Annotated in this window: 49 protein-coding genes and 1 tRNA gene (1 of these 50 running past the window's edge); 26 read left to right on the top strand and 24 right to left on the bottom strand. The window is 55.5% G+C overall.

The window, feature by feature from the left end; genetic code table 11:
* The 9 genes from PLU01S_RS02670 to PLU01S_RS02630 form a co-directional block, all read right to left on the bottom strand.
* Positions 1-190, bottom strand: the beginning of a protein-coding gene (locus tag PLU01S_RS02670) for a feruloyl-CoA synthase (protein ID WP_233432109.1). 1,709 nt of this gene lie to the left of the window's left edge; only the first 190 of its 1,899 coding nucleotides appear in the window; its start codon is at positions 188-190; its stop codon lies off the left edge, out of view.
* Positions 191-313: 123 nt separating this feature from the next.
* Positions 314-1,765 (bottom strand): aldehyde dehydrogenase, encoded by a 1,452-nt coding sequence (locus PLU01S_RS02665; RefSeq protein ID WP_074822587.1) that lies wholly within the window; start codon positions 1,763-1,765, stop codon positions 314-316.
* A gap of 108 nt (positions 1,766-1,873) precedes the next feature.
* Positions 1,874-2,704 (bottom strand): p-hydroxycinnamoyl CoA hydratase/lyase, encoded by an 831-nt coding sequence (locus tag PLU01S_RS02660; protein ID WP_074821839.1) that lies wholly within the window; start codon positions 2,702-2,704, stop codon positions 1,874-1,876.
* A 172-nt stretch (positions 2,705-2,876) separates the two neighbouring features.
* Complete coding sequence (locus tag PLU01S_RS02655) at positions 2,877-3,440, bottom strand: DUF3237 domain-containing protein (RefSeq protein WP_010795914.1); 564 nt, start codon at positions 3,438-3,440, stop codon at positions 2,877-2,879.
* Between the two features lie 9 nt (positions 3,441-3,449).
* Positions 3,450-4,697, bottom strand: coding sequence for a 3-(3-hydroxy-phenyl)propionate transporter MhpT (gene mhpT, locus PLU01S_RS02650; RefSeq protein WP_074821836.1), 1,248 nt, complete (start codon positions 4,695-4,697; stop codon positions 3,450-3,452).
* 28 nt (positions 4,698-4,725) lie between these two features.
* A complete protein-coding gene (locus tag PLU01S_RS02645) occupies positions 4,726-6,183 on the bottom strand; it encodes an alginate export family protein (RefSeq protein WP_074821834.1) in 1,458 nt (485 codons plus the stop codon).
* Positions 6,184-6,635: 452 nt separating this feature from the next.
* Positions 6,636-7,778 (bottom strand): pectate lyase family protein, encoded by a 1,143-nt coding sequence (locus PLU01S_RS02640; protein ID WP_010795917.1) that lies wholly within the window; start codon positions 7,776-7,778, stop codon positions 6,636-6,638.
* A gap of 260 nt (positions 7,779-8,038) precedes the next feature.
* The gene (locus PLU01S_RS02635) at positions 8,039-9,178 is read right to left on the bottom strand and encodes a pectate lyase family protein (protein WP_074821832.1); all 1,140 of its coding nucleotides are present in this window, start codon (positions 9,176-9,178) and stop codon (positions 8,039-8,041) included.
* Between the two features lie 177 nt (positions 9,179-9,355).
* On the bottom strand, positions 9,356-10,501 hold the full coding sequence (locus PLU01S_RS02630) for a pectate lyase family protein (protein WP_074821827.1): 1,146 nt from the start codon (positions 10,499-10,501) through the stop codon (positions 9,356-9,358).
* A 471-nt stretch (positions 10,502-10,972) separates the two neighbouring features.
* Between PLU01S_RS02630 and PLU01S_RS02625 the strand changes: the two genes are divergently transcribed.
* Positions 10,973-12,193 (top strand): RtcB family protein, encoded by a 1,221-nt coding sequence (locus PLU01S_RS02625; RefSeq protein ID WP_074821825.1) that lies wholly within the window; start codon positions 10,973-10,975, stop codon positions 12,191-12,193.
* A 58-nt stretch (positions 12,194-12,251) separates the two neighbouring features.
* Entirely contained in the window at positions 12,252-13,268 is a 1,017-nt protein-coding gene (gene rtcA, locus PLU01S_RS02620; RefSeq protein ID WP_074821822.1) for an RNA 3'-terminal phosphate cyclase, read from the top strand.
* A 51-nt stretch (positions 13,269-13,319) separates the two neighbouring features.
* Here the strand turns inward: rtcA and PLU01S_RS02615 are convergent, their stop codons facing one another.
* Both PLU01S_RS02615 and PLU01S_RS02610 read right to left on the bottom strand, forming a co-directional pair.
* Entirely contained in the window at positions 13,320-13,853 is a 534-nt protein-coding gene (locus PLU01S_RS02615; protein WP_074821821.1) for an ankyrin repeat domain-containing protein, read from the bottom strand.
* A gap of 198 nt (positions 13,854-14,051) precedes the next feature.
* The gene (locus PLU01S_RS02610; protein ID WP_010795923.1) at positions 14,052-14,939 is read right to left on the bottom strand and encodes a manganese catalase family protein; all 888 of its coding nucleotides are present in this window, start codon (positions 14,937-14,939) and stop codon (positions 14,052-14,054) included.
* A 718-nt stretch (positions 14,940-15,657) separates the two neighbouring features.
* Here PLU01S_RS02610 and PLU01S_RS02605 point away from each other — a divergent pair.
* The 4 genes from PLU01S_RS02605 to PLU01S_RS02590 all read left to right on the top strand — a co-directional run bounded on the left by PLU01S_RS02605 (position 15,658) and on the right by PLU01S_RS02590 (position 18,045).
* Positions 15,658-16,329, top strand: coding sequence for a CsgG/HfaB family protein (locus PLU01S_RS02605; RefSeq protein WP_074821819.1), 672 nt, complete (start codon positions 15,658-15,660; stop codon positions 16,327-16,329).
* A gap of 23 nt (positions 16,330-16,352) precedes the next feature.
* Positions 16,353-16,712, top strand: coding sequence for a DUF4810 domain-containing protein (locus PLU01S_RS02600; RefSeq protein WP_074821817.1), 360 nt, complete (start codon positions 16,353-16,355; stop codon positions 16,710-16,712).
* Positions 16,713-16,722: 10 nt separating this feature from the next.
* Positions 16,723-17,400, top strand: a complete 678-nt coding sequence (locus PLU01S_RS02595) for a DUF799 domain-containing protein (protein ID WP_074821814.1) — start codon at positions 16,723-16,725, stop codon at positions 17,398-17,400.
* A gap of 96 nt (positions 17,401-17,496) precedes the next feature.
* Positions 17,497-18,045, top strand: a complete 549-nt coding sequence (locus tag PLU01S_RS02590) for an RNA 2'-phosphotransferase (protein ID WP_074821811.1) — start codon at positions 17,497-17,499, stop codon at positions 18,043-18,045.
* 55 nt (positions 18,046-18,100) lie between these two features.
* Here the strand turns inward: PLU01S_RS02590 and rtcR are convergent, their stop codons facing one another.
* Positions 18,101-19,708, bottom strand: coding sequence for an RNA repair transcriptional activator RtcR (rtcR, locus tag PLU01S_RS02585; RefSeq protein ID WP_074821809.1), 1,608 nt, complete (start codon positions 19,706-19,708; stop codon positions 18,101-18,103).
* 388 nt (positions 19,709-20,096) lie between these two features.
* Between rtcR and PLU01S_RS02580 the strand changes: the two genes are divergently transcribed.
* The 5 genes from PLU01S_RS02580 (at position 20,097) to PLU01S_RS02560 (ending at position 25,392) form a co-directional block, all read left to right on the top strand.
* Positions 20,097-20,855: an outer membrane beta-barrel protein gene (locus PLU01S_RS02580; RefSeq protein WP_074821807.1), complete on the top strand. Its 759-nt coding sequence runs from the start codon at positions 20,097-20,099 to the stop codon at positions 20,853-20,855.
* Positions 20,856-21,345: 490 nt separating this feature from the next.
* Positions 21,346-22,104 (top strand): outer membrane beta-barrel protein, encoded by a 759-nt coding sequence (locus PLU01S_RS02575; RefSeq protein WP_074821804.1) that lies wholly within the window; start codon positions 21,346-21,348, stop codon positions 22,102-22,104.
* 651 nt (positions 22,105-22,755) lie between these two features.
* Entirely contained in the window at positions 22,756-23,121 is a 366-nt protein-coding gene (locus tag PLU01S_RS02570) for an HdeA/HdeB family chaperone (protein ID WP_019366404.1), read from the top strand.
* Between the two features lie 106 nt (positions 23,122-23,227).
* Positions 23,228-24,703, top strand: coding sequence for an aminoacyl-histidine dipeptidase (locus tag PLU01S_RS02565; RefSeq protein ID WP_074821800.1), 1,476 nt, complete (start codon positions 23,228-23,230; stop codon positions 24,701-24,703).
* 245 nt (positions 24,704-24,948) lie between these two features.
* Positions 24,949-25,392, top strand: a complete 444-nt coding sequence (locus tag PLU01S_RS02560) for a globin domain-containing protein (protein ID WP_010795926.1) — start codon at positions 24,949-24,951, stop codon at positions 25,390-25,392.
* Positions 25,393-25,436: 44 nt separating this feature from the next.
* Here PLU01S_RS02560 and hhe read toward each other — a convergent pair whose 3' ends face one another.
* Positions 25,437-30,755, bottom strand: a complete 5,319-nt coding sequence (gene hhe / locus PLU01S_RS02555) for a DUF4011 domain-containing anti-phage protein Hhe (RefSeq protein WP_074821797.1) — start codon at positions 30,753-30,755, stop codon at positions 25,437-25,439.
* Positions 30,756-31,127: 372 nt separating this feature from the next.
* Here hhe and pqqF point away from each other — a divergent pair, with 372 nt between their 5' ends.
* The 9 genes from pqqF to PLU01S_RS02510 all read left to right on the top strand — a co-directional run bounded on the left by pqqF (position 31,128) and on the right by PLU01S_RS02510 (position 39,824).
* Positions 31,128-33,590, top strand: a complete 2,463-nt coding sequence (gene pqqF / locus PLU01S_RS02550; protein ID WP_074821795.1) for a pyrroloquinoline quinone biosynthesis protein PqqF — start codon at positions 31,128-31,130, stop codon at positions 33,588-33,590.
* A 130-nt stretch (positions 33,591-33,720) separates the two neighbouring features.
* Positions 33,721-33,792 (top strand): pyrroloquinoline quinone precursor peptide PqqA, encoded by a 72-nt coding sequence (gene pqqA, locus PLU01S_RS02545; protein WP_003243383.1) that lies wholly within the window; start codon positions 33,721-33,723, stop codon positions 33,790-33,792.
* Between the two features lie 175 nt (positions 33,793-33,967).
* Entirely contained in the window at positions 33,968-34,879 is a 912-nt protein-coding gene (pqqB, locus tag PLU01S_RS02540; protein ID WP_074821793.1) for a pyrroloquinoline quinone biosynthesis protein PqqB, read from the top strand.
* Positions 34,880-34,921: 42 nt separating this feature from the next.
* Positions 34,922-35,671 (top strand): pyrroloquinoline-quinone synthase PqqC, encoded by a 750-nt coding sequence (gene pqqC / locus PLU01S_RS02535; protein WP_019366409.1) that lies wholly within the window; start codon positions 34,922-34,924, stop codon positions 35,669-35,671.
* The gene (gene pqqD, locus PLU01S_RS02530) at positions 35,668-35,943 is read left to right on the top strand and encodes a pyrroloquinoline quinone biosynthesis peptide chaperone PqqD (protein ID WP_074821790.1); all 276 of its coding nucleotides are present in this window, start codon (positions 35,668-35,670) and stop codon (positions 35,941-35,943) included. Before pqqC ends, pqqD begins: the two co-directional genes overlap by 4 nt.
* Positions 35,915-37,075 (top strand): pyrroloquinoline quinone biosynthesis protein PqqE, encoded by a 1,161-nt coding sequence (gene pqqE / locus PLU01S_RS02525; RefSeq protein ID WP_074821787.1) that lies wholly within the window; start codon positions 35,915-35,917, stop codon positions 37,073-37,075. The genes pqqD and pqqE overlap by 29 nt, the downstream gene beginning before the upstream one ends.
* A gap of 26 nt (positions 37,076-37,101) precedes the next feature.
* On the top strand, positions 37,102-38,946 hold the full coding sequence (locus PLU01S_RS02520; RefSeq protein ID WP_074821784.1) for a S9 family peptidase: 1,845 nt from the start codon (positions 37,102-37,104) through the stop codon (positions 38,944-38,946).
* A 186-nt stretch (positions 38,947-39,132) separates the two neighbouring features.
* Positions 39,133-39,435, top strand: coding sequence for a hypothetical protein (locus PLU01S_RS02515; RefSeq protein WP_010795934.1), 303 nt, complete (start codon positions 39,133-39,135; stop codon positions 39,433-39,435).
* Positions 39,436-39,581: 146 nt separating this feature from the next.
* A complete protein-coding gene (locus PLU01S_RS02510; RefSeq protein WP_010795935.1) occupies positions 39,582-39,824 on the top strand; it encodes a hypothetical protein in 243 nt (80 codons plus the stop codon).
* Positions 39,825-39,874: 50 nt separating this feature from the next.
* Here the strand turns inward: PLU01S_RS02510 and PLU01S_RS02505 are convergent, their stop codons facing one another.
* Entirely contained in the window at positions 39,875-41,200 is a 1,326-nt protein-coding gene (locus tag PLU01S_RS02505; RefSeq protein ID WP_019366415.1) for an APC family permease, read from the bottom strand.
* Positions 41,201-41,492: 292 nt separating this feature from the next.
* On the opposite strand from PLU01S_RS02505, the gene PLU01S_RS02500 reads away from it, so the two are divergent.
* On the top strand, positions 41,493-42,539 hold the full coding sequence (locus PLU01S_RS02500) for an SDR family oxidoreductase (RefSeq protein ID WP_019366416.1): 1,047 nt from the start codon (positions 41,493-41,495) through the stop codon (positions 42,537-42,539).
* A gap of 44 nt (positions 42,540-42,583) precedes the next feature.
* On the opposite strand, the gene PLU01S_RS02495 is transcribed toward PLU01S_RS02500, so the two are convergent.
* The 3 genes from PLU01S_RS02495 to PLU01S_RS02485 form a co-directional block, all read right to left on the bottom strand.
* Positions 42,584-43,363: an SGNH/GDSL hydrolase family protein gene (locus tag PLU01S_RS02495; RefSeq protein ID WP_010795938.1), complete on the bottom strand. Its 780-nt coding sequence runs from the start codon at positions 43,361-43,363 to the stop codon at positions 42,584-42,586.
* 334 nt (positions 43,364-43,697) lie between these two features.
* Positions 43,698-43,964, bottom strand: coding sequence for a DUF2790 domain-containing protein (locus tag PLU01S_RS02490; RefSeq protein WP_083397816.1), 267 nt, complete (start codon positions 43,962-43,964; stop codon positions 43,698-43,700).
* A 370-nt stretch (positions 43,965-44,334) separates the two neighbouring features.
* On the bottom strand, positions 44,335-44,559 hold the full coding sequence (locus PLU01S_RS02485) for a DUF2188 domain-containing protein (RefSeq protein ID WP_074821781.1): 225 nt from the start codon (positions 44,557-44,559) through the stop codon (positions 44,335-44,337).
* 234 nt (positions 44,560-44,793) lie between these two features.
* On the opposite strand from PLU01S_RS02485, the gene PLU01S_RS02480 reads away from it, so the two are divergent.
* A tRNA-Met gene (locus tag PLU01S_RS02480) sits at positions 44,794-44,870 on the top strand.
* Positions 44,871-44,970: 100 nt separating this feature from the next.
* On the opposite strand, the gene otsA is transcribed toward PLU01S_RS02480, so the two are convergent.
* Together otsA and otsB are read right to left on the bottom strand one after the other, a co-directional pair.
* Positions 44,971-46,389, bottom strand: coding sequence for an alpha,alpha-trehalose-phosphate synthase (UDP-forming) (otsA, locus tag PLU01S_RS02475; RefSeq protein ID WP_010795941.1), 1,419 nt, complete (start codon positions 46,387-46,389; stop codon positions 44,971-44,973).
* Positions 46,390-46,391: 2 nt separating this feature from the next.
* A complete protein-coding gene (gene otsB, locus PLU01S_RS02470) occupies positions 46,392-47,159 on the bottom strand; it encodes a trehalose-phosphatase (protein WP_074822581.1) in 768 nt (255 codons plus the stop codon).
* A gap of 162 nt (positions 47,160-47,321) precedes the next feature.
* Between otsB and PLU01S_RS02465 the strand changes: the two genes are divergently transcribed.
* Positions 47,322-47,852 (top strand): hypothetical protein, encoded by a 531-nt coding sequence (locus PLU01S_RS02465; protein ID WP_074821778.1) that lies wholly within the window; start codon positions 47,322-47,324, stop codon positions 47,850-47,852.
* Positions 47,853-47,860: 8 nt separating this feature from the next.
* Here PLU01S_RS02465 and rimI read toward each other — a convergent pair whose 3' ends face one another.
* Together rimI and PLU01S_RS02455 are read right to left on the bottom strand one after the other, a co-directional pair.
* Positions 47,861-48,313, bottom strand: coding sequence for a ribosomal protein S18-alanine N-acetyltransferase (gene rimI / locus PLU01S_RS02460; RefSeq protein WP_074821775.1), 453 nt, complete (start codon positions 48,311-48,313; stop codon positions 47,861-47,863).
* The gene (locus tag PLU01S_RS02455; RefSeq protein WP_074822579.1) at positions 48,310-49,074 is read right to left on the bottom strand and encodes an energy transducer TonB; all 765 of its coding nucleotides are present in this window, start codon (positions 49,072-49,074) and stop codon (positions 48,310-48,312) included. The genes rimI and PLU01S_RS02455 overlap by 4 nt, the downstream gene beginning before the upstream one ends.
* A gap of 215 nt (positions 49,075-49,289) precedes the next feature.
* Here PLU01S_RS02455 and mksB point away from each other — a divergent pair, with 215 nt between their 5' ends.
* Genes mksB through mksF form a run of 3 tightly spaced genes read left to right on the top strand, consistent with a single transcriptional unit; the run spans position 49,290 to position 54,041 of the window.
* Entirely contained in the window at positions 49,290-50,552 is a 1,263-nt protein-coding gene (gene mksB / locus PLU01S_RS02450; RefSeq protein ID WP_074821772.1) for an Mks condensin complex protein MksB, read from the top strand.
* Entirely contained in the window at positions 50,542-51,213 is a 672-nt protein-coding gene (gene mksE, locus PLU01S_RS02445) for an Mks condensin complex protein MksE (protein WP_074821770.1), read from the top strand. The genes mksB and mksE overlap by 11 nt, the downstream gene beginning before the upstream one ends.
* Positions 51,210-54,041 carry an Mks condensin complex protein MksF gene (gene mksF, locus PLU01S_RS02440; protein ID WP_074821766.1) on the top strand — a complete coding sequence of 944 codons (2,832 nt, stop codon included), beginning with the start codon at positions 51,210-51,212 and terminating at the stop codon, positions 54,039-54,041. The genes mksE and mksF overlap by 4 nt, the downstream gene beginning before the upstream one ends.
* An 11-nt stretch (positions 54,042-54,052) precedes the next feature.
* Here mksF and PLU01S_RS02435 read toward each other — a convergent pair whose 3' ends face one another.
* From PLU01S_RS02435 to PLU01S_RS02425, 3 genes are read right to left on the bottom strand one after another with little or no spacing between them, the layout of a single operon-like run.
* Complete coding sequence (locus tag PLU01S_RS02435) at positions 54,053-56,344, bottom strand: PqiB family protein (protein WP_074821764.1); 2,292 nt, start codon at positions 56,342-56,344, stop codon at positions 54,053-54,055.
* Entirely contained in the window at positions 56,337-56,945 is a 609-nt protein-coding gene (locus PLU01S_RS02430; protein ID WP_074821762.1) for a paraquat-inducible protein A, read from the bottom strand. Before PLU01S_RS02430 ends, PLU01S_RS02435 begins: the two co-directional genes overlap by 8 nt.
* Entirely contained in the window at positions 56,932-57,591 is a 660-nt protein-coding gene (locus PLU01S_RS02425; protein WP_074821759.1) for a paraquat-inducible protein A, read from the bottom strand. The genes PLU01S_RS02430 and PLU01S_RS02425 overlap by 14 nt, the downstream gene beginning before the upstream one ends.
* Positions 57,592-57,671 lie beyond the last annotated feature (80 nt).

The following is a 57,671-nucleotide window of genomic DNA, read 5'->3' as shown; positions in this document are numbered from 1 at the left end:
CCTTGGCCCAATGGACCAGGCGATCAAGCAAGCGCTGCGGTAACGGCGCCAGAGGTTCCAGAGCCTGCATGCGGATAGTGCCATTCTGCTCATGGCGGATGTCTACGGCCGGATGGCCGATCGACACCGAACGGTATCGGGGCTTGGCCGCACCGACCTTTTCAATGCACAGCTCGGACTCGCAGTTCACGTCGCATACCTCCTGTTGGCACGCAGGGGGCCGAGCACGACTGAATTCGCGCATCAAGCCCCATGCATGGCCAGCCTGTTTCAGGCCGGTGTTGTCATTGTTGTTGCCAGGAATAGCGTGGGTTCAGATGGGGTAATGTCGGGGCGTTGTCTGGAGCGTAATCCAGCGCAGCTGGGTAAAATGCTCGACCGAAGCCGCCGAGCCAAAACTGCCATAGCCGCTGCCTTTCACACCGCCGAACGGCATCTGGGCTTCGTCATGCACTGTCGGCCCATTGATGTGGCAGATGCCGGACTCGATCCGCTGAGCCAGCCCCAGAGCGCGGTTCACGTCGCGGCTGAACACGGCGGCAGACAGGCCGTACTCGGAGTCGTTGGCCACGTGCAGCGCCTCTTCGTCGTCCTTTACCCGAATGACTGACACCATCGGGCCAAAGGACTCTTCGCGGTAGAGCTTCATGTCGGGCGTTACGCCATCGATCACAGTGGCCTGCATCAGGCAGCCATTGATCTCTCCGCCTGCCGCCAGACGTGCGCCCTTGGTCAGGGCGTCATCCATCAGGGTTTGCAGGCGCTCGGCCGGGGCCCGGTCGATCAACGCCCCCAGGACCGAGGTACTAGCCTGCGGGTCGCCTGCAAGCAGCGTTCTGGCCTTGTCGGCCAGCTTGCTCACGAACGTATCGGCAATGGACTCGTGCACGATTAGCCGCTCGGTCGACATACAGATTTGCCCCTGGTTAAAGAAAGCACCAAAGGCAGCAGCCTCTACCGCAGCATCCAGGTCCGCATCGTCCAGCACCAGAAGCGGCGCCTTGCCGCCCAGCTCCAGCACCGCCGGGGTGAGATGGCGCGCTGCCAGCTCCCCGATGATCTTGCCTACTCTTGTGGAGCCCGTGAAATTGACGCGGCGTACCGCCGGGTTTGCAATCAGTCGCTCGACGATAGCCGGCGCATCCTCTGGTGCGTTGTGGATAACGTTAATCACTCCGTCACCCAGCCCGGCTTCATGAAGCACATCACCGATCAGGGCATGCACGGCCGGGCACAGTTCGGAGGCTTTTAGTACTACAGTATTGCCGCAGGCCAGCGGCATGGCGATCGCACGGGTCGCCAGGATGACCGGCGCATTCCATGGTGCGATGCCGACGACCACGCCACAGGGCTGGCGCACCGCCATGGCCATCGAGCCAGGCAGATCGGAAGGGATGATCTGTCCGGTGATCTGGGTTGTCATGCAGGCCGCCTCACGCAGGATGCCTGCGGCCAGATGGACATTGAAGCCATACCAGTTGGGCATGGCGCCCGTCTCGCCTTGTCCAGCCGCTACGAACTGATCCGCGCGACTGGCCATGAGTTCAGCAGCCTTGAGCAAGCGTGTCCGGCGCTCATTAGGGCCCAGCGCCGCCCAGGCCGGGAACGCTGCCTGGGCCGCCGCAACAGCAGCATCAGCGTCTTCAAGGCTGGCTGCGGCTGCGCGAGTGACGGCTTGCTCGGTCAACGGATTGCGACGCTCGAACTGACACCCATTGGAAGCCTGCACGTGACGGCCACCAATCAGCAGGGAAACCTCGTACATGACGCGATCCTCGTTTTTGTAATTGTCAGGAACTGCACATAACAGCATACGTCCGAACGCCCGCCTGGGCAGCTCAGTGGCTACACAGGCACAAGGGTATCCGGCGTTTTAACGACGGTAGGTTTGCAGACCCGGCTTGATGCTTTTCTCATCGAGGAACTGCTTCATGCCTTCTTCACGGCCATGCTCGGGATCGCGCAGGCGAGCCTGGTCAAGCTTGGCGTACAGGTAGTCTTCGTTCTGCTCCCAGTTGAGTTCACGGCAGCGCTTGAAGCCGATCTTGGCCGCCCGCAGCACCACCGGATTCTTCTCAAGCAGCTCACGCGCCAGGGTGACGGTTTCCTCGCGCAACTGCGCCAGCGGGACACTCTTGTTGACCAGCCCCATCTGGGCAGCCTTGACCCCATCGAAGGTACGCCCTGTCATGATGTAATAGAGCGACTCACGATGTCCGACTGTATCCGCCATCGCCTTGCTCACCAGATTGCCAGGCGGAATACCCCAGTTGACTTCGGAGAGACCAAACGTGGCCTCATCGGCGGCAATGGCCAGATCACAGGCCACCAGTGGACTGAAGCCACCGCCAAAACACCAGCCGTTGACCATGGCAATGGTCGGCTTGCTGTACATTCGCAGCAGCTTCCACTGCCATTCGGAGGCCTCACGGCGGATTTTTTCCTGAAGAATCTCAGGGCCTGCATCCACCTCGCGGAAGTACTCCTTGAGGTCCATGCCTGCTGTCCAGGCATCGCCGGCCCCGGTCAGTACCACTACCCCGGCATCGGCATCCTGTTCCAGCGTTTCCAGAATCTCGCGCATTTCCCGGTTCAGCGTCGGGCTCATGGCGTTGCGCTTTTCGGGACGATTAAGGGTCACCCAGGCAATGCCCTCTTCGACCCTCACCTCTACCGTTTTCCAGCGACCTTCGTAATTGCTCATGGCGGAACCCTTGTTGTTGTGCTTCTTGTGAGTCCAAGCTAAGGCAGAAAAATAGTTATGTCAATTAACTATTTTTAGCTTTTTACAATTATTTATGCCCCTCCTATGCCGCCAAGATCCGGTCTCCTCTTGGCATGTTTCGAGGCGTCACCTAAATAGTTAGTCCAATCAATCATTTGAGAAGATAGGCGTCATACACCACAGCCTTGCCCAGGCGCATGGCACTGCCAACACCAATGGCCCGATTGAGCCAGTCATACTTCTCGGCACTGGTTTCAAATGTCATCGTGACCTTGAAAAAGTATTTGCTCGGATCGACAGGCTTTCCGGCGGCCACATCCTTCATCACCTCTGGCGGACCGTAGCGGTACCCCTTGGTTTGCAGGTAAACAAGTGCGCCGTCATCGGTCTTGAGCAGGTAGCGTGTATCGATGATGGCCAGCCCATCGTCGGTCACGACCTGCCAATCCGCGCCGTTGTTAAGAATTTCTCCCTTGAACGATGGCCCCTCAAAGCGGCCACCGGTAATCGGGATGATTCGGCGTTTGCCCAGCTCGCTCGTCTTGCCAAGCTCCCAGACAGGCGCCGTCAGATCGACCTCAAACCGGGCCAATCTTTCCAACCCAAGCGGCGGCGGATCAAAGGCAGGCTTTTCCCGTGCTTCCTCTGCCAGCGAGACGCCTGACAGTAACGTGCTAGCCGTCAACAAGGCGGCTACCCATAGAGATCTGAACATGGTTTCTCCTTAATGAGCCGGTTCACCTGCCAGCACACCTGTGCTGACCGGCTTGGCGGCCTGTCGGTTGAGCAGGCAGAGCACAGACGCCGCAGCGATCAGCACGCCGGGGGCTGTTGCGATGACCAGGGTCGATGCCGCGCCGCCCATGGCCAGTACCTGACCGGCCAGGAGCGGACCGGCCATGGCGCCTAATCGTCCGATCGCCACGGCTGAGCCCACCCCGGTCGCTCGTACGGCCGCCGGATACACCAGAGGCGCCAGCGCATACAGCACCAACTGGCCGCCTACTACAAAGAGGCCCGCCAGGAATCCCGCCATGATGACCCCGGCAAAGCTGCTCGAAAGCCCAAGCCCCGCCAGTCCGGCCAAGATACCGGCGTAGATGGCGACCACGACGATTCGGGGTTTCCAGCGGTCCATCAGTAGACCGAACAGGACCGAGCCGATACCGCCACCGATATTGAACAGGATCTGAACCGTCACGGCTTGGCTGCGGGTGAACCCCTGCCCAACCAGCAGCGATGGCAGCCAGTTGAGCAGCATGTACATCACCGTCAGGGTAAAAAAGTAGCTGACCCACAGCATCAGCGTGGTGGATGCCCTTACCTGATAAAAGAGGCCATCCCAAGTGCGAATGGACTGCTCGGTTGCCCGGGCCGCCTGCCGGCTTTTGACGAACGCCGATGACTCCATCAGATACACGCCCAGCAGGGGCGCCACCAGAAGCGGCGCAAAGCCTCCTACATAAAATACCGTCCGCCAGCCCAGCCCGGTCTCCAGCAGACCAACAATGGCCGCCAGCGCACCACCCAGTGGTACACCGCAATACATCAGGCTTACCGCTGTATTGCGGGCACGCTCGCCGGCCGACTCGGAGGACAGGGCAATCAGGTTGGGTAACGCCCCACCCAGCCCAATGCCGGTCATGAAGCGTGCGATCAACAGGCTCTGCATATCCCAGACATGAGCGCTGGCCAGCGAAAAGAGACCAAACAGCACAACCGAGGCAATCAGCACCTTTTTGCGCCCGATCCGATCGGCGCACCAACCTCCTAAAAAGGCCCCCGGCAGCAAGCCTAGAATGCTGGCACTGAAGACCAGCCCCATCTGCGCCGGCTTGAAGCCAAACGCGGCAGCCATACTGGGCGCTGCGATGCCCATGGCCTGCAGATCCATTCCCTCCAGCAGAGCCACTACAAAGCACAACCCTATGGTCAGGCGTGTACGGGCATCAGCCATCCCGAGCGTAGTCATAGCGAAACCTCCTCATGGGTCAGGCGCATCAGAAACGGAACGTTGTTGAAACCATGCCGAAGTGGGTATCCGAGCCATCGGCCTGCCGCACGGCCTTACCCGCCTGGAAATAGCTGTATTCCAGGTCCACGGTCAGGTTGGCGGTCGGTAGCCAGCGCAGATTGTTGCGAAACAGGTTGCCCGTTTTGGGCGATGAGCTGTTGGGCGTTCCCGGCACATAGGACATGCCCGGCAGATAGACGCCATCGCGGGTGCTTTCACGCCAGACGGCAAAGGCACCGGCTTCCAGCTGCAGATACTGGCGTGGGGCGAATGTCAGCAGCGGGCCGATCAGATACATGTTCGAAAGGGTGGTCAGCCCCGAATCTCCATAGAAACCATTCTTGGGAAACAATGGGTCGAATGTGCCAATCTTGTCATCACCAAAGCGGTCATCACCGCTGGCTGCATCGAAACGCACCGCCAATCGTGGCTTCCAGGGCTGCCTGAAGTTATATCCCGTCTCGCTGCTGATACCCCAGGCACGAATACGCGCCCCTTCCAGATGACCACCCTGGTAGGCCAGATCCCATGTCCAGTCCCAACCGGCCTGCTTACCAAACAGCCGCACGCCTCCGGTGTAGCGCTTTTCGCTTCCGGTCAGCCCATCCAGGGTGCGCTCGTTGGTTTCCAGGCCAAATCCGTATACATCCATTTTCAGGATGGCTGTCAGCGGTAGCGTGCCGTACAACCCATAAAACTTGACGTTATTGTTGGAGCCATCATCAAAGCTGTCTTCGCCTGTCTCGACGGGACGCAAGCCAAAGGCATCGAGCTTGTAGCCGCCGGGACGGGAATAGCTCAGGCGTACCCCATCGAAATTGAGCCGGATATTGCGTGCATCACGGTAGGTAACAAACGCCTGGTTGCCGTAACCCAGCTCCTGGCGCCCTACCCGCGTCATCAGCCGCCCGCCCAAGGTATTGGTATTGATGTCGATAAAGGCCTGATGCAGCTCCGTCCTGCTCTGGTCATACGGCCCGTAAAGCGCCTTGTTCCAAGCCCGGGTGTTTTCCAGCTGGACGAACGCACGGACTTGGTCATCCAAGAGATGCAGATCACCATGGACCTGAAGCCGCTGCTGAGTGTAGGAATCCTTGTTCACACCACGCAGCCCAAAGACGGGGTTATTGATGGTATCCGCCCGGTAGCGCGCTTCCGCACCAAACTGGACCCAGGCTGAATCGGACAGCCGCTGATAACGGAGCGGATCAAAAAAGTCGCTCCGCTTGGACGCGTCGTCCAGAAACCGATAGTCCTCCGCCCAGCGAGGCGGCCCGGGTGGTAGAGGACGTGCTTTTTCCAAAGCATTATCGAGCGGCGCAGGACGTGACTGCTCCAGTACCACCGAAGGGGCAGCCTGAACCGCCAGGGAAACTCCGGATAACGCAACAGCAAGGCATGAGGGCGCCAGCGCGCCGGCATGCCAGGAAAGCGATAAGGACATGACCGATACCTGTTTATTGTTGTTGTGGATCAGTGCTGGAAAACGAAAGGTCTTGGTCAGCCGGAGAGCAGCGACACGTCGTTAACGTGCCGAGGTAGCCGAAAAACGGTATGAATACGGAAGGTGAATAACGCAGGGTAAGCGGGTGAATCGTTACGAATGAACATAGACTAGCCCATATTGTTTTTATTATTAACTTTTGGATGAATGCCGTTGGCTTCATCTCTATGTGCTTGCCTTTTGGATACTTAACGTCAGCCTGCCTACCGTCAAGACATTAACGGTCTTAACGATCGATTATCGAACGTTATAATTATTAACTATTTAGATGGCTAAGCATGCAAATGGATGTATCGCGCGCAAAGCAGCATGCCAGACAGGAAGGGATAGAAAAGGCGAGAAGATAGGCAAAAAACCGCCACCCCCTTAAAGGCAGATGGCGGTCAGACGGGTCAGAAACTGATCTTGCCTGCGCCAGCCTCGGAAGGCACCTTGGAAGCCACGAGGGAAGCCGCCATCTTGGTGTATTTGTAAGGAGGCGTCCAACCGATATTGGAATTCCATGAGCATTTCATGGAAACGCCATTGATCAGCGAGCCGGCGTCCTTGTAGACAGAGCCGCCATTCTTGGCGGTGATCTTGTCACAACTGCTAATGCCGCTGATGTTGAAGGCATTGGCCTCGGACAGGATAGCCGATGACTTGCCTACTCCATGGGCGGAATAGAACGGATAGACCGCGTCCTTTGTGTTACCTGTGTGCAGGTTGTTGTACAGGTGAACCTGACCAAACCGTACACGCGGCGCACGCTGCGTAACGTTCTCGAAGACCGAGTTATGGATAGTGACCTTCAACTTGCCCTTGTCGGTCGAGCTGGCACTGTCGCTGGAACCAATCAGGATGTTCTTGTCGTGCAGCTTGAACACGGTGTTGGAGATGGTGACGTAGTTGGCGCCCTTCTTCACGTCCAGCGCCCCGTCATGATGCTGCACATGGCGACCCTTCTTGATCTCGCTCGGATCATCAGGGCGGCTACCGTCGGTAAACGTCATATGGTCGATCCAGACGTTACTCGCGCCCTGCACCGTGACGCCGTCGTACTCGGAGTTCCAGTTACCGGCATCGCCATCATCCGGGTCGAAAACCGGTGTGGGGTCCCATGGATTTTCGATGGTCAGGTTACGCATGATCACGTTGTTTTCCTTGATCATGAAAAACCCGTTGACGATCTGCGCAGTAGAGCCCAGACCCACAATTGTGGTGTTACCAGGCACAACCAGCTCAGCGCGCTTTTTCATCTCACTGGTACTGGTATAGGCCTTGCCTTCACTGATATCGATCTTGCCAGAGACCTTGATGATGCGGCTGCTGGCCGAGGCCTTCAACGCATTCTTCAGGTCATTGGCGGTGCGTACGGTATAGATATTGGCGGAGGCTGCAGCTGCGCCACCCTTGGTTCCCCCGTTTTGCGTAGCCCAGCCTGTACTGGCCGCCTCACGCATATCCGCTGCAAAGGTACTGGCGGCCGCGGTCAACAGCACCACGCCTGCGCCCAGTAAAGCCGGCTTCTTGAGCGAGCCTGATTTCATGGTCATGTACACGTCCTTACTGTTTAGTGTCTGTAACGCGCACGCAGGCTCAACGCAAATGAGTTTCACTGCAATAATGTCATATTGGAATTTTTAGATTTCTAAAGATAGCTCTCAACCAAAATGAGTAGCGTCTCTGCTTTCGTCTGTCGACGCGTCGAGGTTCCATGACATGCAGGCCGATAAACGACGCACAACGGCTTGTGTGGTAGACAAGAAACCCCTCTAGCAAAAGCACCAGAGGGGCCAGAATCGTCAGCAGTCAATCAGAAACTGATTTTGCCTGCGCCAGCAGAAGACTGAACGCTGGAAGCTACCAGCGAAGCGGCCATCTTGGTGTACTTGTAAGGGGGCGTCCAACCAATATTGGCGCCCCAGGAACAGCTCATCGTGGCGCCGTTGATCAATGAACCAACGTCCTTGTAGACAGAGCCGCCGTTCTGCGCAGTGACCTTGTCGCAGCTGCTGATACCACTGATGTTAAAGGCATTGGCCTCGGACAGAATCGCTGAAGACTTGCCGACACCATGGGCCGAGTAGAACGGGTAGACGGGATCCTTCGTATTGCCGGCATGCAGGTTGTTGTACAGATGTACCTGCCCGAAACGCACACGTGGGGCACGCTGAGAAACGTTTTCGAAGATCGAGTTATGAATGGTGACTTTGAGCTTTCCGCTGTCCGTCGAGCTGGCGCTATCACTGGAGCCGATCAGGATATTCTTGTCGTGCAGCTTGAAGATGGTATGGGAAATGGTCACGTAGTTGGCGCCCTTCTTTACGTCCAGCGCACCGTCGTGATGCTGTACATGTCGCCCGTTCTTGATCTCGTTTGGATCATCCGGACGGCTGCCATCAGTAAAGGTCAGATGATCAATCCAGACATTATTGGCCCCTTCGATGGTGACGCCATCGAACTCCGAGTTCCAGTTACCCAGACTACCATCATCCGGATCCCAGACCGGCACTGGGTCCCATGGGTTCTCGATAGTCAGGTTGCGCATGATCACGTTATTTTCCTTGATCATGAAAAACCCGTTAACGATCTGCGCAGTAGAGCCCAGGCCCACAATGGTCGTGTTAGCCGGTACGTTCAGTTGTGCGCGGCTTTTCATGTCGCTGGTCGTGGTGTAGGCCTTGCCGTCACTGATATCAATCTTGCCGGAGACCTTGATGATACGGCTGCTGGCGGAGGCTTTCAGCGCATTCTTGAGTTCTGTTGCATTGCGTACGGTGTAGACATTGACCGACGACGCCGCCGCGCCGCCTTTTGTACCGCCATTCTGCGTAGCCCAGCCGGTACTGGCGGCTTCCAGTACGTCGGCGGCAAAGCTGCTCGAGGCCATGACAGACATCAACAGACCCGCGCTCAACGTTAATACCTTGAGTTGCCCACACTTCATCTTCATCTTGTTTTTCCTACGTTGGGTTCACTGCCGCTCATTTATAAATCTAACAATCTAAATACCGGCATATTGCTATTAGGCTGAACAAAGACATCTTCGAGAAAGCAACCTGAGCCATAACGCTCAGGCATTTAATGTTCAAAAGGATGTTTAAAGCCAATCGAGACGAACGCTGGCTCGCTAGAAGTTGATCCTGCCTGCACCGGCTCTTACAGGCACGGCAAGCGGTACGAGTGAAGCTGGTAATTTGGTGTATCGATACGGCGGAGCCCAACCGATATTCGGATCCCACGAGCAGGTCATTTTCCGACCATTGATGAGCGAACCGACATCCTTGTAAACCGTGCCACCCCAATTGGCCGTTACCTGGTCACACCCGCTGACACCGGAAATCGCGAAGACATTAGCTTCCGAGAGAATGGCGGAGGACTTACCTACTCCGTGGGCGTAAACAAAGGGATAAACAGCGTCCTTGGTGCTACCAAGATGAAGGTTGTTGTACAGATGCACCTGCCCGAACCGTACCCGTGGCGCGCGCTGGCCTACATCCTGAAAAACCGAATTGTGGATAGTGACTTTCAGCTTGCCGCTATCAGTAGTGCCGCGGCTATCGCTGTTACCGATCAGGATGTTCTTGTCGTGCAGTTTGAATACGGTATTGGATACAGTGACGTAGTTCGCACCCAACACTACATCAAGAGCGCCGTCATGATGCTGGATATGAACACCATTGCCGATCTCATTCGGATCGTCCAGGCGCCCGCCGTCTGTAAAGGTCAGATGATCGAGCCAGACGTTACTGGCACCGCTGATCGTGACGCCATCGAATTCCGAGTTCCAGTTACCCAGATCACCGTCATCCGGATCCCAGGTAGGCGAAGGGTCCCAGGCATTTTCGATCGTGAGATTACGCATGATCACGTTGTTCTGCTTGATCATGAAGAACCCATCCACAATACCGGCCTGTTTGCCCAAACCAATAATGGTCGTATTACCCGGAACATTCAGCAGGCCGCGTTCGGCCATGTCGCTGGTACTGGTAAAGGGTTTCCCGTCGCTGATATCGATCGTTCCGACAATCTTGATGATGCGCCCACTGCTTGCAGCGTTTGCACTTAGCGCCTGTTTGAGCTCGGTGGCAGAACGTACGGTATAGATATCGGTTCCCATGGCGGCAGAGCCTCCACGTGTACCACCGTTCTGGGTTGCCCAGCCGGACGTCGCCACTTCGCGCATATGGGCTGCCAGACTGCTCGTGCTGACTGCCAGCAACAACGCGCCTGTTACCCATGTAGATCTAGCCTGCAGAATAGACTTAGTTGTCATACCAGCTTCCTGTTTTTATTAGTATGGAATTGCCGCTTACAACAAAATTACGCAATAAAACCTTAGATGTGACTCTAGACGATAGTTATATGCTGTATGTCGTCATACCACAATAGTCCATCTTAATCTCTTGTAAAGCAACTGCCCAAGATAAGTTTTACCGACAGCTGGTCGGCTGATGAACGAACAGAGGCGTCATCTCAAGATGCCGGATGACTAAATCATGAGACGTAAGGTAGAGGGAAGCCATGGCTATATAAATTTATAAGGTGATAGATAAAAATATCGTAAATCAGAAGAGACCAAGCAGCCCTCTCTCAAAAAATTTCAACAAAATCCTTAAATTTCAATAAGTTAAAGTTAAAGACAGGCGCTTTTAAAACAATGGCACGCCCTCTGCTATACCCAGGGATATGAAGGTTGCAGCGTATTTGCCTGCATCTCACAGACAACCCATGGAGTAGCGTAGAAATGGACAAGCAGAACTATCAGCTTCTTGAAGTAGCCAACGGCAAGCCTATCAAGATGTGGACCGAAGGCGTCCCGGTCGAAGGCGATGCCAAACAGCAACTGATGAATACAGCCAAGATGCCGTTCATCTTCAAACATCTGGCAGTAATGCCGGATGTCCACCTGGGTAAAGGCTCCACTATCGGTAGCGTTATCCCAACCGTGGGTGCCATTATCCCTGCGGCGGTGGGCGTCGACATCGGCTGCGGCATGATCGCGGCGCGTACGTCCCTGATGGCTTCAGACCTGCCCGACAATCTGCAACCGCTACGCAGCGCCATCGAAAAGGCCGTTCCCCACGGCAAGACCTTTGGCCGCCGCGACCAGGGCGCCTGGCAGAACGTACCTGATATGGCCGATCATGCTTGGTCCAGCCTGGCCAAGCGTTTCAAGGCCATTACCGATAAATACCCGAAACTGGAAAAGACCAATAACCGCAACCACCTGGGTACTTTGGGTACCGGGAACCATTTTATCGAGGTCTGCCTGGACGAAGCCCAGCGGGTCTGGTTCATGCTGCATAGCGGCTCGCGTGGTGTTGGCAACGCCATTGGCAATCTGTTCATCGAGCTGGCAAAAAAAGACATGCAACAGCACATTGCCAATCTCCCCGATAAAGACTTGGCGTACTTCGAGGAGGGCAGCAAGCACTACAACGATTATGTCGAGGCTGTCGCCTGGGCGCAGGACTTTGCCAAACAGAACCGCGCCCTGATGATGCACGCAGTGATCGATGCGGCCCGAAAGGTCATCACCAAGCCGTTTGAGGCAAACCTGGAAGCGGTCAACTGCCACCATAACTACGTGCAGAAAGAACAGCATTTCGGTCAGGAGGTACTGATTACCCGCAAAGGGGCGGTATCAGCCAAGAAGGGCGAATTGGGCATCATTCCCGGCTCCATGGGTGCCAAGAGCTTTATCGTTCGCGGCCTGGGCAATGAGGAGTCATTCTGTTCCTGCAGCCATGGCGCCGGACGAACCATGAGCCGGACCAAGGCCAAGAACCTGTTTACGGTCGAGGACCAGGTACGCGCTACCGCACATGTGGAATGCCGAAAGGATGCCAACGTCATCGATGAGATCCCGATGGCCTATAAAGACATCGACCGTGTAATGGAAGCCCAGCGCAGCTTGGTGGAAGTGGTACACACTCTGCGTCAGGTGGTATGCGTCAAAGGCTGATCAGCTTCACTGGACGAATGAAAGCAGATTGAACTGCACGACAAAGAAGGTTTTAACCATGGAAGAACTACAATTGGACGGGTCGATTGGCGGTGGTCAGATCCTGCGTAGCGCCTTGAGCCTGTCCATGATCACCGGCCAGCCGTTCAGTATCATTAATATTCGTGCGAAACGGAGCCGTCCTGGCTTGCTTCGCCAGCACCTGACGGCCGTGCAAGCGGCCGCCGCGATATGCGATGCGACGCTTGAGGGTGCGGAGCTGGGCTCGCTGAGTCTGCGTTTTCAGCCTGGCGCAATCAAGGGTGGTAATTATGAATTTGCCATCAGCACGGCAGGCAGCTGTGTACTTGTCCTGCAGACCGTGTTGCCCGCCCTGCTCAAGGCACCTGCTCCCAGTCGCCTGAGACTGAAAGGCGGAACGCACAACCCTGCTGCACCGCCAGTCGACTTCCTGCAAAAAGCATGGCTGCCGCTACTGAAACGGATGGGCGCCCATATAGAGCTGGACCTAATCCGTCATGGCTTTGCTCCTGCGGGTGGAGGTGAGATGACGGTAGTGATCCAACCCAGCAGGTTGAGTCCGCTGATATTGGAAGACCGTGGTCAATTGGTCAGCCAGCAGGCGCAAGCGCTTCTGGCGGGCCTGCCCGAGTCGATAGGCACGCGCGAGCTGAACCAAGTAACACAACGTTTGGGCTGGTCTCAGGACAACCTGCATACCGTTCAGCTACAGAAGGCGCAGGGGCCTGGAAATGTAGTGCTAATCGAGCAACAGTACGAGGCGGTTACCGAGGTGTTTGCTGCGTTCGGGCAAAGCCGCGTCAGGGCAGAACAAGTCGCCAATCACGCCATTGATGAACTGCTCGCCTTCGAGCGCAGCGGCGCTGCCGTAGGCGAACATCTGGCGGACCAGCTCTTGCTCCCCCTGTTGTTGGCGGGCAGTGGCCGTTTCACCTGCCTGCATGCGTCTGAGCATTTGCGTAGTAATGCCGAGGTCATCCAGCGGTTCTGCCCGGTCCGCATCGTAATCGAACCCTTGAGCGATGAGTGCTATCAGGTACGGTTAGAATCATAGGCCCGAAACCAAAAAAGCGCCTGACAGGCGCCTTTTTCATAAACAGGCTGCCTACTTTTGCAGCTCTTGAATTCGTTCCAGCAACGCAACCGTTTCAGGCGCGCCCATACGTTGTGCAGCTGCAAGAGGCGTTACACCGTTAGCATCCTGGGCGTTAATATTGGCGCCTTTTTCGATCAGGTATTCGGCGATTTCGGCCCGATTGAACATCGCAGCCATCATCAGTGCGGTCTTGCCATCCGGGGACACGCCTTCCACATCGGCACCCTGCTCAACCAACAGCTTTACCATTGGCAGATTGCCCTTGAAGGCTGCACCCGCAATAGGACTCTGGCCGTTATCGTTGCAGATATTCGGGTCAGCACCATGATCGAGCAATGTACGTACCGCATCAAGCTGTCCATGGTAGCTGGCCAGCATTAGCAGTGTGTCACCTTTACTGGTGCGTAGGTTGGGGGGCAGCCCCTTATTCAGCAGTTTGCCCAATGTGACTGCATCGCCACTGCGCGCCAAATCGAGTACTTGATGGGCGAACTCAATCGCCTGGTCTTCAGAAAGTTGTGCGTCGCGGTTTTCTTCAGTCATCTCGCTTCCTTGATATGCGGTAATAACAGTGCCGTTTATTGCGACTGCGTTCCGCCATTTTAATTCGTCCTGATGAGTGCCGGGGTGAAGAACGTATCTATCGGCTCACGCAAGGTTTTACATAAGAACCCTGCATGGCAGGGTGTGGTGTCAGACCACAGCCAAGCCATGCACGGGTAATCATCTAGCAGAAAAGCGTCAGACTTCTTTCTTCTGCGTAGCCATGCCGGAGCCCAGATCAGCCCCAGTCAGAGGGTTGCTGGCCGGATCGGACGCTGTGCGCTTGACCATCTGCTCGACCACTTTCATGTCTTTGGCAGGCAGATTGACAGTAGCCAGGCCATCACCGCCATCAACAGCAGGCTGCGGGCTTTCTACATATTCCCACTCGCCACCCTGGTTCCAAGGACCACGCATGTCGCCTTCGCCTTGGGACATACTGAAATACACGTTGGCGAATTCCGGCTTGCCTGGCAGCTTGCCTTGAGGGAAGTTGGGCTGCATGGAGTGCAGGGCTTTCTCGAAGGACTTCTGGTGAGCGATTTCGCGCGTCATCAGGAACTGTAAGGCATCTTTCACGCCTACGTCGTCAGTGAGGTTGATCAGGCGCTCATACACAATCTTCGCACGCGCTTCTGCTGCGATGTTGGAGCGCAGGTCAGCAGTCGGCTCAGTGATGGTATCGATATAAGCTGCTGTCCACGGTACACCTGCAGAGTTGGTAAGCGGTGCGCCGCCACCGTACAGAACAGATGTAATGTGAGAATCGTTACCCGCTCCGGTGATGCTACGGTACAACTCGGCTTCTTCTTCGATGCCTTCGGCCAGTTGGCCTTTGTTGCCCTTGTTCAACATACCGACGATGGAGCCAATAATTTCCAGGTGGCTAAGCTCTTCGGTCGCGATATCCATCAGCATATCTTTACGACCTGCATCGTCTTCGGCCAGACCCTGGGTGAAATAGCGCATCGCAGCCGCGAGTTCGCCTTGAGGACCGCCAAACTGCTCAAGCATTAGATTGGCCAGGCCCGGGTTGGGACCAGCTACACGAACGGTATACTGAAGTCGTTTGTTATGAACGAACATACAGCTCTCCTATCCAGATTTAATCACGCTGTCCTTATCCCACTACTTCCTTTTTGATTTTGATAACACCAATGGTGTAGGAGCCTGCTTAACGACGTCATGTACAGGCTCTGTAGAAGTGGAGGCAGTTTGGCTCCAGATAGTTCAGAGCAGGCGACCATTAGCCTGAATGCTTTTATCTATCAAGCCAATTAGAAAGTCTTATTGAGCAAACGCAGCAAAGCGGCTTTAGGCCAGTGTTTTCGAAGCCTGCAAGGCGTTTCCGTGTCATGATAAGCAGGCTTTAAATGGCGCTTTTTATCCTTTAATTCTCTCTGCCGCTGGTCGGCTGAAAATCTTTCCCTACCTCGTGACTTACTTGTTCGAAAACAGACCTATCAGTCACTGATTGAGACAAATCTTTCACGGCTTCTCCTATTGCTGCTCCGTCTATGACTTCATCTGCTCCATTCGTCGAAGCACAACCTAATATGTTTTAAGAAGGTTGATAGACTTCACAAATTCCCTTCTCTAGCAGGATGCTAATCAGCCAAGGATTGGTCAGGTTTCTTGATTCTCGATTGCCGCTTATCCCTGGCAATTCCAGCGAATACATCCCTACCTCTCTTTCTTCGTTGCATACGGCAAACGCTAAAGCAGTGTGATCTGCTCGCCTACGGTTATTACTACGCACAGACGGAGTGATGGTAATAGCCTCAACTTCAGTAAAGAGAAGTACATGAAAAAGAAGGTTTTGATTGCAAGCGCCATTAGCTTGTCGGCTCTAATGTCTGGCTGCGCAACCGAAGAATCCCGAACCCTGGAAGTTGCTAAGGTGACCTCCGCTCAAAGTGTCTACCAAGGCGTACGCCAGCCTGTTTCCGTAGGTAAATTCGACAACCGCTCAAGCTATATGCGGGGCTTGTTTTCAGATGGTGTCGATCGTCTCGGCGGTCAAGCTAAAACCATTCTAGTGACTCACCTTCAGCAGTCCAACCGGTTCAATGTACTGGACCGTGACAACATGAGTGAAATAGCGCAGGAAAGTGCCCTCTCGAAAAAGGGCCAGCAGCTGCGTGGTGCTGATTATGTAGTTACCGGCGACGTAACAGAATTTGGCCGCAAGGAAGTAGGCGACCAACAGCTCTTTGGCATTCTTGGTCGCGCCAAATCACAAATTGCCTATGCCAAGGTCAACCTCAATATCGTCAATGTTCGTACGTCCGAAGTGGTTTACTCAACCCAGGGTGCCGGTGAGTACAACCTGTCCAACCGGGAAGTGGTTGGCTTTGGCGGGACAGCCAGTTACGACTCGACGCTGAACGGCAAGGTACTGGACCTGGCCATTCGCGAAGCAGTCAACCGCCTGGTTGAAGGGATTGATAGCGGTGCCTGGAAGCCCGTGCAATAAGCTTTACGTTCTAAGGAATGGATATGAAAAGCGTTTTACAGCCCTGCGCTGCATTGTTGTCGCTTACCTTGATCGCGCTGTTGAGCGGCTGCGCTGAACAGCCCAAATCGCTTTATTACTGGCCTGGCTATCAGGATCAGGTGTATCAGCACTTCACCAAAGAAACCGGCCCTGAACAGCAAATCATCGCGATGGAGGCCGGTTTGCAACAAGCCCGCTCCAAAGGCCTAACGCCTGCGCCTGGTTATCACGCACAGCTAGGCATGCTCTACGCCGAAGTAGGCAAAATGGATCAGGTCCGCCAGCAATTTGAAACTGAAAAGACCTTGTTTCCAGAGTCCACTGCGTACATGGACTTCCTGATGCGCAACTTCAAGAAGTAGGAGCTATCCCATGCGCAGTTTTTATCTCAAAGCGTTGTTTATCCTGTCTGCTTTCGGCTTGCTGGCAGGTTGCGCTAACCAGCAGCAGCCCTATGACTACACGGCCTTTAAGGAAAGCAAACCGGCTTCTATTGTCATTCTGCCGCCCGTAAACAAGTCGCCCGATGTGAAGGCGACATACAGCGTACTTTCACAGCTGACCTACCCTCTGGCCGAAGCCGGTTATTACGTTTTACCTGTCGCCCTTGTGGATGAAACCTTCAAGGAAAACGGCCTGCTAACCCCTGACGAAATGCAGGCGGCACCGCCTGCCAAGCTTCGTGAAATCTTTGGCGCAGATGCTGCCATGTATGTGGAGGTCAGCCGCTATGGCAGTACATATGCCATCATCAGCAGTGAGACGGTTGTAACGGCTTCCGCCAAACTCGTCGATTTGCGCAGCGGCAAATTGCTTTGGCAAGGTGCAGCAAGCGCAAGTACAGCTGAGCAGCAGCAGAACAGCGGTGGCGGTCTGATTGATTTACTGATCACAGCCGCTATAAACCAGATTGCGAACTCGATCAGCGATAAAGGCCATGAAATTGCCGGAATCACTAGCCTTCGTTTGCTGTCGGCTGGCCGTCCCAACGGCATCCTGGTAGGCCCACACTCGCCCAGCTACGGCCATGAGCCCATGGCAGGACGCTAGTCAGAGCCTCTTATTGGGCGGATTGCCAGACAATACCGCCCAATGCCTGTATTACCCCGCCTACGCTGAAATACACGCAGCTGAATGGAGGACTCGATGAGCAATCAGAGGCTTATCGAAACGAGCAAATTTCTGAGTTACGCCCTCAGGCACGGGCCTCAGGCAATCGGCATAGCGCTCGATAGCGAAGGTTGGGTTGAGATCACCACGTTGATCGCAGGCGCAGCCAGACATGGCCGAGAACTCAACGAGCACCTGATACGAGAAGTTGTAGTTGGCAACGATAAAAAGCGCTTCAGCTTATCGCCCGACGGAACGCGTATACGGGCGGCGCAAGGTCACTCCACCTCACAGGTCACTCTTCAGCATATCCAAAAAGTACCGCCCGAACGCTTGTACCACGGTACAGCTGTCCGTTTTCTGGAATCGATACGAAAGAAAGGTTTGATTCCAGGCTCACGCCACCACGTTCATCTTTCTGATAATACCGATACTGCCATCAATGTCGGCAAACGTTATGGCCAGCCGGTAGTGCTGGTTATCAGAGCCCTGGATATGGATCAACAGGGCCATCGATTCTTTCAGGCTGACAATGGCGTCTGGCTGGTAGAGCATGTGCCTGCTGATTTTATTTCAGAGCCATGAGCACAGCTGGCTGACAGCATGTCTCACGGCTCATTTTGGGAAATACATGTCCGCTTCACGTCCCCTTTTTTACCTGCCCCCACTCCAAGCCGAACTTCGCCAGATATTTGCGTAACCGATCGGCATCGTTCGGCTGGGCCTTGGCCTGTCGTGAGACGCCGAACAGTCGACGCCCCGCGTCAGACAGGCTATCCGCCTGCTGGCAGATGCGGATGACAGACGCGAGCTGCAGACGATCAAAGAGGTCCATTTCCTCGGTCCGCTCGCCCAGAAGCAGACCCAGCCCATCGCTTGACGACTGAAGCCCCCAGGCACGGCGCAGCCGGTCGATCTCCTCCTGCACGTTTGCCTCATCGATTCGTCCGCTGTCCGCCAGAGTCGCCATGCGTGTAATGGAGGCGGATAGCTCGCGGAAGTTGCCGCTCCATGCAGCCTCGCTGGAAATGGCAAAATTCAGGTAACGACGTCGCGCTTCCAGATTGAAGCGCACCAGGCGTCCTTGCTCCCGAGCGTGACGCTCCAGCTCAAAGTCAATGTTGGGCTCAATGTCCTCTCGCCGCCCCGCCAACCCGGGTAAGTCGAACGTCCAGAGATTGATGCGGGCAAACAGATCTTCACGGAACAGCCCTTCCGCTACGCGGCTGCGCAAGTCCCGATGCGTGCCCGCCATCAGTAGAAAATCACTGGTCACTTCTCTATCCGAGCCCAGCGGAAAGAAGCGCTTTTCCTCGACCGCCTTGAGCAACATGGCCTGTTCATCAAGGCCCAGCTCACCAATTTCATCCAGAAACAATACACCGCCGTCAGCCGCACGAAGCAGCCCCTCGCGCGCGCTCTGTGCGCCAGTAAAGGCCCCCCTTGCATGACCAAACAAGGTAGACATCGCACCGTCGCCCCTGAGCGTGGCACAGTTGACCTCGACAAAGCGTCCATCCACCTGATGTCGGCTGCGCTTGAGCTCATAAATGCGGCGCGCCAGAAAAGACTTGCCGGCGCCTGTAGGCCCTATCAATAGCAGAGGCGCTTTAGAGCGTAGGGCGACGCGCTCGATCTGCTCGATGGTCCGGTTAAAAGTCATGTTCCGCGTTGCAATGCCTGACTTGAGAAAAGCCAGACCCTCCAGGCGCTCATGCTGAAACCGGGTAGCAATACGGTCATAGCGAGACAAATCAAGGTCGATCAGCGCATGGGTTCCTGATACCTCATTGCCTTCATCACGACGCCTGGCGGGTGACGTTTGAATGAGTCTTGCAGGCAAGTAGCGGGCCTCGGTCAACAGAAACCAGCAGATCTGCGCGACATGTGTGCCCGTCGTGATATGCACGAGATAGTCCTCATGCTCGGTATCAAAGGCATAGCCCACCGCAAAGTCATGCAGTGCGCCATACACCTCTTCGAAATCCCAGGGATTACGTAGCGACAAGGCATGCAGGTGCACCTCGGTTTCCGGCGATACCTGATGGATATCTTCTCTCAGCCGCTCAGCAAGGTTCACATCTCGCGCATCAGTGCCATGAATCAGCTCAAGCCTGTGGACAAGCAGATCCTGCTGCTGGCATAGCCCAACCGTTGGACGCCATTTACTCCAGCGATTGGCGCCCTGGCCTACCCGATCCAGCGTCGAGCCGATAAAACCAATGGCAACTGTTCTTTTGCCTGACATCCCTATCTCGTCTATTAAGCGAAGTGACCAATACTAAACAGGTTCCGGCCCTGGCGTCTCAATGGATCAAGCGGCCGGGCTTAGCAGAACCGCTCCCAAGCCTGTCAGGCACCCGTCGTTTGTGCGCAGAACGGGATCATAACCTTCTGGCTCTCTTACTGCTGGGATGCAGAGAAACCTAGAATGCTTCCTGCCGAATGTCACTCTTGTATCACTTGCGTCAAGGCGCTATCGCCCCGGCGCTAGCGGTATAGAAGCACCAATACTCACCCAACCAATCGATAACCACCTATCAGTTAGATAGCTAACTATTATTGTTATTAACTTCAGTCTGAATTAAAGTGAGCCTGCTATGTAACATTATAGCATTATGTTCAGGAGTATCTTTATGACTATCAAAGCACGCAATCGCTGGATTCATTCTTCTATTTTTTCTGTATTGGCTGCCTTTTCTTTTCACGCTATGGCAGACACCAGCGGCGCTATTTCTACAGCCGGTATCACTGGCAGCTATGATCAGTACAAGCTGAAGTCCAACCTGGGCTCGCAAAATGGACATCTGCCTAAAGCTGGCGTGTTCTATAACTACGGCAACAAGATGACCGGCGGCGAAGGCCTTATCTATCAGGCAGGCGTTGAAGCCACGTTTGGTGAGAAGCACAGTAATCGCCTCAAGGAAGGTCGTGGCCAGGCTGATCTAGGCTGGAGAATGGCAATCGATAACCAGAATTATGTCGATGCGCTTGTCGGTGCAGGTTACGACTGGTCTCGCTATGAACCTGATACCAGCGGCAATGATCTACGCCTGACCGCAAAAGGGCCTTTCGCCAAGGCAGCCCTGGGTTATAACCATGCCTTCGACAACACCACCACCCTGCGTCTGGAAGGCGGTGTGCGTCGTCAGCTGAATGAGCGCGCCCGTTTGCATGTCCAGCATGAAGGCAGCGAAAGTGTAGATATCCATGACCGCACCAATCCTTATGCGGAGATGGACATGCTGTTCAACCAGAATGGCAAAGGTCTGCCGATTACAGCAGGTCTGTACTACGAGCACCACGAGGATAAGTTGAAGGATCGCCTAGCCCTGGCCGATAACGTCAAGCTCAAGCATGACGAATACGGTGCAAAAGTCGGCGTAGCATTCTAACGCTTCAGCCCTCTTCTGGATGCTGACCATAGCGGTGGCATCCAGAAGAAAACGATACAGATCACCTCGCCACCCTTCTGCTCAACCTTAGCTTTTCTCCGCCCTAGTATTCCGCTTCTCTCCGTTAGCCTCATGCGCCATTCGTCGCACGATTACCTTTAGTTAACGTTTTGCCGCTTGTGTTTGCACTTAAATGAACTGTCCGGTTTATGGCTAACATTCTTTAACTATGTTGCTCTTTATAAGCGGCTTATAAGCGGCACTTCACTTAATTTTTATGTGTATGCAGCCATGTATGTAACTGTACAGGGAAAATCATTTTGACATCAAAACAAATAGCAGAAACCTATTTGGTCATACCATCAATTAAATATTGACTACATCAACTTGATTATTGACGCATATCGTCTAGTTTTTTGAACCTATAGAAACGCCGCCATTCGTAATACGCGCCTGTTGCGATTTACTGTTTTATCTAGGAGAGTCGATCATGTTTCCTTTCTTCGGAGCCCGCTGGGTTCAGACTTCTGCCGTAGCTGTTTTTACCATCGCTTCATCCTATGCAATGGCCGCTGATACCGGCCCTATTTCCAATTTGGGTGTATTAGGCAGCTACAGCAAATATAAACTTGAGTCTGACGTAGGCTCCGATAAAACCCATATGGGCAAAGGAGGCGTCTTCTATAACTTTGGTAACAAGATGACCGGCGAGGAAGGTTTCATTTATCAAGGCGAAGCCAAGGTCAAGTTTGGTGAAAGACACAGCAATAAACTCAAGGAAGCTCAAGGCGATGTCGATCTTGGCTGGCGCATGGCCATCGACAACACCAACTACCTTGATGCTCTGGTAGGTGGCGGCTACGGCTGGACACGCTATGAGCCTGATACCAGTGGCGAAGATGTCAAGCTGACCACCAAAGGTGCATTTGCCAAGGCTGCACTGGGCTATAACCATCAGTTTGATGAGGCGACAACCTTCCGCCTGGAAGCCGGTGCACGCCGCACGCTCAACGCCCGGGCTCGCCTCAAGGTCGAAGATGTAGGCAGCGACCGCGTTGATCTTCGCGACCGTACCAATCCGTACGCCGAGATGAGTGTACTGTTCAACCAGGGTGCCAACTCCATGCCTGTCATGGTCGGCGTTTACTATGTTCATAATGAATACAAACTCAAGAACAACCTCGACGTCGCCGACGATGTCAAACTCAAGGCCAATGAATACGGTGCAAAAGTAGCGCTGGCTTTCTAACGCTTGGCTATACGCCTATCGTATTCGACGAAACCCGAGGAAACTCGGGTTTCGTTCTTAATGAGATATCGCTTACTCTGCCGAAAGACTTCGATCAATAATTAATTGAATCACCATTTTACAAACAACATTACAAAAGTTGTACATTACTAATACACGCCGATCTAATTGATATCGATTGGCCAACCTTTATAAACAGCGTGCTGGCTTACCGAGGCCATATTTGCTTGTCTGATAATGCTTACCCAGCTCGAACAAAAGTCGCTAACGATTCAGCGATCGACTATATCGTCTAATTCTTGTTAAGGCTTTTGCCATATGAGGGTGCCATGCGCTTTCTCAAACTATAAATGCCCCTTCATTCATTACTGAAGGCTTCGCTTAAATCACGAAATATTTAAAAATATTTTATCATCTTCTTCTACTGGAATATCTAGAACATGTTTTCCGACCCATATCAAATGGCAGAAGGCATTAGTTTCCTAGATGACCATTTCTGAAATACTGTGTCGTTAAAGCATAGGCCAGCGCCTCGTGTAAATGAACAAAGCTGCAAACTTGAAAGCAGATTTTAGACGTTACGATTGCCAGCGAATCCTTCACTCTTTATAAGGTCCAAGCGCTTTTTGCTTCCAACCCATGAGGACGACCATGAAACGAATGACAGGGATAGCCATGACGCTGGCACTGGTGAGCAGCTTGGCGCAAGGGGCGTTTGCTGCTGATGGGGATGAGCCCATCAAGGCGTTGGGTATTGGATCCAAGACCTGCCGTGACCTGCTCAGTACCTGGAGCGCTGACAAGCCGTATGCCAGTGAGTGGGTGTCGGGTTATTTCACCTTCTTCAATGAGTCCACCCGCAGTGGAATCAAGAATATTTCAGAAGGCATGGATGACGGCCTGCGCATGCAGTGGATCAGTGACTATTGCCGCAAGCGTCCGATCGATACGCTTCAGGATGCCACCGAGGCGCTGGGCAAGGAGCTGGTGGATTATCGCCAGCGCATGAACCAGTAAGCCGCCCTTCTCATGAGGCGCTCTGGCGGGTGCTTCATGGGTAAAACTGCTTGACTCGCCAGCAGCATCAGCCGACGCTCAACGTTTTCCTTTTTCTGGAGCCATCATGTCGGCCTCTGTTGAGCATCTTGCCCCGGCTGCAGTTTTTCGTCATTTCGCAGCACTTTCCGCTATTCCCCGCCCCTCCTTCCACGAGCAGGCTGTTGCCGATCATTTGATGGCATTTGCTGATCGCCATGGCTTGCAGGCCGAACGTGATGCCTTGGATAACGTCATTATCCGCAAGCCAGGTAGCGCTGGTTATGAAGATGCGCCTGTAACCATCCTGCAGGGGCATACCGATATGGTGTGCGAGAAGAACGAAGGCAACCCCATCGACTTCAACCGCGACCCCATCTCGCTGCGTATTGAAGGCGACCTGCTCAAGGCTGATGGCACTACCCTGGGCGCCGATAACGGCATTGCCGTGGCGTTCATGCTGGCATTGCTGGAAAGCCGCGACATTCCGCACCCTCCACTAGAGGCTATTTTCACGTCCCAGGAAGAGGTAGGCCTCAGAGGAGCCTCAAAACTTGATACATCCAGCCTGAAGGGTCGCTTGTTTCTTAATATCGATAGCGAAGAAGAGGGCCTGCTATTTACCAGCTGCTCGGGTGGCAATCGCAGCGATATGCGTCTTCCGATCCAGTGGAGCGACGTTCCTGCCGGCTCAAGAGCCATGAAGCTGCACGTACGCGGCCTTAAAGGGGGACATTCAGGCCTGGATATTCATACGCCACGTGGTAATGCAATCTTGCTGCTGGGCCGCATCCTGAGTGATCTGCTGGTAAAGCATGATGTTCACGTTGCGCATGTACAGGGAGGCTCGGGCAAGAGCAATGCGATACCCCGCCGCGCTGAAGTCACGCTGCTTATCTCTTCAGACAACATCGACGCTTTCGACGCCACCTTGAAGACATGGTACGAACGGCTTTCACAGGAATACGTGACGGCCGACCCTGGCCTTGAACTCGCATTGGAAGCCGCGTCCATGCCGGAGCGCTGCTTTGCCAAAACCACGACCACGGCCCTTAGTGAGGCCTTGATCCTGATGCCCCAGGGTGTTCAACGTATGAGTCCGGATATAGCCGGCCTTGTAGAAACCTCTACCAATCTGGGCACCCTGGACATCGTAGGCGACGAAATCAGCTTTGGCAGCGCCAGCCGCAGTTCGCAGCCTTCGCAAATGGAGGCGACCGTTGCCAAGCTCGAAGCCCTGGCACGTGTGATCGGTGCACGCTTCGAACTGCATGATGGTTATCCTGCCTGGCCCTTCCGGCCGGAATCCCCGTTACGCGACCTGTTTGTTGAACGTTTCACCGCTCAATATGGCCGTGCTCCTGAAGTGGCAGGAATCCATGCGGGACTGGAGTGCGGTGTGTTCAGCGCCAAGCTGCAGGATGTTGATATGATCTCGTTCGGCCCGGACATCCGTAACGCACACTCGCCCGATGAATGCTTGAGCATTTCGTCTACCGAGCGTACATGGACGCTTTTCCTTGATCTGGTGGCGCATATCAAGCCGGGCTTCAAGGTTTCCTGACGCCCGTTGAGCCTGACCACATGTCATGGTGCCTGGCTTATTGCAGGCACCATGACATATATCAATACCTCCGCCTCGCAACCTTATTAGGCTACAGCCATCGATTCGTGCCTTTGCGGCGATATCAGCGCGGTAGTCTATGCTTCTAGCAAGCCCTCCGCCGAGGGGCGCTGTTATCGATAACACTAGCCTGATGACAACAGGGCCGCCTTTTGCAGCGGCCTGAGAATACGGTAGGAAGCCTTATGAGCCAGCCTTTATCACCTGAAACCATTGCTATTATCAAATCGACGGCGCCTGTCATTCAGGAGCATGGCGTTGCTATTACGACCCGCATGTACGAGCGTCTGTTTGTCGATCCAGAGATAAAGGCACTGTTCGACGAAGCCGCCCACAAGTCGGGCGAACAACCCAGACGCCTGGCTGCCGCCATCCTGGCCTTTGCCAAGAACGTGGACCATCTGGAAGCGATTCAGGGTGCAGTGGACAAGATCTGCGCCCGGCACGTAGCCACACACGTCAAGGCCGAACACTACCCTGCAGTTGCCAATGCTCTGCTTCCAGCCATCAAGGATGTACTGGGTGATGCGGCCACTGACGAGATCCTGAATGCCTGGGGCGAAGCCTATTGGTTCCTGGCAGATATCATGATCAACCGTGAGAAAACGCTGTACGGCGAAGCCTGCTAACAGGCAGGCTCCAGCAAAAGGCCCGCGCTTGGCGGGCCTTTATTTTAGTGGACGTGCGGGTTCATATCGTCCGGGCCGTGATTTGCTCTTTCTGTAACAGGAGGCTCAACCAGCAGGTGGGTCCCTACGCTTGCATCTAAAACCTCATGCTCCATGGTCTTTTCCTCTTTGCTCAACTGCTTGGTAGAGACAGACCCTTCCCTTCGTAGTTGATCAAGCTCATGAATAATGGGATCGAGCTGTGTACGAGGGTTACGGAACCAGTCCACTGACCAGATTCGGCGGATCCGCCAGCCCAATTGCTCCAGGACGCTTTGACGCAACCGATCCCGGTCCCGCGCGGACTTGGCTGAGTGGTAAGCAGCCCCATCACATTCAACTCCCATCAGATAACGTCCTGGCTGTTCAGGATCACGCACGGCCAGATCGATGAAAAAGCCTGCCACACCAACCTGCGGCTCACAGGTGTAACCGTGGCGAGACAAGGCGTCCATGACGGCAATCTCGAAGTCGCTGTCCGGGGCGCGTGCGGTTTCTTCCACGCGCGGCAGATACCCCGTCTCGGCATAGTGCAAGAAGTTACGCAGCGCGTGTACGCCACGACTCGACGTACCGGTAACGAGTACATCCGATGCCGTGAACGACGTAAAAATGTGCATACGCTTCTTGGAGCGAGTGAACAAGACGTTCAGCCGTCGCCAACCCGAGTCGCTGTTGATCGGGCCAAAGCGCTGGGGCACCTTGCCACCTGCCTCCATGGGGCCGTAGGTGAACGAGATGAAAATGACGTCTCGCTCATCCCCCTGCACGTTTTCCAGGTTCTTGATGAACAGCGGCTCGGCCAGTCCCGCATTACGCTCCCAGGCAAGCTGAAGCTCCGGGTTCTGCTTGGCGCGCAGCTCCAGTAGGCGCTCGATTTGGTCAGACTGCTTGACGTTCATCGCAACCACGCCCAGGGACTCCTGGGGGCGATTGAGCAGGTGATGCTCAATCGCTGCCACAACTGCCTCGGCTTCCTCTACGTTGCGCTGCTCGACGAAACGGCCGTTGCCGATACGCTCAAACTTGACGCCAAACTCAGCCGACTCGCGATGCGGTGAGGGATAGACCACCAGGTTACCGTCATAGAAGGCCGCGTTGGAAAACGCAATCAGGCTTTCATGCCGCGAGCGGTAGTGCCAGCGCAGGCGGCGCAGCCGGAACAAGGGCATGGCCGCATCCAGGATACTTTCGGAATCCTGAGCGAGGGACAGGTCTTCATCTTCTGCGTCGTCTCCCGTTCCCTGGCGTGCAAAGAAGTTGGTGGGCGGCAGCTGTTTCGGATCACCGACGACCACGAGCTGACGACCGCGGGCAATGCTGCCCAAGGACTCTTCGGGACGCATCTGCGAGGCTTCGTCCATTACCACCAGATCAAACTCCACTTCGCCCGCGGGCAGATATTGCGCTACCGCCATCGGACTCATCATGAAGCAGGGCTTGAGTGCCTGCAGTGCTTTGACGGCACGCTGCATGAGACTGCGAATCGGCTGATGGCTGCGCTGTTTGCTGGCTTCGTGCTCCAGCAGGGCCAGCTCGGTGCGCTCCTTCACCTTGCCGGAGTTATTGCCGGCAGGCACTTCTACCTGATCGATGTCGTACGCCACCTCGTCGCGCTGAATCTGTTTGAGCGCCTGGTCGATTTCGGCAAAGCGCGCTCGAATAGCCTCCTGTTCCTTACCGGAAAACTGCCCCAGCGCTGGGTTATCCTCCAGAATCTGGCAGGCCCAGCGGTCCAGCAAGCCCAGCAGGCAGCCGTCGGCGCATTGATCTGCCGTCAGTCGCTGCCGCTCAATGGCCACAACGGTAGACTCGAAACCAAGGTCAGCCAGCCGGCTACGCAGTCGACGGTATTCGAACCAGTGATCGAGCAGGTCTTCACGCTCGGACGCCCGGCGCAAACGTGCTTCCAGCGCCTCGAATGTCGGCTCCGTAACAACCTGCCACCACTCGTCAGGCTCGATTTCTCCTCGCACCAGGAAGGCGTCCAGACGGTCTTCCCAGGCTGCCATGCCCTGCTGAATGACCGCAGCCTGCTCTTGCCACTCCTGGATCAGGCGTTCGGCGCCGTCCGCGCCCTCTTCGGCCAGACGTGCCATCAGGTCGCGTCCAACAGACAGCGCCAGCAATGGCCGGGCAAGCTCGACGGTATGACGCCAGGTGTTGAGGGTGGCGCGGGCGCTTGAGGCTTGCCCCAGGGTCGGTAGCTCGCGGCCTTCCAGCACAGCCGCAAGCTGCTGGTCCTGACGCAGTTGGGCAGCGCTTTGCTGCCACGCCTCCAGGGTTTTGATCTGTGCCTGTAACCCATTGAGCGTTGGATTCTGCTCCCGAACATGGGGCAGCATCGCCTTGAGTGCCCCACCCACGCTCTTGAGCAGGCGGACCAGCACACCGTCAGCGGCCAGCAGCGGCTGTGTGCGCAGATCATGAGCATCAAAGGTAAACAGGGTTTCGAGGTCCTGCCTTAAATCCTCTACTTCTCCCAGATAGGCCAGCAGTGTATCGGCCTCACCCTGTAACGCGGCGATGTCCGCAGCGTCTGCCTTGGTCAGGTAATCCGCAATCCATATCTTGGCACCAAAGCCGCGGCCGCAGGTTTCCCGTACCTGACGATACCAGGCGCGCAGACGCAAGAGCTCATCGATTTCTGTCTCTAGCCCTTTGAACAGTGGCCCCAGCTTTTGGGCATAGCCGGTATTCTGCGCCAGCGCCGTGCTTTCACGCTGAAACGCGACGGCCTCCACCAGCGCGTCGATGCCTTCGCCCAGCTTCACACCGGGCCGTACCAGCGTCAGCAGTTCTGCCTTGGCCGCTCGCCACTCGCCCTTGAACCAGCGCAGCAGAGACGCATCGGACAGCACGCGATGCAGATCCTCCAGACGCTGGCTATCGGGCAGGCGGCTGAACGAAAACACCTTGGACAGATGCTCACGCTGACGGCGCAGTTCGGGCAGCTGATCCGCGAGCTTGGAGAGCAGGATATCGAGCGCCTCGTCTTCATAGCTTCGCTGACGCGCCTCGACCAATTCGGCCGGCAGTGCCTGCGCCAGGAGAAGCAACGTACCCAGCTGCTCCAGTCCCTCCCGGTCGCTTATCCACTCGCCTGCCGCGCCCTGCTCTTGCAGGTGTTGCACGGCCGTATTGACCTGAGCAGCTGCCTGCATCAGATCGCGGGTTCGCTTCATGAGGTCCAGCGCCTGTGACAGGTCCAGCTCTCCTTCCACATGCAACCGTAGCGCAGCGCAAGCCCGGTTAAGCAGCTGGCAGATATCGGCGGAACGAATGGCGTCAGGCTTGAAACGGCGCGCTAGGGCCTCCTGCCCCTTGAGCAAGGCATCGAACCGGTCCAGCCAGTCACCCAATGCTGTACAGGATGATTCATCCAGCAAGGGCAGCAATGTCCAATCCTCGTCGCCTTGTGGGAGGATCAACGCGGGAAGGCGCTCCGCCAGATCAGCCAGTGCCTGGGGCGTGAACTGCGCGAGCGCCGGTGCCCCCATCCGTTCGGCCAGTGGAGCCCTGAGCGCAGCAAAGCGGGTCAGCGCTTGCCGGGCATGCTCAAGCGACGACATAAGGCCTTCCCGCTCGGTGCCGGTCAAACGGATGAGGCGGCAGCCAAACCAGGGGTGGGTTTCCAGCCGTCCCGGCTCGCCAGCTTCCTGCGCAGTCTTGCGGTAGTAGATGGCGTAAAAGTTGGCTTGCTCTTCCAGCTGTACACGCGAAACAGGCAAGTCATACACAGGATGCAGTTCGGAAGGCGCCACAGGCAGACTCTCACGCAAACGGGTCGCCTGCATGAGAATCTGATGCGCCGTCATGCCAACCTGCTCGCAGGGAGCGTGCAATTGCTCGACATAGCGGTTGAGCTGTCGCTTCAGACGTTCATAGTGCTCGATCTGAGCCTGTCGCTCCTTGGGCGAACGAAAGGTACCCCGTTTCTGGATTCGCTGGCGGATACTGGAGATCACCGCCTGCTTCTGGCTTTTATGGCTGTGCAGCTCCAGGCAGAAATCACCCAGCCCTGCCCGCTCCAGACGATTCTTGACCACCTCCAGCGCTGCGCGCTTTTCTGCCACAAACAGCACCTTCTTACCCTGAGCCATGGCCGCCGCGATCATATTGGTAATGGTCTGGGACTTGCCGGTACCAGGGGGCCCTTCGATGACCAGGTTTTCACCCCGGATGACATCCACCAGCGCACTATGCTGGGAGCTGTCCGCATCGTCGATCAGCGGATAATGCTCGTGCACCTCGGGCAGTTCATCAATTGCGTATTCAGCACTGAATCCAGCCTCGGCCAGAGGCTCCTTTTCATCCACCGAGGCGCCTGTCAGGCGCTGTACCAGCGGATGCGCGCCCAGCTGCCCGTCGCTCCAGCGCTCCGAATCAAGATCCAGATACATCATCAGCTTGCCGAATTCGAACAGGCCGAGCGAGGCAAACCGGCGCACCTGCCAGGTAGGCTTGGCCCTGAGGATCGTATCCTGTACCAGACGGAAATAGGCCTCGGGCGTCAGCTCTTCGGTGATGGAGGGCAACGCAATTCCAAAGTCCAGTTGCAGCTTTTCCCTGAGCGACAGGTTGGTCAGGATATCTTCGCCGGTGTACTGGATACGGTATTCGAAGGTCGCGGTTTCTGCGTTGAGCCTGCCTTTTTCCAGCTGCACGGGCACAAGCATGAGCGGCGCCAGACGCGTACTGTTGCTACCGGCTACAGATTCGTCCCATTCCAGAAAGCCAATGGCCAGATACAGGATATTCGCACCGCTTTCTTCCAGCGCGACCCGTGACTGGGCATGCAGAATCTGCAGGCGCGCCTCGAGTTCGGGCGGAAAATAAAGGCTCTGAATGGACTCATCCGAGTGCTTGCGCTCCCGGATCTCCCCCAGCACGGGAGGCTCTTCGATCAGGCCCCCTTCGTTTTCAAGCCGCAGAAGGCTGTCATCCACGACAGGCGCCTCGGCCAGTATCGGCATGGGAAGTTCATAGCTGGAAGCCATGCCCAATACAGCAGCCCACTCTTCTGCGGCAGGTAGTTTTTTGACTTCGCGCATTTGCCCCGTACAGGGGTCTTTTTCCAGAAAGCCATGCTGGAGCAGCAACGCTTGCGTAGGCTCAGGCACGGCCGCAAAGCGCATCGAGCGCTCGGAAAGCAGCATCTCGAACAACTGGTCCGGAAGCTCGTCGATCACGCGAACGAAACGCTTGCTCCGCGCATGGGAAAAATTGAGCAGCCGGTTACGGGCGCTGAGATCGAGCAGACGGCTTCGCAGCCGCTCGAGATTGGAGAGATGGCTGACGGATGAGCCTGTAGTGTCGTCCACGAACAACGTCCTCAAAACAGCAGACCGACAGCCAGGCTGTCGGTATTCAAATCAACGGTCATCAATAGATAAGTCAGTCTGTCGGTGAAAAGATGAAGAACAGAAAACACTGACCGTAATGGCGAGCGCCATACACTGTGCGCTTTAAAACGCCTTGATCCGCAATGTATCGATACACATCAGATACTGTACATAAATACACCTGAAAAGCACGCGATATCCGGAAAAGTTCTGCTTAAAGCATGGCAATTTCTTGGGACATGGCCGGACATGGCCTTATCCGTGTAGCCTAACGATGCATTTCTGCCTGCAACAAAGCCGCAGAGCGGCGCCAACAAGCCCTGTGCATATCACCGGTGCATAACGACTGCCATGAATAACTTGTCTGCCACCCGATTTGAATCCCTTCGCCTTGCTAACGGCCTGACCGTCATTCTGGGACAGGTGCCTCGACTCAAACGGGCCTCGGCCGCCATTCGGGTCGCCGCAGGAAGTCATGATGTGGATGGCGCATGGCCCGGGCTTGCACATTTCCTTGAGCACCTTCTTTTCCTGGGCACGCAGGCCTATCCCGCCGATGAAGGCCTGATGGCTTACGTGCAACGCCATGCCGGGCAGGTCAATGCCAGTACACGGGATCGCACCACGGACTTTTTTTTCGAGGTGCCACCTGCTGCGCTGGAAGGTGGAGTTGCCCGTCTGTGTGACATGCTCGTCCACCCGCGTCTTGCCCACGAAGATCAACGCCGCGAGCGCGAGGTTATCCATGCTGAGTTTATTGCCTGGTCAAGGGATACCCGCACGCACCGCCTGACGTGGCAGATGCACCCATTATCGCGCCGCCATCCTGTCACAGCATTCCATGCGGGCAACCGCTACAGCCTGCTCGTGCCCAACCTGCGTTTTCAAGCAGCACTGAAAGGCTTCCACGAGCGCTTCTATCAAGCCGGACAGATGACGCTGGTCTTGGTCGGACCACAGCCCCTGGGTGAACTACGCCAGCTGGCAGACCGTTACGGCGCTAGCTTCAATGCGGGGGAGCGTATCGAGCCATTATCGCCCCCTGCGCTTCTTCCTCCAGAACGCATAGCACCGATAGAGCCTCCGAACACAGAGACGCTCAGTTTGCTGTTCGCCTTGGAAGACCTGTCCGCTGATAGTCGTGAGGCCATTAATTGCCTGGCTCTCTGGACGCACGCCGAACATACCGGCGGCCTGATAAGCACCTTGCGAAAGAAAGGATGGATCAAGACGCTGACGCTGGAGCCGCTCTATCACTTCAGGCAGCAGGCGGTACTCGCTGTTGAAATAGCCTTGACCAAGGCAGGCATTAAAGCGTCATCACAGATAGCTCATGCCTTTTTCGACTGGCTGACGTTCCTGGAACGCCAGCCTGATCTGACTGAGCTACAGGCAGAATACACGCGCCTCGCGCAGCGAACACGTGCAACCAGCGCCGCATTGCCACTGGCCCGGTCACTTCTCGACGACGGGTTGAAAGCACCGGGTCTATCAAGCGCTGGCGTAACCGCTTTGCGACACCTGCTCGGGCACTTGAAGCCTGAACAGAATTTGCTTCCTGCTCCAGGCGCATGCGAGCGTCAGCAAGCGCCAGCCCTGAACTGGACGCTTCCACCGCTCAACCCATTCCTAGTGCCTGCACAGATCGAGACGGGAGCAGATTCCGTTTCGCTACCCGCCCTTCAGAGTATCCAGGAAGCGGCTGCCGACCAGGGTGAAGGTGCACTGTATATCCGCTGGTACTTTCTGGAACCGGCCGCGAATCAACCGGCTCTCGTCCGCACACTCAACCACGCACTGCAAGCTATCATCCATCAGGCACGCCAGGCAGGTGTTGAAGTTTCCCTCAGCACGCTTGGCCAGCAATGGCAGCTTAGGCTGACCGGCTTAAGTGAGGCGATTCCGGCTGTACTCCATGCGCTCATCCCTATCTTCCATAGGCCCAGCCACGAAGCTTGGCAAGCCTTCAGCCAGACGCCCGCTGAGCCGAACAGCATGCCTATCAGGCAGCTCATAAGCCGGCTCACCGATCTGATGGCGGAGCCTCCTCAAACCCAGACGGATCAGGCAGGTCAGGAAATGGAAGGCCCCGCCCAGCTTGCTGGACAATGGTCTGTTGCACAGTGGGATAGCTTGTCTATCGGCTTTTCGGAGATGGAGTTGAACTCGCTTCGCCATTGCTTGCTGGACTTGCCTGGAGTACCTGCACAGCGCCCCCCAGTCCCGCCAAGCCGTAGTGGTCGATGGTGGCACACCGTTCCCGGGCACTCGTCTGAACATGCCGTTCTGCTGGCCTGTCCGGCACCGCCCCATGACATCCGGCAGGAGGCCGCCTGGCGGTTCCTTGGCCATCTCGTGCAACCGCGCTTTTACCAGCGCATGCGTGTGGAGCTGCAGCTGGGGTATGCGGTATTTTCCAGTGTCCGTCAGATCGCGGGACGGTCAACGCTCGTGTTTGGCATCCAGTCTCCAACGGTGACGACCGCAGACATCCTTAATCATATCGAGGCGTTTCTTGCCCGGTTGCCGACCGACATCGCTGCACTGACCCATAAGCCATTCGGGCAGCAGCAAAAGGTCCTTGCCGATCAGTTCCTACCTAGTGCACTCGACACCCGCCAGCTGGGTGAAGAGCTATGGAGCGCCCATCAGGGAGGTTATCCGCCGACCTATCTTGATGATCTTCGCAAAGCGATCATGGCTCTGCACCCTGACGACCTTCAGCACGCTCTGCATGCCTTACACAGCGCCTACCACGGCTGGACCTGTTTAGCCAACCATGTCTCGACAGAAACACATTGGCGAACCCTGTAACTATACGTCGCACCATATCAGGGTAAACTAGCTTAAGTGCGTTTCAGGATGTGTTTATCCTGAACGTATGCAAGGTATTTTGTACTAAGTAAATCGGACCTTTCCGATATCACTTTGAGGGGTATTCATTATGTGGACTAAACCTGCTTATACCGATCTGCGCATTGGCTTCGAAGTCACCATGTACTTCGCTAACCGTTGATTGCGTGATCCAGCGCCCCGGTTATCCGGGGCGTTCCTTTTCTAGCCACCTTAGAAGTGGGTCATGCCTACCGCGAGGCCTGTTCGGCGCAGCCGGACCGCCAACAGGTGCTTCTCCTGAATGTCCCTCGCCGCTCGTGACAAGTTCTAAGTTGGCCGCATTTCATAGATAAATCATGTATATCCAGATTCTTGGCTCCGCTGCAGGCGGCGGCTTTCCCCAGTGGAACTGCAACTGTCCCAACTGCCGTGGTGTTCGTGACGGCAGCCTTCGTGCGCAACCTCGCACCCAGTCGTCCATAGCCCTGTCCGATGACGGCGTAAATTGGGTGCTGTGCAACGCCTCACCGGATATCCGCGCGCAGCTGCAGAGTTTCGCCCCCATGCAGCCGGGCCGTGCACTGCGGGATACCGGCATCGGTGCGATCATTCTGCTCGATAGCCAGATCGACCACACTACCGGCCTGCTCAGCCTGCGCGAGGGCTGCCCCCACGAGGTCTGGTGTACTGACATGGTTCATCAGGATCTCACGACTGGCTTCCCTTTGTTCAACATGCTGGAACACTGGAACGGTGGCCTGCGCTGGAACCGTATCGAGCTGGAAGGCAGCTTCGTTATTCCGGCATGCCCGAACCTGCGCTTCACACCTCTACCGCTGCGTAGCGCTGCACCGCCCTATTCGCCGCACCGCTTCGATCCGCATCCCGGTGACAATATCGGGCTGATCGTTGAAGACCTGCTTACGGGCGGCAAGCTGTTCTACGCGCCCGGCCTGGGTCAGGTAGATAACGCCCTGCTGGCTAAAATGGCCGAAGCGGATTGTTTGCTGGTCGATGGCACTCTGTGGGAAGACGATGAAATGCAACGCCGTGGCGTTGGCACTCGCACCGGCCGCGAGATGGGCCATCTGGCTCAGAGCGGCCCCGGCGGCATGCTTGAGGTCCTCGACCAGCTGACCTCGCCACGCAAGGTGCTCATTCATATCAACAACACCAATCCGATCCTGGATGAAGACTCGCCCGAACGCGCAGAAGTCGAGCGACGCGGCGTCGAAGTCGCCTGGGATGGCATGAGCATCGAGCTGTGATCCGCGTGCATCCGGTCATTTTATCTACCGAGGAGGCCAGACATGCCACACGCCCTCACCCCTGAAGAGTTCGAACAGGCCCTGCGCGCCAAGGGCGCGTATTACCATATTCATCATCCCTATCACGTAGCCATGTATGAAGGCCGTGCGACACGCGAGCAGATTCAGGGCTGGGTGGCCAACCGCTTCTACTATCAGGTAAACATTCCTCTAAAAGACGCCGCCATCATGGCGAACTGTCCGGACCGCGAGGTTCGTCGCGAGTGGGTTCAGCGCATTCTTGACCATGACGGCGCCCCCGGAACGGAAGGTGGAATCGAAGCCTGGCTACGCCTGGCTGAAGCAACAGGGCTCGACCGTGAGCAGGTTCTCTCGCAAGAATTGGTGCTCCCTGGCGTACGCTTTGCGGTAGATGCCTACGTCAACTTTGCGCGCCGCGCCTCCTGGCAGGAAGCAGCCAGCAGCTCGTTGACCGAACTGTTTGCTCCGCAGATCCACCAATCGCGTCTGGATAGCTGGCCCCAGCATTACCCTTGGATCGACCCAGCCGGCTATGAATACTTTCGCACACGCCTTGGTCAGGCACGCCGCGATGTGGAGCATGGCCTGCACATCACCCTCCAGCACTACACCACTTATGAATCCCAGCAGCGCATGCTTGAAATCCTGCAATTCAAGCTCGATATCCTCTGGAGCATGCTGGATGCCATGAGCATGGCCTACGAGCTGAAGCGGCCGCCTTACCACACCGTAACCGACCAGCGCGTCTGGCATAAAGGAATTCAACTATGAGCTTCGACCGCACCCAGGTGCCGCGCTGGCGCCCGGGCTATCGTTTTCAATTCGAGCCTGCACAAAACGGTTTCGTCCTGCTCTATCCGGAAGGCATGATCAAACTGAACGAAAGTGCTGGCGCCATTGGCGAGCTTATCGACGGTCAGCGTGACGTGGCCGCCATCATTGATGCGTTGAACGAACGCTTCCCAGGCGTCCCGGAACTCGGCGACGACGTGGAGCAGTTCATGGAGGTTGCTCGTGCAGAGCACTGGATCCAACTCGGCTAACCTGCCTGAGCAGCCTGCGGTAGGGCTGCCCTTGTGGCTCCTTGCAGAACTGACCTACCGCTGTCCCCTGCAGTGCCCCTACTGCTCCAATCCCCTGGACTTTGCGGCTCAAGGCAAGGAGCTGACCACCGAACAGTGGTTCACCGTCATGCAGCAGGCCCGGCAGATGGGCGCAGCACAGCTGGGCTTTTCCGGCGGCGAGCCTCTGGTACGCCAGGATCTGGCCGAACTGATCGGCGAAGCTCGCAGACTAGGGTACTACACCAACCTGATCACCTCTGGCATAGGCCTGACCGAACAGAAGATCGCCACGTTCCGTGATGCCGGGCTTGATCATATCCAGATCAGCTTTCAGGCCAGCGACGAAGAGGTGAACAACCTGCTCGCCGGTTCCAAAAAGGCCTTTGCCCAGAAGCTGGAGATGGCCCGCGCGGTAAAAGCTCATGGCTATCCCATGGTGCTCAACTTTGTCACGCATCGGCACAATATCGATAAGATCGACCGTATTATCGAGCTGTGTATCGCCCTGGAAGCGGATTTCGTCGAGCTTGCGACGTGCCAGTTCTATGGTTGGGCGCAGCTCAATCGGGCCGGCCTGTTACCCACTAAAGAGCAACTGGTACGCGCCGAAAGCATCACCAACGAATACCGCGCCAAGCTCGAAGCCGAAGGCCATCCCTGCAAGCTGATCTTCGTGACGCCGGACTATTATGAAGAACGTCCCAAGGCCTGCATGAACGGTTGGGGCAGTATCTTCCTCACTGTCACGCCGGATGGCACCGCATTGCCCTGCCACGGCGCTCGCCAACTGCCGATCCAGTTTCCGAATGTGAAGGATCATAGCCTTCAGCACATCTGGTATGACTCCTTTGGCTTCAATCATTTCCGCGGTTATGACTGGATGCCAGAACCCTGCCGCAGCTGCGATGAAAAGGAAAAGGATTTTGGTGGCTGCCGCTGCCAGGCCTTTATGCTGACCGGCGATGCGGCCAACGCCGATCCGGTCTGCAGCAAGTCCCCACATCACGACGTGATCCTCAACGCCCGTACCGAGGCGGAGCATGCCACTCAAAGCATTGAGCAGCTAAGCTTTCGCAATGAGCGGAACTCCAGGCTTATCGCCAAAGCCTGAGTCTTACATAGCAACGGAGAAGCACCATGGCTTACCAGCACCCTGCTTCTACAGACGCAGACGGCACCTTTACCGCTCAACAGGCCGTCGCGGCAGGCATCGATTTTGCCGAGCTACAGGCATCGGCACTGGGGCTTTTCTGGAATCAGTATGATCCTGCTGACGGCGCCTGCCGTCTATGGCGCTGGCATGATGGCAAACCGCACTGCCTGACGCCGGATGGCTACAGTGCACGCAGCCACGTTTATGAGTACGGAGGCGGCGCGTTTTGCCTGACCGAGTCAGAGGCCGTCTTCGTCAACGATTCGGATCAACAGCTTTACCGTCAACCACTCGATGGCAGCCAACCTGTGGCATTGACCCAGGGTAAACGCCGCTATGGTGATCTGCACTATGCAGCCAACCTCATCATGGCGGTGGAAGAAGCCCATGAGGAAGAGGCCGTCATTCACCGGCTTGTCGCTATTTCCCTCGCAGGCAGCCACCGTCAGGTCTTGGCCGAGGGTGCTGACTTCTACGCCTCGCCTACGCTGAGCCCCAGCGGCAAGCGCCTGGCCTGGATCGAGTGGAGTCGCCCACACCAACCATGGACCTCCACTCGCCTCATGTGCGCCGAGCGCCTGGACAACGGGCAATGGGAGGCGCCGGTCTGCATTGCAGGCAGCGATCCGGAGTCGATTCAACAGCCCCGTTTTGATGAACAGGACCAGCTCTACTGCCTGTCCGACCGTGACGGCTGGTGGCAACCATGGGGTGAATGCACCTCAGGCGTCAGCAGACTGACTGCCATCAAGGCCGATCATGCGGCCGCCCCCTTCCAGCTGGGCGGCAGAAGCTGGTACAGCCTGGGCGGCGAGCGTTACATCGCCACCTGGTTCGAAGAAGGCTTCGGCCACCTGGGCAGACGCGAGGCCGATGGTCGAGTGCTGCGCTTCGCGGAAGACTTCACCCGCTTTCGCAGCCTGGCCCTGCATGATGGATACATCTATTGCATTGCCGCAGCGCCCAATCGTCCCTCGTGCATCCTTGAGATCAACGGGCAGAATGGCAACATCGAGATTCTGGCGGGCGGTATTGCGCCATTGCCTAACGAGCGCATCAGCCAACCCAAGGCCCTACGTTACCCCAGCGGCGATGGCGAAGCGCACGGCTTTTTCTACCCGGCCATGACAGGAGAGGCCAAGCCCCCCCTGGTAGTATTCATTCATGGCGGCCCTACTTCTGCCTGCTACCCCGTCTTCGATCCCCGTATCCAGTACTGGACACAACGCGGCTTTGCCGTTGCCGATCTCAATTACAGAGGCAGCACCGGCTACGGACGGGAGTACCGCAACGCGCTTCACCTGCGCTGGGGTGAGGCCGATGTCGAAGATGCCTGCGCTGTAGTGGATTATCTGGCCGAGCAAGAATTGATCGAACCGGCCCACGCCTTTATCCGAGGCGGCAGCGCCGGTGGCTATACGGCTTTATGCGCGCTGGCGTTCCATACTGTGTTTTGCGGCGGCGCCAGCCTGTACGGCGTAACGGATCCGGCCGCTCTGGCTCGCGTGACCCACAAATTCGAAGCCGACTATCTGGACTGGCTCATTGGCGACCCTAAGAAGGATTCGGAGCGTTACCGGGCGCGGACGCCTCTCCTGCATGCCGACACGATCGATGTCCCGGTCATCTTCTTCCAGGGTGAGCTGGACGCCGTCGTTGTCCCGGAGCAGACACGGGCCATGCTTCATGCACTCAAAGATCGCGGCATTCGTGCCGAAGGTTATTTCTACCCCAACGAACGCCATGGTTTCAGGCAGGCCAAGAACCAGGCCCATGCCCTTGAACATGAATGGCTGTTCTACCGCAGTGTGATCGATCAGAACGCCTGATACAGGCGGCTTTCGGCGCTTCGCTGCTGGAAGCCGCCTCCTTGACGCTTGCAGCACACCAACCGACGACGGTATAAACCACTCGTCTCTTGGACGAGGTCAGGCTCTTGCGCCTAAGTGCCAGTAGCGATACATCTTGCCTCGAGCGTGCCATATTCCTGCACAGGTCACATGAGGAACCCCGCGATGGAACCGCAAGTCCGCCCTGCTCCCACCCTCACCGATTACCTCTACGCCTCCCCTGTCAAAAACGAGCTTGATGAGAGCCTTGATGTTGTCGAACGCTTGTTGACCCGCTCTGAGAACCGAATTGCGGAGTTGATCGAACTGGGCAATATGAGCAGCGACCTCAAGCTGATTCATATCCAGAACATCGAATCGATGATTACGGCCGCCGTGCGGCAGACGGAAGACTCATCCAACCACATGCGAGCTCATGAGGTCATTGAATTCTGTCAGCACCTTCGAGGCACCTTGCGCCCGAGTTGAAGAGGTACGCCTCCCATGTGCCAACCATGCAACATACCGATGTGAGAGTTCGCCCGGTTTTGCAATAAAGTTGGCATCCAGGGCTTCACAGATGAACTTACCCGATATGATTTAGGCGGTTGATTATCCTCTGTGAGAGCCAAGGAATGGACTCCCTGCATAGCCGTACCGCATCTTGTCTTGCTGTTTCCCTGCTGGTGGTTGCCGCCTGGTTTCTAGGACACGAAACCCAGGCGCAACCTTCACCCACGCTTACCACTAACCTGTCTGCCTACCCCAACGCACCTGCTGCACTGCCCAGCTCCGCCACACAGGCCGAACTTTCCGTTCGCCCCTGGAGACCTGCCAGCGCCAATATGCATCAGCGCCCGCAACGCTGGATTTTTTAACGCATATCACACGTTCCTGCAGGTCGTGCCCGGCCTGCAAAGACCTTGTCTTACACAACATCCGCCGCTTCACGTGTCGAATGAGCACGCGTTACGAAATAAAGCACCACGCCGACCCCGAGCAGAATGCCGGCACGCAGCCAGGTCTCCGCGCTCTGCTGACTCAAAAGCACCAGACACGACACGATCGCCAGCAACGGCACCAGCGTAGGGGTCCGGAAATGCGGCTGATCGACCTTGTCGCGGCGCAGCACCAAAACGGCCACGTTCGTACTCATGAATACAAAAAGCAGTAGGAGCACAACCGTCTCGGCCAGAGCCGACAACGTCCCTGTAACAGTCAACGCCATGGCTACAAGCGTTGTGGCAATAATCGCTACCCAGGGCGTACGCCGACGCGGCAGTACACGCCCCAGCACTGGGGGCAGCAGCCCCTCCTCGGCCATGCCATAAGCTAGACGGCTTGCCATGATCATGGTCAGCAATGCGCCATTGGAAACCGCCAGCAAGGCCGCCACGGCAAACAGTTGCGGGGGTATGCCGTAGCCGGTTGCCCGAACCACGTCCAGCAACGGTGCAGAAGATTCCACCAGTTGTGCAGGTGACAAAACGATGGAAGCCGCCAGCCCCACCAGAACATATATTACGCCCGCGATCAGCAGCGCACCGAACAAGGTCCTTGGGTAAATACGTCTTACATCTTTCACTTCTTCGGCAATGTTGGCCGACACTTCAAACCCTACAAACGAATAGAAGGCCAGCAGTGCAGCGCCCAATACCGCCAGCGGTGGAGAAGTCCCCTCGGCAAATTGAAGAACCCGCGCCGGCTCTCCCTGCCCATGACTTACATACAACACGGCCAGAATAACGACCAATAAAAGCCCCGACAGCTCGATCAGCGTCATGACCAGATTGGCATTAAGCGATTCCTTGATCCCACGCGCATTAAGCAGAGCCACCAGCGTTAAAAAGACCAGTGCTGTCATCGTGGGCGAAACGTGAATAAACGCCCCGAGATAATCACCCGCAAAGGCCAGGGAAAGGCCGGCAGCACTCGTGACACCGGCGGCCAACATCGAAAAACCCACTAGAAAGGACACAAGGGGATGCTTGAAGGCCCGTGCGGCAAACACCGCAGCACCTCCAGCTTTTGGATATTTGGTGACGAGCTCTGCATACGAGGCCGCCGTCAACATGGCAAATCCCATTGCCACTACCAGAGGCACCCAGATGGCTCCGCCTACCTCACCTGCAATCTTCCCCGCCAGTGCATACACCCCGGCCCCAAGCACATCCCCGAGGATAAACAACAGCAGCAAAGGACCTGTAATCGCGCGGCGCAGTTTTGTATCGGGCTCGGGTGAAGACGTCGACATATGTAATCTTCCTATGAATGTCAGGCTCTGACATGTGAATTGGCAAGTCCGGGTCAGGACAGGACACTCACTGCACGCTGCTGTAACCCTTCCGTCTGACCACGCCTCTACTGGCAATACATATTGAAGGCTTCATTCATCGACCGCATGACGTTGCTGTCGGTTCGATATCCTGTCGATATATCCATTAGGATGCTATTGGTTTTCGGAACCAAGTAGGGCTGAGCGTTATCAGCTTAGTAACATCAAACAGACCTCATCCAACTCGTTAGCTATTTCGTGGAGAACGCATATGTCAGCTTCCAAGGTTGCCCTGGTCGTTGGGGCAAGCGGCATCATCGGTAATGCCGTTGTTGAAACTCTGGCCGAAAATCCTGAATGGCGAGTCCGCGCCGTCCGTCGTACCTTCGTACCGAACGTTGAAACCATTGATCTTGATCTGACTGACGCCAACGCCACTGCCCAGGCGCTAAGCCAGGCGGGGGATACGACTCATGTCTTTTATGCAGCGTTACGTCCTGATAGCAGCCTGGCCAAGGAAGCCGACATTAATGGCGCCATGCTGCGCAATGTACTGGACGGCCTGAAGTCTGCCGGCGCTAAGCTCCAACGTGTCGTTCACTACCAGGGGGCCAAGGTTTACGGCGTGCACCTGGGTCCAACAGCGGCGCCTTTTTATGAGGACGACCCGCGCCACCTCTCGCCTAATTTTTATTACACCCAGGAAGACCTGCTACGCGAGCGCGCCGCCCAGGGAGAATTCGAGTGGTCTATTCTGCGTCCTGATGTGGTGGTGGGTGATATTGCAGGCAACCCCATGAACATCGCGCTGGTCATCGGGGCCTTTGCAGCCCTGAGTAAACAAGCCGGTGTGCCCTTGCGCTTCCCGGGCTCGATGAAAGCCTACCGTGGGGTCTTGGCTCAGCTGACCGATGCACACTGGCTGGCACGAGCCAGTGTATGGGCGGCGCTGGACCCGGCCGCTCGCAACGAAGCGTTCAACCTGGTCGGCGAGCCGTTCCGCTGGGAGCGGCTCTGGCACAAGATTGGTGAAGCTCTGGATATGGACGTCGCCGATCCGCAGCCTTTCTCACTGGCAACACAGATGCCGAGCAAGGCTGACGACTGGCAAAAACTGGCTGAGCAGCACCAGCTGGAATCCGTACCGTATGAGAAGCTTGTAGGCTGGAAGTTTGGCGATTTTGTCTTCAACACCGAGTTCGACATGATCTCGGATATGGGCAAGATTCGTCGTGCAGGCTTTACAGAAGCGGTCAGCACCGAAGACTGCCTGATAGGCGCAATCAAGCGCCTACAGGAAAAGAAATATATACCTTGAGTCATAGGTCTCGCCCAGGGCTCTCCTTGGGCGAGCCTCCCCTGCTACTGAGCCGAGGCGTGCATTGCCTTGTCCGGTGAAGTCCGCAATGCTGGTGACAAAGACTGAACTGCTTTCCAGGCAGCCTGCTGCAACTCTCCTGCGTTCGCCTTTTCCAGCCGCTTGGACTCTGCTGCACTAGGCTGGGGCGGCATCTGACCGTAGATCAGCGAATAAAACACCGAAGCGCCTATGTACGAGCCGGTGAAGGAAGGATGGCTACCGTCAGGCAGGAACAGCGACGGTTGAGGCTTTTCCGCCAAAGCAGTCTGCCAGGCCTGCCCCACTGGCGCCAACAGCGCACCCAGCTCATTGGCCAGTGTCGTGTACGCCTTATCCAGCTTGGCCTGCATCGCCGGGTCGTTCTGGCGAGCCCACGTCAGGTACAGGATTGTCTTGGCACCGTTCTTTTTGACCTCAGCATCGATCAGCCGGGCATACTTGTACATGAAGTCTGGATTCTTGACCGGCAACATGCTGTGCTCCTGCAAGACGACGTAGTCCCACTTCTGCTCCTGCAACGCCTGCTGAACGTCCTTTTTCGTCCAATGCTGCTCAAGCGATGCGCCCGAGAAAGCCAGTGTCTTGGTCTCGATCGGGCGGGCCTGCTTGCCTTGCCTGGACATCTCACTCAGTACGGCTGGCAAGTCATTGACATAGGTATAGCTGTTACCTACAAACAGAATTCTAATTGGATCCGACTGGCTCTGCTGAGCCTGAGCATATGCCGCACCTGCCAGAAACATAAGGAAGAGCATCGTGATCTGTCGAATGCTGATTCGCATGCGTGTCCTCTCTGCGCATTAAAAATGAAACGCCTCGAGGCAACCGATGCCACCGAGGCCTTCACTCTGACAGGCATTACCCTGCTTTTGTTAGCCTGTAACCGTGCGTTACCTCGCACAACACAAACGTTTATGAAAGCAGGCATGTTTTTAAGTCCCTCAACAGGTGAGTAAAAACGCTCGTCAAGCGTGCCGTTTAAATAAACTATTTTTAATTCAAAAACAAAAAGAGATGCCTTGAACAAGTATGCAAGGCACCTCTTTTGATCAGAAAATATCAAATAAAATTAAATCAACAATTACATCTGACAATCAAATAGATTAAATAACCCTATTAGTTATCATTACAACCAGAGCCCGAAACCTGATACTCCATTACATGAACTTTGTCATTATGGTCTTCATATGTCATGCGTACAGGACGGACACCACAGAAACTGGTGATATCGGGACTGTCGATGACACGTTTGATATCCAGGTGGTCTGAATACGTGTAATGCTCGACAACAGGCGTGCTGGCGGCATCGGAGGGGATTTGGTCAGCTAATACGGAACTGCTGGCAAGGACAAGGGCAGCTACAATCAAACCTTTCATTTTCATCTCGCTTCCAACTATAAAGTTACCTTCTCCCTGATAAACAAGCAGGCGAATACCTACTTATAAACAGGTCCGGAGTTTGTTCTTTAATTATCGGAACGGGGCAGCACAGGGAGATGACGTAATGATTACAGAAAAGTCATTGTAGATATAATGCCCAGTGGACAAATGAATATTGCCTAATAAGTAACGAATAGTCTTTAAGTGCCAATACTGTTTAAACACCCTTTCAGATTGAGAAACAGTTCATTCTTTAAAGATGCTAAAGGGCAATTTGGGGCAAGCTCATGAAGCCCTAGTCGTCCTTGACCGGACATACACGGGAGTCGCCGTTGCCTCTCTCTTGACTGATAGCCGCAACGGCCCCCTTGCCCTAACCTTTTGACTTGCGTGGATCGGCGCTACGAGGATAGGTACGCTCCTCCTCAAGGGTGCCATCCACCTTGTGAATTTTGACTGACGCCGTCTTTCCCTCAAAAAACTCATGCATCTGCTCTACGAGCTGCGCCTTGGTCTCAGCGCTTTTGGAGGCACGGGCTGCGCCTTCCTTTTTCAGCTCCCAGCCCTTGTCGCCCTTGGTGACGTGATAGTTATCCATTGCTCTCTCCTGGTCTAGAAATACGCCTTTAGAAGACGCTCCTGTTAAGGACTGCTACGGCCTGAACAAAGTTTGCTAACACCTTGCCATTATCGGACCTAAACGAAAGCGCCTTTCCAGGCGCTTTTACCAAGGCAATCGCCCATCCATAAAAAAACGTTAGTTTTTAAGCAATTAAATGAAAAAGAGGGGTTGACACAGGGCTTTGGAGAAAGAATAATGCGCGCCTCGGATGGCTACGTAGCTCAGCTGGTTAGAGCATAGCATTCATAATGCTGGGGTCCGGGGTTCAAGTCCCTGCGTAGCCACCACCTATTTCTAGGGTCTAGCTTCGGCTAGACCCTTTTTTATTGTCTGCGAAAAATTTCCATAAAAAAGCCCGCTACATTGCGGGCCTTTTTAAGCCTTTGCTTAAGCGCCTGTAGCTCCTACTGCACGCAGGTTAGCTACAGGCCTGGCCTTTACCGCCCGCAAATCCTTGAGGAACTTGTCACGCCAGGAGGCCAGATCATTCTTGCGGATAATCCGCATCATGTCCTCATAGCGATCCTTACGCTCCTGTAGCGGCATACTAATGGCGCGATCAAGGGCTTCGGCCATGCCCACCACATCGTAAGGGTTAACAATAAGCGCCGAGTTGAGCTCACGGGCTGCCCCTGCAAAACGCGAGAGTACCAATACGCCAGGATCTTCTGGATCCTGCGCAGCCACATATTCTTTGGCTACCAGATTCATACCATCTCGCAGCGGCGTTACCAGACCAATATCAGCAGAGCGGAACAGCCCCATGACGGTACGGCGGTCATAGCTCTTGTTCAGATAACGAATCGGTGTCCAATCCAGCTCGGAGAAGCGACCATTGATATGACCCGCCTGGGACTCAAGCTGTTGACGAATATGCTGATAGGTTTTCACATCGGAGCGAGAAGTCGGTGCGATCTGGACAAACTGCACCCGCTTGCGGTGCTCAGGAAACCTTTCCAAAAGCTTTTCATAAGCGCAAAAGCGCTCCACCAGCCCTTTTGAATAATCAAGACGATCCACGCTGACAATCGTCTTATAAGGCACACCTTCGATACTGCGCGAGATGAAGTTACGGCGTGCGCGGTAGGATTCGGCCTGCTTGATAATATCGTCCGGTACAGTACCGATCGGATAGACCTCGGCACGGAAGTTATGACCATACGCCGTAAGGCTGCCATCGCTCTCCAGCACGCCACGAACTTCGCGTGTAATGTAATCCTGGAATGCCAGCTTGTCCGTTTCCGTCTGAAAGCCCACCACATCATAGAAGCACAACGTCTTGAGCAGCTCATTGTGTGGCGGAATGGCTGTCAGGATTTCAGGTGCCGGGAACGGCGTGTGCAGGAAAAACCCGATACGGTTGCGGATACCGATCATCTGACAGGCTTCCGCAAAGGGAATCAGGTGGTAATCATGCACCCAAATGATATCGTCAGGCTTTAACAGAGGCTTGAGACGCTCTGCCATGGCTGCGTTGACGCGACGGTAACCATCATACTCTTCCCGGCTGTAGCGCGAGAGATCGACACGATAGTGAAAAACCGGCCACAGCGTTGCATTGGCAAAGCCGCGGTAATACTGATCATAGTCACGCTTGTTGAGCGCGAAGGTATGATAGGTGATGTTATCGTGTGTCTCGTTCTTGCCGGGCGGCACTTCCTCATTGGAAACATCGCCATTCCAGCCCAGCCAGATACCGCCTGACTGCCGCAATGCGTCGAGCACGCCTACTGCCAATCCTCCCGACGGAGCCTTTCCCGGTTCAATGGGTGCTACACGGTTAGAAACTACCACCAAACGGCTCATCTTCAATCCTCTTGTTCTACGCGTGCGTTACCGGCTTGTTCTGCCAGTCCGCACAGCCAATCGGCCACAGCTTCGACCGACTCCAGTCGTTGCTGCGCCACAGTCGAGCCTTCTCCGATTTTGATGGAAAGGCCTCCCATTTCATTGATGACTTCAAAGCCAGCCTCGTCGGTCAGGTCGTCACCGAGAAAGACAGGGACTCGTCCATCGAAGGGTGCCTCACGCATGAAGGTACGTATCACCGCGCCCTTGCTCGCGCCTTTAGGCTTAAGTTCAAACACGCTTTTGCCGGGCTGCAACGTCAGCTGCTGCGGATAACGCTCAACCAGAGTTTCGGCAATCCGCCGCGCTTCATCTTCCAGCTCAGGCGCCTGACGATAATGCAGCGCAAACGCCATGCCTTTGCTTTCCAGATAGAGCGTAGGATGCGATTCAATAGCAGCGCCAAGCTCTGCGCCTATGCGCGTTAGCAGATCAGCGTCAAGCGCCAGACGATGCATCTGGCCTGAATATTCGCGGCGCTCGGCACCATGAATGCCTCCGGCTGGCAATTGCAACGGCTTGACCAGATGGTCAATATCATCGATTCGGCGTCCAGACACTACCGCGACAGGAATGCCTGCCTGGGTAAGCGTATGAATTGAAGAAAGCGTTTTTTCAGGAATAAAAACCTGTTCCGGGCGGGGCTGTAGGGCAGCAAGCGTTCCGTCCAAGTCGAGAAAAAAAGCGCAGCGCTGAAGAGGTACGGGTAATTCGATCTCTGAATTCATCATGTACGCTCTGACTGTGAATTTTCATCATCGTTCGAAGGGTTTTCGACAACTCCTTGGCAGATCGAGCATAGGCGAACAAAAGGAATCCCGTCGCCTAAATGGGGTCACACCAACATGACCCGACTGTATGGGATAGCCGAATCTCTTGAGGAGACGCTTATGAAAAAGCCTGATATGAACCGAGACCCTCTGCCCATCGACGATAACGAAGACCGCATGGGCGGCATGCAGGAACTGAACTTCAACGATGAGCTATTCCATGGCAAAGACCGAGACCAGCAGACCGAAGAAGACTACGAAGGCCAGTTCCCCCCGGAGCGCGTCAGTGAAGCGGGCATGACGGAAGGCGAAACAGCCGATCACCACGTCACTCTGGATGACATGACGCCTGAAACCTTGCTGGACGACTCAGGCGCACGTAATCCGAATGAATATGGTGATGCATGGCCTGTCGACAAGGAGCTGACCGTAGTCAGTGACAGGGACATCGGCGGTGGCGTTGGCATGGACGAAGCCGAAATGGGCCGCGTCCTGCCGTTGGATGGTGAAAAATGGGACGGCAACCCGGACGAAGTCAACGAGGCCGACCAGCGCCGTGCCGAGAACTCAGCCGACCTGGATGCAACCGATCTCGATATTGAGCAACCTGCTGATGATTTTGATCTGAACGAGAAGAAGCCAGGACATTAAGTCCTGGCTCAGTCCAGCAACGTGCACGCCATGACCAGGGCATCTTCTCGCCCGCCGGCGGCAGGATAGTAATCCCGACGACGGCCTATTTCATTGAAACCATAGCGTTCATAGAGTCGATAGGCCGCCTGGTTACTTTCGCGAACCTCAAGAAAGCATTCTCTGGCATCAGCCAGGCAAGCCTGCTTCATAAGATGATCCAGGAGCCGGTAACCCAGGCCTTTACCCTGGCTTTCCGGCTTCACGGTGATGTTCAACAGATGGGCCTCATCCAGAATGACATTGATCACACCGTGTCCCACTTGCTGCTCACCTTCAAACATTACCCAGCAGTTGTAGGACTTAAGGCTGTCCAGAAAAATACCGCGTGTCCATGGGTGACTAAAGGCAGCATATTCAATCTTGAGAACAGCATTGAGATCGGCTTCGGTCATCGGCCGAAAATGAATGAAATCGCTCATCTAACATCTGTCCAACGGGGGCGGATACGCTGCATGGCACGCCATACATCAGCTTTTAGGCGGGGTTGCTCCATGAGGGCTTCAAGCCCCGGAATGACCCAGGCAGAACCGAGACTATCCAGTCGGATTTCCTGGCATTCGATTTTCACATCACCGCTTGAAACAAAGCGAGCGGCGGCGCTACCAACTAACCAGAGGCAATCGCAGGTTTCGGTTTCCAATTGAGAGGCCACAACACTCTGCACAAAGGTTCGCGCTTCGGCAGGCCCCTGATCAAGCGCTGCATTGGCCAGTAACGGCCAGCGAATAGGCTCACCCAATGACTGGGGGCTGTCAGGCAGGCCAGCCGCATGCAGCATGTTTCTGAGGAGTACATAGGCAGGATCGCGTCCTGCCAGGGAAGCGCCTGCCGGTAGATCAACCAGCAGAAGGCAAGATCCGGCTCGCAGTAATTGCAGGGAAAAGCGAGGCGGCGCTTCTCGCTTGATCGGCTCAGGACGAGATTCAGACTCAGGCGGCGTGGCGACCTTGGCCGAAGAAACAGTAGGACGCTCCGGCCGAACCAGCTTTGCAGCCGGCGCCTCCACCTTGGGGGCTGGCCGAGCGACAGCCGGTGCTGGCTCCTCGGGCAAGGCAGTTGGATCGACATATGCCAGCAATTCCGGACGGGAAGGTGCAGCAAAAGGCAGCGTCGTTCGTGGCAGCCAGACGTCTATCTGCATGGCGCGCAGATACGCGCGGCGCCGATCTTCGGCCATCATTGGCAGCATTCCGTCAGCAACAAAAAAGTCATACGGCTCATCATAGATCAGCGCCGCAGCGGACGCTGTAAAAAGACCAATTATCGCGCGCCTTGCTACCTGACGGAAAGGCCAAAGCGTACTCATTACGCAAACTGGCCGACCACATGTCAAAGCTGATCCTTTAGCCTAGGGCCATACAGTACAATTGACTCTTTTGTGCAAACGGCCCCGTCATGATCGATCCCAAGCGCGTTCTCCGCGCACTTGCCGAACACTGGGCGCAGCTGGACCCACTGTGCGAGCACTTCGACAGCGGCACGCTGAGCCTTGTAGAACTCCGCACCCGGCTTGGAGCCCAGCTACCTGACAGCACGCCAGCCGATATCACGGCACTACTCGATGCGTGGATCCGCTTGGATATTTTGGTCCCGGTTGCCAAGAGCCCCAACCGTTTCGAGCTTAACGCACAGATTCATGATTTCCTGGCCTACCTGCGTCGCGAACACCGCCTGGGGCTGTGCCTTGAAATCGAAGCCTACCTGCGCCACTTGGAACGGCTTGCCGCTCATATCCAGGACGCTTTCGAAGCACGAGACAGCAATGAGCTGGCCCGACAGCTGCGCCTTTTGGATATGCGTGTACGGGACGTCCTGAAAAAGCTGAGTAACGACGAGCACGCCCTTGTAGGAGTCGCCGAGCGGGCCAAGACCAATGATCGTCAGATCCCGTTGCGGCAGCGTTACGCCGAAGTCCTGGCTACCTGGGACGAATATGTCGAACCCATGATTCAGCTCGTCTCGGCCGATGGCATCTTCGAGAAAGGTGTCAATCGGGTCGAGCACGTCCTGTTACGCCTGATGGGTGAGCAACATCGCCTGGGAAAGCTGGTCGATGATGATCTGCTGCTGCGCACCCATGCCCGAATTCTTGAAATGCAGACGACGGCCCAACTCTCGCTGCGCCGTGCACGTGAGCTGCTACTGCCGCTACGTGAAGAAGCCCGCCGCCACAATGCCATTACTCGTGGCGCAGCCCTGGCATTGGCCGCTATACGCCGTAAAGGTCTGGATGCCGTTCCGCAGACAGCTATTCCCCTCTTCAGTCGCCCCCAGAGCGTCTTCCTGGGTACAGCCTCTCAGGTGGAAAGCTATGTATACGCCCTGGCACGCTTCGAGCCCAAGCCAGCGCAATTTCCCAAGGCAAGCGAGTCACGCAAGGAAACCACGAAGCCCAAGGCACCTCGTACCGCCCGTGAAATGCTGGATCGCTGCGAAAATGCCCTGCCTATGCCAGACCTCATGATCTGGCTACTCGAACAGGAGCCTGAAGGCGCCACCGACGAGCTCCTGTACTGGTTCTCTCGTCTCTCCCGTGACAGCCGCTTCCAGCGCGAGCGTCTGCCGCGCCGTGATTACAATACTGCCGAGCACCAGGTCAGCCTGTGCTCTTTCGCCCTCTCCGCCCGAGATACTGCGAGCACCCCCCATGCACATTGATTTAACTGAACTCTCCTTGCTTGCGCCGATTTTCCGCGAGCTGCTCAAGGGCTTTCATATCAGCCGCCGCGAGCCCGAGCTATACGCACAACTGTCCAACCTTCAGGATGCCTATCGAACCCTCTTCAAGGCGCTGGGCTTCGAGCTTGTTTGCGATACACGTGGTTTTTATTACTTCGTGCCTGAACAAATGGGCGCCCAGGTAAACAAGACGGCCCAGCGCTTGGCGCTGTTCACGTTCATCATGGTCGAGCATCTGGCGGATCAGGGCCGTGATCCGCTCAGTGTTCTGGATGGCGGCAGCTTAGGTCGTGACGAACTGCCGACCCTGCTGGAAAAGTACCGAGACCTGTTCCTGCAGGCTGAAGTACAAACGCAAGATGAGTTGGAGGAAAAAATCCTGCGCCGCCTGACCCAGCTTGGCTTTGCTTCGGAAGACAACGGTATCTATCGCTTCCTGCCGCCCATGCACCGCTTTTTGGACGTCTGTCTGGCAGTTCAGCAGGACCGGGATCTGGCCGCCACGCTCCACAGTGATCTGCCCTTGCCCGCCCCCGAATTGCTTGATGACGATATCGACGCCTTGACGACACTTGATGAGGAGGACGAGCTGGCCCGAGCCGTCGCAGAAGAACGCGCTTACCAGGAGACCGACGCATGAGCCTGACCCGTTACGGCATCCGCCGCTTTGCCCTGCTCAATACAGCGGGTTACAGCCTGGGGCTTTTTCCGCTTGAACATCCGCTGTCAGTCTACGGCGCCAACAACCTGGGCAAGAGCGCCTCAATCAATGCGCTTCAGTTTCCTATCCTGGCGCGCATGTCTGACATGAGCTTTGGCAAGTACAACCTCGAGCAATCACGCAAGTTCTACTTCGCTACCGACACCAGTTACATCCTGGTAGAGCTTTCTCTGCCCCACGGACCCCATGTGATTGGTGTAGTAGGCCGAGGGCCGGGAGGCGGCTTTGGCCATCAGTTCTTTGCTTATGCCGGCGAGCTGGACTTGGCTCACTACCAGAAAAACGGCACCTGCCTAAGGCAACGCGAGCTGTTCAAAAATCTGGAGCGAGAAGGCATTAAGGCTTACGAGGTCAAACCCGAGGAGCTAAGGCGTCTTCTGGTTGGCGGCCATACCTCCATTCCTCTGGACCTGACGCTGATCCCTCTGCGCTCCACCAGTGAACAAAGCCTCAAGACCTTCCGGGCCTTGTTTATCAACCTGCTCCACATGCGTGAAATCACGGCGGCTAAGCTCAAGCAATTATTCCTCGATGCCTTCGAACACAGCCTGCGCTCCGGCAGCGTCGACTATATCGCCGCTACTGAGGAAGCCTTCCGTGACGTACGTCGTATGGAACAGGACTATCAGGCTCTGGTCGCAGCCGGCCCGCTGGTAGAGGCGCTGGCCAACGGTGTCCAGCAACGCGAACGGCTGCGCGGTAAACTGCACCGCCTTTCGCCGCTGCTGGATGCACTTCTCGGTGCGTGGCAAACCTATTCCGAAGATCGCCGCGATGAGCTGGTCAGCCAGGCCGAACACCTGCGCAGCGAACAGGATCGCCTGCAGAACACTCAGCGTAACAGCACCCAGGAAATGATGCGTCTGGAGCGCCAGCTCAGCGAGATCCAGCGTTGGCTGGGAGAGATGGCTGCCCTGAAGAACCGCTTTGCCCTGGCTGAATCTGCCGCTCAGCTCGAGCAGAGCCTCATGGCTGCCAAAGACGCGCATGATGAGCTGGCTGGCGCCCTGTCTCAGTCAAGACAGTTCAGCAATGGCGATCTTGACGAGCGTGTCCGTGACCTTGAAAGGCGTCTTAAATCGATCGCTCAGCAGTTGGATCACGCGGATAACAACAGCTATGCGCGTCTGCGTGAGGAGTTTTCGCAGCAGGATGTTGATCGGCTGATGCGCCTGTTCAATGGCGCATTGTTCAGCCTGCCTTTGGGTGAACAGGGTGTCCGTCTGGATGATACCCAATGGATGAAGACACTTAGCACTGTACTGGATGGCTTCAACGGTGAGCGCTTCGAAGCTCCAGGCCTCTCGATAGACCTTTCCTCCATTGAGCCTCCAACCTTACAGGCGCTAGCTGACCGCGCTGCACTACGCGACCAGCGTGATCGTCTGGAACGCGAACTCAAGCAGCTCAAGACCCAGCAAGCCGTTGCCGCTGATCGCGTCTTGAGCAAGGCGCAGTCCGATAAGCTCTATCAGGAAGTACTGGATGCTCAAAAAGCTTTGGAAGACTTCCGTCGCTATCAGACGCTGGCTGCCCAGGAGGCTGAAAAACTCGAGCAGCTGGCTCAACTCGAAGCCTCCCAGGACGAGCTCAAGCGTTCAAGCGATGCATTTACTGAACGTGTTCAGCAGGTTTCCGTAAAGCTTCAGCTGATCGCACGCCAACTGGCCGATCTGGAAGCCAAGCAACGTACCCTGGACGACTCCCTGCGTCGCCGGCAGCTTCTTCCTAGCGATCTTCCCCAGGGAATTCCCTTCATGGAATCAGTAGATGACTCGCTGGATAACCTGCTGCCCCTGCTTAACGACTATCAAGACACCTGGCAAGCCTTGCAGCGTATCGATACACAAATCGACGCCCTCTATGCCCAGGTTCGCCTCAAAGGAGTCGCCAAGTTTGACAACGAAGACGACCCGGAGCGCCGACTGACCCTACTCGTCAATGCCTACGCCCATCGCCAGGACGAAGCGCTGACGCTAGCCAAAGCTCGTCGCGCCGCTGTGACCGATATTGCCCGTACGCTGCGCAACATCCGTAACGACTACGACAACCTGGAGCACCAGCTGGGACTCTTCAACCGAGAAATCAACCGCCGCCAGGTTTCGAACCTGGAAAGCTTTCGCATTGTTCTCGCACCAAACAAGGACGCGCTCAAGCACATCGATCAGATCATTCACAGCGCAGGCCAATATGAAGAGGGCGAAACGCTTTCTGTTTTCGATCTTACCCAAAGCGCCGAGCAGGACGCCAAGAACGAAGAGGCCAAGGAATATCTTGCTCGCCTGGTTGCAGCCAACCATAACCAGCTGGGCCTGAAAGATCTGTTCGAACTGGCCTTTGAAATTACCAAGGTCGGTGGCCAACCGATTATTCACACCGATATTGACGGTGCAGCCTCAAACGGCACGACCATGACCATCAAGGCACTGACCAACATGTACCTGCTCCTGCACTTGATGGATCGTGAACAAGCCAGCCGCATACGTCTGCCCTACTATCTCGACGAAGCCGCGGACATTGACGAACGCAATCAGATGGCCCTGATCGAGACGAGCCGCCAGCTAGGCTTTGTGCCCATCCTGGCCAGCGTAAAGCCTCAGGTAGCCGCCCACGTGGCGATAGACCTTGAGGGCGGCAGCAGTCCGAATGGTATTTATATCGATGAGGATGACTGGAAATACATTCACCGCAAGGAAGAATCGGTCGCGCCTGCAATAACGGAGACGCTTGAAGAGGAGCAGGCTTAGGCCTGTTCCTCTCAATTTGCGTTACCCAATTTGATCTTCGGCGACCAGCCCTGCCACTCAGGCTCTACTTCATCAAACAGAACAAACGTCTGGCCTGGCAGGGCCTGCTTACCCATATCCTGTTCAGGCGTGGCAAAGGCGATTCCGCCTTCCAGAAGAGCCTCAAACGAGTTGCTGCGTAGCTTGACGCCCCTGAACAGGCTGGCATCCACCGCAACACCACTCGCATTCCAGAACCGCGTTCCGGCATGTATTAATGGGGCATAACGTGGCTCGATCAGAATATGTACCAGCACGCGGTTGGCCTCGCTACTCAACTCCAGGCGCGTAACCTTGCCTACCGGTATTTCCTTATAGCTCACCTCAACGCCTGGCTTAAGCGAACCACGTCGAGAAGCGCTGAGGACCAGATGCAGCCCCGGCTCTTTATCCAACGTGTTAGGTGGCTCGGGTAGAACATCGAAACGGGTCTTGGCGACACCTACACGAGCAGCTGGTGAGACTTCGATATAGCGTCCGGTTACCAGCGTACCAAGATTCTCCGTTCTCAAGAGCCCCAGTTCGGGCTTTACCACCCAGAATTGAGCACCCGAGCTGGCAATACGGTCTTCCGCGTCGGTCACGCGAACCTTGACCCTTACACTGGCCAAATCATCTGCCAGATCGACATCTTCTACCTGCCCCACCTTCAAACCACGGAAATTAAGTGGAGTTCCAGGCTTCATGCCTTCGCCGTTATCCATACGTAGCTCAATCAGTGTACCTTTACGTATCGCCTCATCCTGATCCTTGAACAGCGAAAAACGATGTGCATCACCTACACGTTTGGCTTTTAGATCCGGCGTAGAAAATGCAATCCCGCCAGTAATCAACGTTTGCAGCGACTCGCTTTTGACCTGAACACCATTCAGATTACCGGTAAGCGTCACGCCGCTGGCATTCCAAAAGCGAGTCGAAGAGTTGATAAGAGACGCGTATTCAGGCTCGATATGTATACCGATAACAACCCTCTGTTGATCGCGAGACAGCTGATAGCTTTGCACGCTTCCCACTTGCATTTGCCGATAGAGAATCGGACTTCCAATATCAACTGAACTCAAACGATCACTGAACAGAACCAAGTGCAGACCAGGTGCATCTGTGTTCAATGGAGGCGCTTTGGAACGAATCGTGAACTCGCGAGCGGGACGTCCATGCTTGGCAAACCGCACGGCAAGGTAATTTCCTTTTACCAATGCCTCGATTCCCGTTACGCCTGCCAGTGAAATCGAAGGCTTGACCGTCCAGAACTCACTGCCCACATTCATGAGCGATTCGGTGCGAGGATCCATCATCAACTCGGCAGTAGCACCGGTATAGTCCTCATTCATGCTCAAGGCTTTCATGGTACCTACTTGCACACCATTGAACATGACAGGCGTGCGCCCCGGATTCAGCCCTGCAACGTCGCGGACATGCAGAACCACCTTGTAACCCGCCTCGGCAGCCTCATAATCGCTATACAGCTTGAAAGGAGAGCTGTTGGTAGGTGGACTGTCTTCATGGTTTCCAGGCGTGAAGAAGGCAATCCCGCCCGCCGCGAGACTTATGATCGACTCACTATGCACCTTGAAGCCGTCAAGCCCACCGGAAACACTGATACCGCTGGCGTTATAAAAGCGGGTATGTTTGCGGACAAGGTGCGCATATTCTTCACGGACATGAATCTTGACCTCGACAACTCGAGGATCGCTGCCTAGCTGATACCCTTCTACCTGCCCAACTTCCAGCTGCCTGTAATACACAGGGCTACCCTGTATAAGAGAACCTAATCGTTCGGCTTTGAGCGTAAGGTGCAGGCCGGGCAAATTACTGGTTAATGGTGGAGGATCGCGCAATGCCACAAAATCCCGTGCAGCCTCTCCGCCGCCAGGCTGAATTGCAATGTACTGCCCAGAGACAAGGGTTTCCAAGCCGGTTACACCTGCTAACGACACGCGGGGTTTCACCAGCCAGAAACGTGTTTCAGAACGCAGGTATTTCTCGGCATCCTTGTTGATATTGATCGTAGCGATAACTCCCCGGCTATCCTCTGCGACCTTGATGTTACTTACCTTACCCAGAGAGATACCTTTATAAAGCACCTCTGTTCGATCAACACTAATACCTTCCCCATCATCAAAGCGGATCGTGGCTTGCGTTCCAGACTCGTTATAAGCCTTCCACCCTAACCAGGCAGCAATGGCCAAGGCAATCAGTGGTAACACCCAAAGGGCAGACCAACGTGAGGCAGGACGTATTACAGGTTGGGGCAAATCACCCATCGTTATCCTCTGAGCAGGCGTGATCCCAGATCAATCGAGGATCAAAAGTCTTTGCAGCAAGCATGGTCAAAATTACTACAGCTGCGAAAGCGATCGCGCCGGAATTGGCATCCACGTTGGCAAAATTGCCGAAATTGACCAGGGTTACCAAAATTGCGATTACGAAGATATCAAGCATGGACCAGCGTCCAATCCACTCGATAAAACGGAACAGAAACATGCGTTGCCGAGCGCGCATTGCTCTTTTGCGCTGGACGGAAATCAACAGCCAGGCCAGTCCAATAAGTTTGAATGTAGGAACAATAATGCTGGCGACAAAGACGACTGCAGCAATAGGAATCATTCCGTTGTTAATCAAGTCAATGATGCCAGAGATGATGGTTGACGGTTCGCCCTTGCCAAAATAGCTCACCGTCATGATGGGCAAAAGATTTGCCGGAACATAACAGATAGCGGCGGCAACCAGTAGCGCCCAACTCCTCGATATGCTCTTGGGAACACGGGGATAAAGAGCCGCTCCGCAACGACTGCAAGAGTGGGCAGGCTTGTTTAACTTATGACATTCACGGCATACCCATAGGCTTTGATCAACGGCCCGCATGACCAGACTCCACCTCTATTTCCTGCCATAACTGCTGGAGTGACATAAGCGAGTCCAGCCAGACCTGGATAAGCAGTAGAGCCGTAAAGCAAAACAAACCCACACCCAGACTTAATTCGGCTACATCGCCGACTTTGACCATCGCAACCAGGATGCCTAACAAGTAGATCTCCCACATTCCCCACTCACGAAGATGCTGATAGCACTTTAGCAATAAGATACCTGTTGATCTGATTGAAGGTCGCTTAAGGCTGATAAGGACCAGCAACTGACAAATCAGTTTAATGAGAGGAATAAATAGGCTACACGAGAGCACAAGTGAAGCAATGATCGTCATGTCTGCTTTATAGAGCGCTATGACTGCACTCCAGACAGTGTCATATGTCTGTTGCCCGAACATTTTAAGCTTCATGATGGGCAGGAAATTAGCAGGTATAAAAAGAAGCAAAGCAGTCACGACCAAAGCGAGCCCCTTATCAACCACTCGCCTTTTAAAGTGATAAAGCTCATAGCCGCATCTTGAGCACAATATCTTGTGCTCAGTTTCTACTGCTAGTGTGACCTTTTGCATTAAAAGATCACACTCAGGACAAGCGATCAACGTATCAGGATCATGCGATATATGTGGATTAAGAAGATCTGACATCGGCCTAGATTACCTGATAAATATATTCATCAGCCGATCATTCTGGCAGTGATAAGCAGCATATGGGAAGTTTTCCTGCT

Origin of the sequence: Pseudomonas luteola NBRC 103146, from assembly GCF_002091675.1 — a bacterium.
GTDB classification, from domain to species: domain Bacteria; phylum Pseudomonadota; class Gammaproteobacteria; order Pseudomonadales; family Pseudomonadaceae; genus Chryseomonas; species Chryseomonas luteola.
Note: the sequence above shows the minus strand (reverse complement) of the source record. Positions and strands in the feature narration are given on the sequence as shown.

What these genes read in the sequence shown, in the direction of transcription:
- PLU01S_RS02665 (WP_074822587.1), bottom strand. Translation starts at nt 1,765, where the DNA reads ATGTACGAGGTTTCCCTGCTGATTGGTGGCCGTCACGTGCAGGCTTCC.
- PLU01S_RS02660 (WP_074821839.1), bottom strand. Translation starts at nt 2,704, where the DNA reads ATGAGCAATTACGAAGGTCGCTGGAAAACGGTAGAGGTGAGGGTCGAA.
- PLU01S_RS02655 (WP_010795914.1), bottom strand. Translation starts at nt 3,440, where the DNA reads ATGTTCAGATCTCTATGGGTAGCCGCCTTGTTGACGGCTAGCACGTTA.
- mhpT (WP_074821836.1), bottom strand. Translation starts at nt 4,697, where the DNA reads ATGACTACGCTCGGGATGGCTGATGCCCGTACACGCCTGACCATAGGG.
- PLU01S_RS02645 (WP_074821834.1), bottom strand. Translation starts at nt 6,183, where the DNA reads ATGTCCTTATCGCTTTCCTGGCATGCCGGCGCGCTGGCGCCCTCATGC.
- PLU01S_RS02640 (WP_010795917.1), bottom strand. Translation starts at nt 7,778, where the DNA reads ATGACCATGAAATCAGGCTCGCTCAAGAAGCCGGCTTTACTGGGCGCA.
- PLU01S_RS02635 (WP_074821832.1), bottom strand. Translation starts at nt 9,178, where the DNA reads ATGAAGATGAAGTGTGGGCAACTCAAGGTATTAACGTTGAGCGCGGGT.
- PLU01S_RS02630 (WP_074821827.1), bottom strand. Translation starts at nt 10,501, where the DNA reads ATGACAACTAAGTCTATTCTGCAGGCTAGATCTACATGGGTAACAGGC.
- PLU01S_RS02625 (WP_074821825.1), top strand. Translation starts at nt 10,973, where the DNA reads ATGGACAAGCAGAACTATCAGCTTCTTGAAGTAGCCAACGGCAAGCCT.
- rtcA (WP_074821822.1), top strand. Translation starts at nt 12,252, where the DNA reads ATGGAAGAACTACAATTGGACGGGTCGATTGGCGGTGGTCAGATCCTG.
- PLU01S_RS02615 (WP_074821821.1), bottom strand. Translation starts at nt 13,853, where the DNA reads ATGACTGAAGAAAACCGCGACGCACAACTTTCTGAAGACCAGGCGATT.
- PLU01S_RS02610 (WP_010795923.1), bottom strand. Translation starts at nt 14,939, where the DNA reads ATGTTCGTTCATAACAAACGACTTCAGTATACCGTTCGTGTAGCTGGT.
- PLU01S_RS02605 (WP_074821819.1), top strand. Translation starts at nt 15,658, where the DNA reads ATGAAAAAGAAGGTTTTGATTGCAAGCGCCATTAGCTTGTCGGCTCTA.
- PLU01S_RS02600 (WP_074821817.1), top strand. Translation starts at nt 16,353, where the DNA reads ATGAAAAGCGTTTTACAGCCCTGCGCTGCATTGTTGTCGCTTACCTTG.
- PLU01S_RS02595 (WP_074821814.1), top strand. Translation starts at nt 16,723, where the DNA reads ATGCGCAGTTTTTATCTCAAAGCGTTGTTTATCCTGTCTGCTTTCGGC.
- PLU01S_RS02590 (WP_074821811.1), top strand. Translation starts at nt 17,497, where the DNA reads ATGAGCAATCAGAGGCTTATCGAAACGAGCAAATTTCTGAGTTACGCC.
- rtcR (WP_074821809.1), bottom strand. Translation starts at nt 19,708, where the DNA reads ATGTCAGGCAAAAGAACAGTTGCCATTGGTTTTATCGGCTCGACGCTG.
- PLU01S_RS02580 (WP_074821807.1), top strand. Translation starts at nt 20,097, where the DNA reads ATGACTATCAAAGCACGCAATCGCTGGATTCATTCTTCTATTTTTTCT.
- PLU01S_RS02575 (WP_074821804.1), top strand. Translation starts at nt 21,346, where the DNA reads ATGTTTCCTTTCTTCGGAGCCCGCTGGGTTCAGACTTCTGCCGTAGCT.
- PLU01S_RS02570 (WP_019366404.1), top strand. Translation starts at nt 22,756, where the DNA reads ATGAAACGAATGACAGGGATAGCCATGACGCTGGCACTGGTGAGCAGC.
- PLU01S_RS02565 (WP_074821800.1), top strand. Translation starts at nt 23,228, where the DNA reads ATGTCGGCCTCTGTTGAGCATCTTGCCCCGGCTGCAGTTTTTCGTCAT.
- PLU01S_RS02560 (WP_010795926.1), top strand. Translation starts at nt 24,949, where the DNA reads ATGAGCCAGCCTTTATCACCTGAAACCATTGCTATTATCAAATCGACG.
- pqqF (WP_074821795.1), top strand. Translation starts at nt 31,128, where the DNA reads ATGAATAACTTGTCTGCCACCCGATTTGAATCCCTTCGCCTTGCTAAC.
- pqqB (WP_074821793.1), top strand. Translation starts at nt 33,968, where the DNA reads ATGTATATCCAGATTCTTGGCTCCGCTGCAGGCGGCGGCTTTCCCCAG.
- pqqC (WP_019366409.1), top strand. Translation starts at nt 34,922, where the DNA reads ATGCCACACGCCCTCACCCCTGAAGAGTTCGAACAGGCCCTGCGCGCC.
- pqqD (WP_074821790.1), top strand. Translation starts at nt 35,668, where the DNA reads ATGAGCTTCGACCGCACCCAGGTGCCGCGCTGGCGCCCGGGCTATCGT.
- PLU01S_RS02520 (WP_074821784.1), top strand. Translation starts at nt 37,102, where the DNA reads ATGGCTTACCAGCACCCTGCTTCTACAGACGCAGACGGCACCTTTACC.
- PLU01S_RS02515 (WP_010795934.1), top strand. Translation starts at nt 39,133, where the DNA reads ATGGAACCGCAAGTCCGCCCTGCTCCCACCCTCACCGATTACCTCTAC.
- PLU01S_RS02510 (WP_010795935.1), top strand. Translation starts at nt 39,582, where the DNA reads ATGGACTCCCTGCATAGCCGTACCGCATCTTGTCTTGCTGTTTCCCTG.
- PLU01S_RS02505 (WP_019366415.1), bottom strand. Translation starts at nt 41,200, where the DNA reads ATGTCGACGTCTTCACCCGAGCCCGATACAAAACTGCGCCGCGCGATT.
- PLU01S_RS02500 (WP_019366416.1), top strand. Translation starts at nt 41,493, where the DNA reads ATGTCAGCTTCCAAGGTTGCCCTGGTCGTTGGGGCAAGCGGCATCATC.
- PLU01S_RS02495 (WP_010795938.1), bottom strand. Translation starts at nt 43,363, where the DNA reads ATGCGAATCAGCATTCGACAGATCACGATGCTCTTCCTTATGTTTCTG.
- PLU01S_RS02490 (WP_083397816.1), bottom strand. Translation starts at nt 43,964, where the DNA reads ATGAAAATGAAAGGTTTGATTGTAGCTGCCCTTGTCCTTGCCAGCAGT.
- PLU01S_RS02485 (WP_074821781.1), bottom strand. Translation starts at nt 44,559, where the DNA reads ATGGATAACTATCACGTCACCAAGGGCGACAAGGGCTGGGAGCTGAAA.
- otsA (WP_010795941.1), bottom strand. Translation starts at nt 46,389, where the DNA reads ATGAGCCGTTTGGTGGTAGTTTCTAACCGTGTAGCACCCATTGAACCG.
- otsB (WP_074822581.1), bottom strand. Translation starts at nt 47,159, where the DNA reads ATGAATTCAGAGATCGAATTACCCGTACCTCTTCAGCGCTGCGCTTTT.
- PLU01S_RS02465 (WP_074821778.1), top strand. Translation starts at nt 47,322, where the DNA reads ATGAAAAAGCCTGATATGAACCGAGACCCTCTGCCCATCGACGATAAC.
- rimI (WP_074821775.1), bottom strand. Translation starts at nt 48,313, where the DNA reads ATGAGCGATTTCATTCATTTTCGGCCGATGACCGAAGCCGATCTCAAT.
- PLU01S_RS02455 (WP_074822579.1), bottom strand. Translation starts at nt 49,074, where the DNA reads ATGATGGCCGAAGATCGGCGCCGCGCGTATCTGCGCGCCATGCAGATA.
- mksB (WP_074821772.1), top strand. Translation starts at nt 49,290, where the DNA reads ATGATCGATCCCAAGCGCGTTCTCCGCGCACTTGCCGAACACTGGGCG.
- mksE (WP_074821770.1), top strand. Translation starts at nt 50,542, where the DNA reads ATGCACATTGATTTAACTGAACTCTCCTTGCTTGCGCCGATTTTCCGC.
- mksF (WP_074821766.1), top strand. Translation starts at nt 51,210, where the DNA reads ATGAGCCTGACCCGTTACGGCATCCGCCGCTTTGCCCTGCTCAATACA.
- PLU01S_RS02435 (WP_074821764.1), bottom strand. Translation starts at nt 56,344, where the DNA reads ATGGGTGATTTGCCCCAACCTGTAATACGTCCTGCCTCACGTTGGTCT.
- PLU01S_RS02430 (WP_074821762.1), bottom strand. Translation starts at nt 56,945, where the DNA reads ATGCGGGCCGTTGATCAAAGCCTATGGGTATGCCGTGAATGTCATAAG.
- PLU01S_RS02425 (WP_074821759.1), bottom strand. Translation starts at nt 57,591, where the DNA reads ATGTCAGATCTTCTTAATCCACATATATCGCATGATCCTGATACGTTG.